This window comes from Microbacterium sp. SLBN-111 (assembly GCF_049739645.1).
Lineage (GTDB): Bacteria > Actinomycetota > Actinomycetes > Actinomycetales > Microbacteriaceae > Microbacterium.
This window is the reverse complement of sequence record NZ_JBMGQH010000001.1, coordinates 3,693,093-3,739,763: the sequence shown is the minus strand read 5'-3', so window position 1 is coordinate 3,739,763 and position 46,671 is coordinate 3,693,093. Positions and strand designations below refer to the sequence as shown.

Below are 46,671 nucleotides of genomic sequence, written 5' to 3'. Positions count from 1 at the left end.
TACGGACACATTTCCGGGGAAAGGATCGTCATGTCGAGCGACGACTCCAACGAGCGCAATGTCAATGGAGGTCGCTCCGACGACCGTTCACGATCCGGATCGCAGCGTGGAGCTTCGGGCGCAGGGCGCCCGGCTCGAGACGCGTCATCGCGTCCGTTCCGTCGCGACGGAGAGCGCACCGCGCGCCCCCGCCGCGATGGTGACGATCGCGCGCCCCGGCGAGAGGGCGACAGCCCGTATCGTCCTCGCCGTGACGGCGATTCGCGCCCGACGGGTGGCGACGGTCGACCGCGCGGCGGAGACGCCCGTCCTGTTCGTCGTGCCGGCGACAGCTCCGAGCGCCCGCGTCGCGATGGGGACTTCCGTCCCCGTCGGGATGGCGACTCCGCTGGTCGCCCGCGTCGTGACGGCGACTTCCGCCCGCGTCGCGACGGTGACGCGGCTGGTCGCCCGCGTCGTGACGGCGACTTCCGCCCGCGTCGCGACGGTGACGCGGCTGGTCGCCCGCGTCGTGACGGCGACTTCCGCCCGCGTCGCGACGGTGACGCGGCTGGTCGCCCGCGTCGCGATGGAGACTTCCGCCCGCGCCGCGACGGCGACTCGCGTCCGGGACGGCCGACGTCCGGCGACTCGCGTCCCTACCGCCCTCGTACCGAGGGCGGAGACCGGCGTCCCTCGGGTGACCGACGTCCGGGCGCCGGGGCACCCCGTCGCTTCGACCGCTCGGAGGGTCGTGCGACTCGGCCCCCGCAGGATCAGCGTGAGCGTGGACCGGTCGTCCCCGAGGACGTCACTGCCCGGGATCTTCCGGGCGCAGCGCGCAATGAGCTGAAGACGCTCAGCAAGGACAACGCCGAGAACGTCGCACGACACCTCGTCATGGCATCCCGTCTGATCGAGGAGGACCCGCAGCTGGCGCACCAGCACGCGCTGGCGGCCTCCCGCAGCGCGGGTCGCGTCGCGATCGTTCGCGAGACCGTCGCGATCACGGCCTATGCCATCGGAGATTTCGCGCTCGCTCTTCGCGAATTGCGCACGCACCGTCGCATCTCCGGTTCGGACGAGCAGCTTCCCCTGATCGTCGACAGCGAGCGCGGGGTCGGGCGTCCCGACCGCGCTCTCGAGGAGGGGCGGTCGGTCGATCGCTCGACGCTGCCCACCGCGGTCCGTGCCCAGCTGGCGATCGCGATGTCCGGAGCGCGCCTCGATCTCGGCGACCCGGAGCGTGCGCTCCAAGAGCTGGAGATCCCGGAGGCCGACCCGGATCGCGCGTTCGAGTGGAGCCCGGCTCTGTTCGCGGCCCGTGCCGCGGTGCTCGAGGAGCTCGGGCGCGAGGACGAGGCGGCCGAGTGGTTCCGTCGCGCGGAGATCGCGGCCGATGCCCTCGACGCGGCGGCCGGCGTCGCCGACCGCGAGGTCATCGTCGTGGAGGAGATCGACCTCATCGATGACGACGGCAGTGTGGACGTGGCATCCGGAGTCGTCCCTGTCGAAGAAGCCGACGAGGACGAGGACGGAGACGAGACGCGATGATCTTCGGGCGGAGCAAGCCGGAACCGACGCCTCTGGACGGCGTCGATGTCGTGCTCGCCGACCTGGACGGCGTGGTCTACGCCGGACCGGGGGCTCTGCCGCACGCGGTCGAGAGCCTGAACCGGGCAGCCCAGGAGGGACACCGCCTCGGGTACATCACCAACAACGCGTCGCGGACGGATGCTTCCGTCGCGGAACACCTGACGTCACTCGGGCTGCGCGTCGCACCCGAGGACGTGGTGACGAGCCCCCAGGCAGCGATGCGTCTGCTGGCCGACCTCGTGCCGGCCGGCTCCACGCTGCTGGTCGTCGGGGGAGAAGGTCTCGTCGTCGAGGTCGAGAAGGCCGGCTTCGTCGTGACCCGGAGCGCCGAGGATTCTCCGGCGGCGGTGGTCCAGGGCTTCGCTCCCGAGGTGGGCTGGAAGCAGCTCGCCGAGGCGGCGTACGCGCTCGCGACTCCGGTGGAAGAGGGTGGCATCCCGTGGATCGCCACGAACACCGACTGGACGATCCCGCAGGCGCGCGGGATCGCGCCGGGAAACGGCACGCTCGTGTCGGCTGTGCACACCGCCGTCGGCCGTCTGGCGACGGTCGCGGGGAAGCCCGAGCGTCCGATCTTCGACGTCGCCGTGGCGCGCACGGGCGCTCAGTCGCCGCTGTTCATCGGCGACCGACTCGACACCGACGTGCAGGGTGCCCGCGGGGCGGAGATGAGGTCGGTGCACGTCCTCACGGGGATCGACCGGCCCAAGCAGCTCCTCGCCGCCTCGCCGAACCAGCGTCCGGACTACATCGTCGCCGACCTGCGTCAGCTGTTCGAGCCGTACCCGGCGACGGTCGTCAAGGGCGCTCGCACGCGCGTCGGTGACGCGGTGGTCGAGATCGACGGCGTGGATCTGCGCATCGTCTCGGCGGGGGACCGTCAGATCGACCTCCTCCGGGCCGGGGCCGCGGCGATCTGGAACTCGGGCCGCGCGATCTTCGGGTTCCGGGTTCCGGAGCAGTTGTACGCGGACCCGTTCCGCGTGCGCTGACGCCGATACGATGGCATCCATGTCGGATGACCGCGAGACCGATGCCGACGCCGGACTGATCGACCGCCTGCGCATCATCGAGGAGCAGCCGCTCGACGCGCGCGCGGACGCCTACGCGGCCCTGCACGACGAGCTCGCGCGGCGCCTGGAATCTGGCGCCGCGACGCCGGCGGACGGATGAGCGGCCGACTGGATGCCGAGCTCGCCGCACGTGGTCTCGCGCGATCGCGCACGCACGCGGCGCAGCTGATCGCAGACGGTCTCGTGACCGTCGACGGTCGCGGCGTGGTCAAGCCCTCCGTGCGGGTGGAGGACGACGCGCGCATCGAGGTCGCGGTCGCCGACCACTACGTGAGCCGGGGCGCGCACAAGCTCGTGGCGGCACTCGACGCGTTCGACGTCGACCCGGCGGGGCGGGTCGCCGTGGATCTCGGGGCCTCCACCGGTGGTTTCACCCAGGTCCTGCGGGAGCGTGGCGCCCGTCCGGTGCTGGCTGTCGACGTGGGGCACGGGCAGTTGTCCCCAACCGTGGCGGCCGACCCCGGGGTCGTGTCGGTCGAGGGGTATAACGTGCGGTTCATGACCGCTGAGAACCTCGCCGCCGCGACCGGTGTCGCCGAGCGTCCGAGCGTCGTCACCGGCGATCTGTCCTTCATCTCCCTGCACCACGTGCTGCCCGCGGTCGTCGCCACGGCCGCCCCCGGAGCCGATGTCTTCCTGCTGATCAAGCCGCAGTTCGAGGTCGGTCGCACCGCAGTGAAGGGCGGTCTCGTGACCGACCCGGCGCTGCGTTCGGATGCCGTCCACGGTGTTCTCTGGGCCGCATGGGACGTGGGCCTGCGGACCGCCGGCCTCATCGCCTCGCCGATCGTGGGAACGCACGGCAACCAGGAGTACGTGGCGTGGTTCTCGGACACCCGCGGCACCGACCCCTCAGAATGGGAGAGCACCGTGACCCGACTGACCGGAAGCCGATGACCCCCAGCGAACGCCGAATCCTGCTCGTCGTCCACGCCCGCCGCGACGACACCGTCGAAGCGGCGCAGCGCGTGCTGTCCGCCGTGCGCGCGGCGGGGGCGATTCCCGTCGTCTCCGCGGAGGACCGGCCCGAACTCGCCGAGCGCTTGTCGCTCGACGGCGTCGAGACGCTCGGCGTCGACGTCGGTGTGGACGATCTGGAGCTGGCGATCGTCCTGGGCGGCGACGGAACGATCCTGCGCGCGGCCGAGACGGTCCGCGGTGGACGCGCGCCGATCCTCGGGATCAACATGGGCCACGTCGGCTTCCTCGCCGAGATCGAGCGGGACGACATGGATGACGCGGTGCGCCGCGTCATCGACCGCGACTACCGCGTCGAGGAGCGTCTTGCCCTCGCGGTGAAGGTGCTGGATGCCGACGATCGCGTCATCTTCGAGACGTGGGCGCTCAACGAGGCCACCGTCGAGAAGGCGAGCCGCGAGCGCATGCTCGAGGTCGTCATGGAGGTCGACGGGCGGCCGCTGTCGTCGTTCGGGTGCGACGGGATCGTCATCTCGACCCCCACCGGCTCCACCGCCTACAACTTCTCCGCCGGCGGCCCCGTCATCTGGCCGACGGTCGAGGCGATCGCCGTCGTCCCGCTGTCCGCGCACGCCCTGTTCGCGCGTCCGCTCGTCGTGAGCCCCGACGCCACCGTCGCGGTCGAGGTGCTCGAGCGCACGAGCGGGAGTGGCATCCTGTGGTGCGACGGTCGACGCTCGCACGAACTGCCGCCCGGCGCGCGTGTCGTGGTGCGACGATCGTCGCGTCCGGTGCGTCTCGCGCGCCTCCACCCCGCCGCGTTCACCGAGCGCCTGGTGCGCAAGTTCCGGCTCCCGGTGACCGGGTGGCGCGGCGCGCTGGGAGGCATGCCGTGATCGAGGAGATGCGGCTGCGCGATCTCGGGGTGATCGCCGACGCGACGCTGCCGATCGGGCGTGGCTTCACCGCGATCACCGGCGAGACCGGCGCGGGGAAGACCATGGTCGTCACGGGTCTCGGCCTGCTGCTCGGGCAGCGCGCCGATTCGGGCGCCGTTCGCTCGGGTGCGGCCCAGGCCGCGGTCGAGGGCGTGTGGCTCGTCCCCGAGGACGGACCCGTCGCGGCGCGCGTGCGCGAGGCCGGGGGAGACGTCGAACCGCTCGGCGACGGCGAGGCGGAGCTGTATCTCGGGCGCACGGTCTCGAGCGAGGGCCGGGGCCGCGCCACCGTGGGTGGCCGCACGGCGCCGGCGGGCGTGCTCGCCGACCTCGCGGACGACCTCGTCGTCGTGCACGGGCAATCCGATCAGTTGCGGTTGCGGTCGGCATCCGCTCAGCGCGACGCGCTCGACCGCTTCGGCGGCGATCCGGTGACGACCGCCCGTGCCGCGTACCGTGCGGCGTGGGACGCCTTCCGCGCCCTGGATGCCGAGCTCTCGACGCTCACCGCCGACCGCGACGACCGGGCGCGCGAGGCGGAGGAGCTGCGCGCCGCGATCGCGGAGATCGAGGCGGCCGCGCCGATCGCCGGCGAGGAAGAGGAACTCGAGCGCCGCGCGGAGCGCCTCGCGAACGCCGAGGAGCTCCGTATCGCCGCCGTCGGCGCGCACGCGGTGCTCTCCAGCGACGACGACACCCCCGACATCGTGACGCTGCTCGCCGAGGCCCGCAGGGCGCTCGAACGCGTCTCGGGCAGCGATGCGGAACTCGCGGCGATCGGCGAGCAGGTGGCCGACCTCGGGTACCGCGCGACCGATGTGGCCGTCGCCCTGTCGGGGTACCTCGCGGACCTCGACGAGTCCGGGCCGCACGAGCTCGCCGCGGTCGACGAACGGCGCGGGGTCCTGGCCGCGCTCGCGCGTGCCCACGGATCGGTGGATGCCGCGATCGCGCTGCTCGAGACCGGTTCGGCCCGGCTGCTCGAACTCGACGACGACGGCGACCGCATCGAGCGGCTCGGCGCGCGGCGCGATACCGCGGCGGCCGAGCTGGACACCGCGGCGGAGGCGCTCACGGCGGCGCGGATCGAGGCCGCGGCCCGGCTCGGCGCGGCCGTCACCGAGGAGCTGCACGCCCTGGCCCTGCCCGACGCGAAGCTCACGGTCGCGGTGACACCGTCGCCCACGCCCGGATCGCACGGGCGCGACGACGTCGCGATCCTGTTGGCGCCGCACCCGGGCGCCGATCCGCGGCCCGTGTCGCGCGGGGCGTCCGGCGGCGAGCTGAGCCGCGTGATGCTCGCGATCGAGGTCGTCATCGCCGGCGTCGACCCCGTGCCGACGTTCGTCTTCGACGAGGTGGATGCCGGGATCGGCGGTGCCGCGGCGATCGAGGTCGGGCGGCGACTCGCCCGGCTGGCGGAGTCATCGCAGGTGATCGCGGTCACGCACCTCGCGCAGGTCGCGGCTTTCGCCGGCAACCATCTCACCGTCGTGAAGGGCAACGACGGTGCGGTGACGGCATCCAGTGTCCGACGGCTCGAAGGGGCCGAGCGGGAAGCCGAGATGGCGCGTCTGCTCTCGGGACTCAGCGATTCCGAGGCGGCTCTCACCCACGCGCGGGAGCTGCTGGAAACCGGCCGGTCCGCGCGCTGATCCCGCGCGCACGACACGGAATCGTCACGCCGGAGTGACACGCGTGTCGGTGGTCGATGCCAGACTTCCTCCAACGCGCGGCGTGCGCCGCGCGGCCACTCTCCGAGACGACTGATAGGATCGAAGCCCGTGATGCAGACTTCGGACGCGGGACATTCAGACGACAACACCACGGCATCGACCTTCACGACGAAGCACATCTTCGTGACCGGAGGAGTGGTTTCGTCACTCGGTAAGGGCCTGACGGCGGCAAGCCTCGGCAACCTTCTCACGGCGCGTGGACTCCACGTCGTGATGCAGAAGCTCGACCCCTATCTCAACGTGGACCCGGGGACGATGAACCCGTTCCAACACGGCGAGGTGTTCGTCACCGACGACGGCGCCGAGACCGACCTCGACATCGGTCACTACGAGCGCTTCCTCGACATCGAGCTGAGCCAGGCCGCGAACGTCACGACCGGCCAGATCTACTCGCAGGTGATCGCGCGCGAGCGGCGTGGCGAGTACCTGGGCGACACCGTGCAGGTCATCCCGCACATCACCGACGAGATCAAGCGCCGCATGCGCCTGCAGGCGACCGAGACTCCGCAGCCCGACGTGATCATCACCGAGATCGGCGGCACGGTCGGCGACATCGAGTCCCAGCCCTTCATCGAGTCCGCGCGTCAGATCCGCCACGAGCTCGGCCGCAAGAACGTGTTCTTCGTGCACGTGTCGCTCGTGCCGTTCATGGGCGCCTCCGGTGAGCAGAAGACCAAGCCCACGCAGCACTCCGTCGCGGCGCTGCGGTCGATCGGCATCCAGCCCGACGCTCTCGTGCTCCGCAGCGACCGTCCGGTCACCGAGTCGAACAAGCGCAAGATCGCGCTCATGTGCGACGTCGACGAGGACGCCGTCGTCAACGCGGTCGACGTGCCGAGCATCTACGACATCCCCACGATGCTGCACGACCAGGGTCTCGACTCCTACATCGTCGATGCGCTGGGCATCGACAAGGCCGCCGACGTCGACTGGTCGCGCTGGCAGCGGGTCCTGCAGGCGGTGCACAATCCCAAGCACGAGGTCACGATCGGCCTCGTCGGCAAGTACATCGACCTCCCGGATGCCTACCTGTCGGTGACCGAGGCCATCAAGGCCGGCGGTTTCGCGCAGGAGACGCACGTCAAGATCACGTGGATCCCGTCCGACCTGTGCGAGACGCCCGAGGGCGCGGCGAAGGCCCTGTCGACGGTGGACGGCATCATCGTTCCCGGCGGCTTCGGCATCCGAGGGATCGAGGGCAAGCTCGGCGCGCTCCGTTTCGCGCGCGAGCAGGGCATCCCGACGCTCGGCATCTGCCTGGGGCTGCAGTGCATGGTCATCGAGTACGCGCGTACCGTCGCCGGGCTCGAGGGCGCATCGTCGAGCGAATTCGACCCCGACACCGTGCACCCCGTCGTCGCGACCATGGCCGAGCAGGTCGACATCCTGCAGAGCGGAGACCTCGGCGGCACCATGCGCCTGGGCCTGTACCCGGCCGACCTCGCGGAGGGCTCGCTCGCGGCTGAGGTGTACGGCGCGAACCGCGTGTTCGAGCGCCACCGCCACCGCTACGAGGTCAGCAACGCGTACCGCCAGCAGCTCAGCGACGCGGGCCTCGTCTTCTCGGGCCTCAACCCCGACCTCGACCTCGTGGAGTACGTCGAACTGCCGCGCGACGTGCACCCGTACTACATCGCCACCCAGGCGCACCCCGAGCTGCGGTCGCGTCCGACCCAGCCGCACCCGCTGTTCCGCGGACTCGTCGGGGCGGCGCTCGAGCGACACCGTTCGAGCGAGCTGTTCGCCGTCGAGGAGGACTGACATGGAGTCGCTGCGCGACGAGCCCGTCGACCTGGAGGTCGTCGCCAGCGACCTCGTGTACCAGGGGGCGGTGTGGGACGTCCGGTCCGACACCGTGCGGTACGGCGACGGCGAGATGACGCGTCAGTACGTCGAGCACCCGGGCGCCGCCGCGGTCGTCGCCCTCGACGACGACGGCCGGGTCGTGCTGATCCAGCAATACCGGCAGCCCATCAAGGAGCGCGACTGGGAGATCCCGGCGGGCCTGCTCGACGTCGCGGGGGAACCGCCGGTCGAGACGGCGAAGCGCGAGCTGAGCGAAGAGGTCGACCTCGCCGCCGAGCGCTGGCAGCACCTCGTGTCGATCCACACCACTCCGGGTGGAAACGACGAGGTCGTCCACCTCTTCCTCGCGCGCAGCCTCTCCGAGGTCGAGACGGACTACGAGCGCGAGCACGAGGAGTCGGACATGCGCGTCGAGCGTGTGCCCCTCGGCGACGTGATCGACGGCGTGCTCGCCGGACGTCTGCGCAACGGCATCCTCGCGACCGGCGTGCTGGCGGCCGCCGAGGTGCTGCGCCGCGAGGCCGCGTCGGCGTGACGTGAAGCTCGAGCGCGCCGTCGAGACGTACCTGCGGCACGTCGCGCTTGAGCGGGGTCTGTCCGACCACACCGTCGCCGCGTACCGACGCGACCTCGGGATCTACGCGGCTTGGCTCGCCGAGCGGGGCATCGACGACACGGATGCCGTGACCTCAGCCCTCGTCGCCGGGTTCGCCGCCGAGCGCGCCGGCGCCGAGCCGCCGCCGGCGGCATCGTCTCTCGCGCGGCTGCAGTCGTCTGTGCGCGGCCTGCACCGGTTCCTCGTGCGCGAGGGGCGGTCCGACGACGATCCGAGCGGGCGGCTGCGTCCGCCCAAGGCGCCGCGGCGGCTCCCCAAGGCCCTGTCGATCGGGCAGGTCGAGCAGTTGCTGGATGCCGCCGGCCCGGCGCCGGGCTCGGCGGATGCGACCGCGGCGGATCCGTCCGCCGTCCGCGACCGTGCCCTGCTGGAGCTGCTGTACGCGACGGGCGCGCGTGTGTCGGAGATCGTGCAGCTCGACGTGGACGACACCGCGCACGGCGACGTCCTGCGGGTACGGGGCAAGGGGGCGAAGGAGCGGATCGTCCCGGTCGGCTCCTATGCCCGTGCCGCGGTGGATGCGTATCTCACGCGCGTCCGGCCCGCCTGGGCGGCGAAGGGGCGCGCCACGCCGCGGCTGTTCCTCGGCGTGCGTGGGGCGCCGCTGTCGCGCCAGAGCGCGTGGCTGATCATCCAGGCCGCCGCCGAGCGGGCGGGGCTCACCGCGCACGTCTCGCCGCACACGCTCCGACACTCCTTCGCGACGCATCTCCTGCAGGGCGGCGCCGACGTCCGCGTGGTACAGGAACTCCTCGGGCACGCCTCCGTCGCCACGACCCAGATCTACACGCACGTCTCGGTCGACGCACTCCGCGACGTGTACGCCACGGCGCACCCGCGGGCGCGGTGAGCGTGGGCGGCCCGGAAGGCCGTGCGCACCGCGTGGTCTCCCGGCGGGCGGCGGGCCGGCGAGTAGACTCGACCCCGTTATGACGAAGGCGGGAGACTCGGTGTCGGCGAGCACGAAGGGGACGGCGAACAGCGCGGACGAGGTCATTCTCGGACCCACCGGACGGCCGTATCGCGGATTCCCGACGCCCGCGAAGCTCGACAGCCACGGGCCCGCGCGCATCATCGCCCTCTGCAACCAGAAGGGCGGCGTCGGCAAGACGACGACCACGATCAACCTCGCCGCTTCGCTCGCGGGCTACGGCCGCCGCGTGCTCGCGGTGGACTTCGACCCGCAGGGCGCGCTGTCGGCGGGTCTCGGCATCCAGACGCACGACGTCCCGACGATCTACGACCTGCTGCTCGACACCAAGCGCGACCCGCGCGAGGCGATCGTGCACACGCGCGTCGAGGGCCTCGACCTGATCCCGGCCAACATCGATCTGTCGGCCGCCGAAGTGCACCTCGTCAACGAGGTCGCGCGCGAGACGATCCTCGCCCGGGTGCTCCGCAAGGTCGCCGCTGACTACGACGTGGTCCTGGTCGACTGCCAGCCGTCGCTGGGCCTCCTCACCGTCAACGCGCTCACCGCCGCGCACGGCGTGCTGATCCCGCTCGAGTGCGAGTTCTTCGCGCTGCGCGGCGTCGCACTCCTCATCGAGACCATCGACAAGGTGCGCGACCGGCTCAACCCCGCCATCGAACTCGACGGCGTCCTGGCCACGATGTACGACCCGCGCACGCTGCACTCGCGCGAGGTGCTCGAGCGCGTGGTCGAGGCGTTCGGCGACGACGTCCTCGAAACGGTTATCGGGCGCACGGTGAAGTTCCCGGATGCCTCGGTCTCGGGCATGCCGATCACGGAGTTCGCGCCCGAGCACGCCGCCGCGCAGGCCTACATGCGGTTGGCGCGGGAGCTGGTCGCCCGTGGCGCCGTCGCCTGACGACAGCTCGCCCGCCACGACGCCGGACGGCGCCGACTCCACCGTCGATGCGCCCGCCGCGCCCGACACCGGGTTCCGCGTCTCGCTGCCCGTCTTCGACGGACCCTTCGACCTGCTGCTGAACCTCATCTCGGCGCACGAACTCGACATCACCGAGGTCGCGCTCAGCCGCGTCACGGACGAGTTCATCGCGTACCTGCGCGCCCTCGGTCCGGCGGGCGATCTGGACGAGGCATCCGAGTTCCTCGTCGTGGCGGCGACGCTGCTCGACATGAAGATCGCCGGGCTGCTGCCCCAGGGCGAACTCGTGGATGCCGAGTCGGTGGCGCTCCTCGAAGCGCGCGACCTGCTCTTCGCGCGACTGCTGCAGTACCGGGCTTTCAAGGAGGTGTCGGCATGGTTCGCGCGCTGCCTGCAGCGGGAGGACCGCCGCCACACGCGGAACGTGCGGCTGGACGAGAAGTACCGCAGCGCCGTGCCGGAGCTCGTGTGGACGCTCAGCGCCGAGGACTTCGCGGCGCTCGCCGTCGTCGCGCTCGCGCCGAAGCAGCCGCCGACCGTCGGCCTCGACCACCTGCACGCGCCGCTGGTGAGCATCCGCGAGCAGGCCGCGATCGTCGTGACGCTGTTGCGCGGGTCGGGGACGCTGAACTTTCGCGACCTGGTCGCCGGGGTGACGCAGACGGGGGTCGTCGTCGCGCGGTTCCTCGCGATCCTCGAGCTGTACCGCCACGCCGCGCTGTCGTTCGAGCAGCTCGAACCGCTGGGGGAACTCACCCTGCGCTGGACCGCCGAGAGGTGGTCGGAAGAGAACCTCGCCGCCCTGGGAGCCGACTATGACCGATGACCCGACCGCGCTCACCGAGTCCGCCGCGCGTCCGAACGACACGGCATCCGTCGCCCGTCGGCTCGAGGCGATCCTGCTGATCCTCGACGAGCCGCAGAGTCTCGTGTCGCTGGCGGCGGCCGTCGCCGCACCGGTCCCGGCCGTGCGCCAGGCCATCGAGGGTCTCGTCGCCGACTACGACGGCGAGGCCGGCGGCCCCCGCCGCGGATTCGAGCTGCGCGAGGTCGGGGGCGGGTGGCGACTCTACGTCCGCGAGGAGTACGACGACGTCGTGGGCGAGTTCGTCAACACGCAGGCGCCTTCGCGCCTGTCGCAGGCCGCGCTGGAGACCCTGGCCGTCATCGCGTACAAGCAGCCCGTGACGCGGGGGCAGGTGGCATCCATCCGCGCGGTGAACGTGGACTCGGTCGTCCGGACGCTCCTCGCCCGCGGGCTCATCACCGAGGTGTTCACCGACCCGGACACCGGGGCCGATCCACTACGGGACCACCGACCAGCTGCTGGTCAACCTGGGCATCAACTCGCTCGACGAGCTGCCCCACATCTCGCCGTTGCTCGACGACGGCGCGGACGGATTCGACGGAGAGGTGCTCAGATGAGCGAAGAGGGCGTACGCCTGCAGAAGGTGCTCGCGAACGCCGGGGTGGCGTCGCGCCGGGTGTCGGAGGAGATGATCGCCGCCGGGCGCGTGCGCGTGAACGGCCAAGTCGTCACCGAGCTCGGGTCGCGCATCGACCCGGAGAGCGACCTCGTCGACGTCGACGGCGTCGCGGTGCAGCTGGACACGTCGAAGCGATACGTGATCCTCAACAAGCCCACCGGCGTGGTCAGTTCGATGAGCGACGACCGCGGGCGTCCTGACCTCCGCCGCTTCACGAAGGACTGGGACGAGCGTCTGTTCAACGTCGGACGCCTGGATGCCGATACCTCGGGCCTCCTCGTCCTGACCAACGACGGCGACCTCGCCCACGTGCTCGCCCATCCGTCGTTCGGTGTCACGAAGGTGTACATCGCGAAGGTCGAGGGACAGGTGCTGCCCCAGACGATTCAGCGCCTGATCAAGGGCGTCGAACTCGAGGACGGGCGGATCGCGGCCGACAAGGCGCGGCTCCTCGACTCCTCGCGCGGGGAGAGCCTGGTCGAGTTGACGCTGCACTCGGGAAAGAACCGGATCGTGCGGCGCATGATGGCCGAGGTCGGTCACCCGGTCGTCGAACTCGTCCGGCGGCAGTTCGGACCCCTTCACCTGGGAACTCTCCCGGTGGGGAAGGCCCGCGAGTTGACTACAGTAGAACGTGGCGCACTGCTCACGCTGTCTCGTCGAGACGGCGACACTCCGGCCGCTCCGGCCGAGTGACCCCGGCGCGCCGCGCGGTGCGAACGCCACCGCCAGGGCAGCAGGAGACCCGATGATCGAACCGAACGGAACGTCCGCGCGCGCGGAGGCGCCGTTGGCGACCCGAACGAGCGGCACCGTCCGCGTCGTCGGGTCGGGCCTCCTCGGGGCGAGCGTCGGCCACGCGCTCACCGCTCTCGGCGTCGACGTCGTGCTGTCCGACACGTCGCCGTCGCAGCTGCGTCTCGCGATCGACTACGGCGCCGGGCGCGCCGAGCGCGAGGACGACCGTCCCTCGCTCATCGTCGTCGCCGTGCCGCCGGACGTCGTCGCGGACGTCGTGCAGCGCGAGCTCGCGGCCTACCCCGATGCCGTCGTCACCGACGTCGCGAGCATCAAGCTCGAGCCGCTGCGCACGCTCCGCGCGCGCGGCGTCGACCTCACCCACTACATCGGGTCGCACCCCATGGCCGGACGCGAGCGCGGGGGAGCGATCTCCGCCCGCGCCGACATCTTCGTCGGGCGGCCCTGGGTGGTCTGCCGCGACAGCGAGACGTCGGCTCACGACCTGTCCCTCGTCGAGGGCCTGGCCCTCGACCTCGGTGCGACGCTCATCGAGATGACGCCCGAGGAGCACGACGAGTCCGTCGCACTCATGTCGCACGTTCCGCAGCTCGTCGCGAGCCTCCTCGCGGGCCGCTTCGTCTCGGCGCCCGACGGGTCCCTCCGTCTCGCGGGACAGGGTGTGCGCGACACCACCCGCATCGCGGCATCCGCTCCGGAACTGTGGGTGCAGATCCTCGGCGCCAACGCGGCCCCCGTGGTCGAGGTGCTCGACGCGCTCGCCGCCGACCTCGCGGACGTGGCCGCGGCGCTGCGCGACCCCGACGCGCCCGGTGCCCGTCGGGCCGTGGCCGACACGATCCGCCGCGGCAACGAGGGCGTGGAGCGCCTGCCGGGCAAGCACGGCCAGAACCGCCGGTTCGACACCTTCGTCGTCATGGTCGACGACACCGCCGGGCAGCTCGGCCGCCTCTTCGGCGAGCTGGGCGAACTCGACGTCAACGTCGAAGACCTGCGTCTCGAGCACTCGCCGGGGGCACCCTTCGGCCTGGCCGAGATCAGTGTCGTCCCCGACGCCGTCCACCGAGCCGTCGACGGGCTCCAGCAGCGCGGATGGCGGATTGCGAGCACCACCCATGACTGAACCCCTCACCAAGCCCCCGGCCGTGGCGCCCGTCGCGGTCGTCGCGATCGACGGCCCCGCCGGCAGTGGCAAGTCCAGCGTCTCGAAGGCCGTGGCCACACGTCTCGGTTTCGGATTCCTCGACACCGGAGCGGCCTACCGCGCCCTCGCGTGGCACGCGCTCGAGCACGGCAGCGACACCTCGGATGCCACCGCGGTGCTCGAGGTCTTCGGCGACTTCGACTACGCCATCTCGCTCGACCCGGAAGACCGCTGGGTCCGTGTGGGCGGGACCGACGTGACCGCCGCGATCCGCGAGCCCCGCGTGACGGATGCCGTGAGCGGTGTGGCCCGCGTCCCCGCCGTGCGGCAGGCCGTGAACGACCTGTTCCGTCGGCTCGTGGCATCCTCGGGTCTTCGCGGTGTCGTGGTCGAGGGCCGCGACATCACCACGGTCGTGTACCCCGATGCGCCCGTGCGCATCCTCCTGACCGCGGCGCCCGAGGTGCGCGCCGCCCGCCGCAGCGCCGAGCTGACCTCGCAGGACGCCGCGGCCGTCGCCGCCGCGCTGCACAAGCGCGACGCCGCCGATTCCACGGTCGTCGACTTCCTCACCGCCGCCCCCGGCGTGCAGGTCGTCGACTCGACCCACCTCGATTTCGAACAGACCGTCGACGCCGTGTTGGACGTCGTCGACTCCACGATGGGAGCCCGCGATGGGCGTTGACGACGAGTACGAAGGCGGGCCCGACCAGCTCGCCGAGAAGATGGCCGAGCTCGACGAGGTCTTGGCCGAACAGCGCGCGCAGGCGCTGCGCGCCGGCCTCGAGGACTTCGACCTCGACGAGGAGGATGCCGCGCTCCTCGCGGGGCTGGCCTCGGGCGAGGACGGCATCGAGTTCCTGCCGGCGCTGCCGGTCGTGGCGATCGTGGGGCGTCCGAACGTCGGGAAGTCGGCGCTCGTGAACCGCATCCTCGGCCGCCGCGAGGCCGTCGTCGAGGACACCCCGGGCGTCACCCGCGACCGCGTCACGTACAAGGCCGAGTGGCTCGACCGGCGATTCTCGCTCGTCGACACCGGCGGCTGGGAGCCCGACGCGAAGGGCATCGACCGGTCGGTGGCTGCGCAGGCCGAGGTCGCGATCGACCTCGCCGACGTCGTTCTTTTCGTCGTGGATGCCACGGTGGGCGCCACCGCGACCGACGAGCACGTCGTGCGGCTGCTGCGCAAGACCAAGAAGCCGGTGTTCCTCGTGGCCAACAAGGTCGACGACGCGCGCCAGGAGCCGGAGGCCGCGGCGCTGTGGAACCTTGGTCTCGGTGAGCCGCACCCCGTTTCGGCCATCCACGGCCGCGGGGTCGCCGACCTCCTCGACGAGCTCATGAAGGTGCTGCCGGAGATCTCGGCCGTCGCGAAGTACGAGATCGGCGGTCCGCGTCGCGTCGCGATCCTGGGACGACCGAACGTGGGGAAGTCGTCGCTGCTGAACAAGGCGGCGGGCGAAGAACGCGTCGTCGTGAACGAGCTTGCCGGCACGACCCGCGACCCGGTGGACGAGGTCGTCGAGCTCGGCGGCAAGCTCTGGACGCTCGTCGACACCGCCGGCATCCGTCGTCGGGTGCACCTGCAGCAGGGCGCCGACTTCTACGCGTCGCTGCGCACCTCGACCGCCCTGGAGAAGTCCGAGGTCGCGGTGGTCGTGCTCGACGTCTCGCAGTCGATCAGCGTGCAGGACCTCAACATCATCGACCTCGTGCTCGAGTCGGGGCGCGCGCTCGTGCTGGCGTTCAACAAGTGGGACCGTCTCAACGACGACGACATGGAGAACGCCGACCGCCGCCGCTACCTGGAGCGCGAGATCGAGCAGGACCTCGCGCACGTGACGTGGGCGCCGCGCGTGAACATCTCCGCCCGTACCGGCCGTCACCTCGACAAGCTCGTGCCGGCGCTCGAGACGGCGCTGGAGTCGTGGGATCAGCGCATCCCGACCGGCAAGTTCAACGCGTTCCTCGCCGAACTCGTCGCGGAGCACCCGCACCCGCTGCGCGGCGGAAAGCAGCCCCGCATCCTGTTCGGGACGCAGGCGTCGACGCGTCCGCCGACCTTCGTGCTGTTCACGACCGGGTTCCTCGACCCGGGCTACCGCCGGTTCATCCAGCGGCGCCTGCGCGAGATCTACGGCTTCGAGGGCACGCCGATCGTGCTGAACATGCGCATCCGCGAGAAGCGCCAGCGCTGAGTCGAGACGCGAACGCTCCGGTTTCGGCCGGGGCGTTCGTGCTGTCCGGACGGCACTGGCCACGAGACTGCAGTGGGCTGGCAGTCCGTTGCAGGCTGCGTGGGATTTGTCAGGCAGATGCCGTTTCGGCGATCGGGTGCGCCGCCGGGGGCCCTCGGGTGTCGGGTCGACGATTCTGGCCTCATGTGACGCCGACGGGCAGTGAGGGGTCCGGGCTGTGCCAGGCTGGGGAGGATGACGATCCAACCCCCGGCCCCCGGTGAGCCGCGGCGCCCGCACGGGCCCCGCGACCCCGGCGACGCGTGGGTCGAAGCGCCCACGGGCGAGCGGTACTGGGGGCGATTCGGTGCCGCGGGATTGCTCGCGGTCGACGACCAGCGCGGCGTGCTGTTGCAGCACCGCGTGTCGTGGAGTCACTTCGGTGACACGTGGGCGCTCCCTGGCGGGGCGCGGCACCAGGGTGAGTCCGCCCGTGATGGCGCGCTGCGCGAGTCGGCGGAGGAGGCGGGTGTCCCCGTGGATGCCGTGCAACCCCGGTTCGAGAGCGTCCTGGACCTGGGCATCTGGTCGTACTCGACGCTCGTCGCCGACGTGACGACGCCGTTCGAACCCGTGATCAGCGACCCGGAGAGCGTGGCGCTGGAGTGGGTGCCGGTCGAGGACGTGGCATCCCGTCCGCTGCATCCGGGATTCGCGGCCGCGTGGCCGATGCTCCGGGACGCCCTTTCGGTGCGTCCCGCGGTGATCGTCGACGTTGCCAACGTCGTGGGGTCGGTGCCCGACGGATGGTGGAAGGACCGCGCCGGAGCCGCATCCCGGTTACTCGCCCAGCTGTCACAGCTCGCGACGCAAGGTGTGGATGCCGAGCAACTCGGTCTTTCGGCGACGCGCTGGTTCCCGTTCGTCGCGGCGGTGCTCGAGGGGGACGCGCGCACGGCGGAGCAGGTCGATCACGTCGATGTGGTCCGGGCGCCCGGTTCGGGGGACGACGAGATCGTCGCGGTCGCGCATCGGTTGATCGAGTCGCGGAATCCTGTCGTGGTCGTGACCAGCGACCGGGGGCTCGCGGCGCGCGTGGAGGAGCTCGGGGCGTCGGTGCGCGGGGCGCGGTGGCTGCGGGAGCAGTTGGGCTGAGTCCGGCGGTGGCTGCGGCCGTGGGTCGGCGATCCGCGGCCGCTCAGCGGGAGTGGGCGGTTGGGCTGAGATTGTGCGGATCACTGAGATGGCGCGGATCGCTGAGGTTGTGACTCGCGGGGCGAGTGCGGCCGTCGGTCAGTGATCTGCACTCGCTCAGTCGCGAGGGACCAAGTTGGGTTGATCTTGTGCGGATCACTGAGGTTGTGCCTCGCGGGGCGAGCGCGGCGGTCGGTCAGTGATCTGCGCTCGCTCAGTCGCGCAGGACGGAGTTGGGCTGAGGTTGTGCGGATCGCTGAGGTTGTGCAGGACCGGGTGAGCGCGGCAGTCGCGGAGGGTCTCCGGGCTCAGCCGAGGTCGCGGCCGCGCAGCTTCTCGATCTCGCGGCGGTCGCGCTTCGTGGGACGGCCTGCGCCGCGGTCGCGCACCGGCACGAAGGGCATGCTCTCGCGGGGCGGCGGCGGGGGAGTGCGGTCGTCGGCCGCCTCGGCGACGAGAGCCGCGCCGACGCGCTTCGCGATGGTCTTCTTCACGACGAGGATGCGGTCGAAGCCCTGGATCCGCACGCGCAGCTCGTCACCCGGGCGCACGGGCTGGGCGGCCTTCGCGCGCTCGCCGTTGACGCGCACGTGCCCTGCGCGGCACGCCGTGGTCGCGGCGGACCGGGTCTTGTAGACGCGAATGGCCCACAGCCACGCGTCGACGCGCGCGGTGGGTGTGGCATCCGTCATCGAGGCTCCTTCGGGAACCTCCATCGTAGGTCGGGGGATCAGTCGCGGAGCGTGAGGGACACGAGCGCGCGGTCGGGCTTCGGCCGGTCGATGACGGTGAAGCCCGCCTCCTCGAAGACGGCGACCGTACCGCGGAAGAGTTGGTTCGACGACCTCTTCGCGGCGGCGGGGTCGAGCGGGTACCCCTCGACGACGCGGGCACCGCCGTCACGGGCGGCTTCGACCGCGGCATCCAGGAGGCTCTTCATCAGCCCGCCGCCCCGGTGCGCCGTGCGGACCACGAAGCACGTCACCGCCCAGACGGAGGGGTCGTCGAGCGGTTCCGGAGTGGACGCCGTGACGTCGCGCGTCCGCGCGAGCCGGGGCTGCGCGGTGCGCGGGCCGACGCGGACCCAACCGGCCGGCTCGCCGTCGACGTAGGCGATGAGCCCGGGTGGGAGGTCGCCGTCGAGTTCGGTGCGGAACATCTCGGTGCGGTCGGCGACCGACGTGTCCTTCCATGGACCGTTCGGCAGCAGCCACCACTGGCACTGGCACTCGGACCCGTCGCCGCTGTCGAGCGCGCGCTCGGCGTCGTCGAAGCGTTCGCCGGTGGCAGGGAGGATCTCGATGGCCATGCCGCGACCGTAGCGAGGGGGTCGGACACGGGCAAGGGATGCCGTGGGGGTTGCGGCGGTCGATCGCGCCATGTTGCATGACCGGAGCGTCCGACCGGCACGTCGGCGCACCGGAACGGATGCCGAGCGCCCGGCACACGCCCGGGACGGCGCCGGTTCGCGGGACGTGCGTGGAGCGGGTAAGATAATCGAGTTGCCCGCTCGCGGGCGACGGGATGTGGCGCAGCTTGGTAGCGCACTTGACTGGGGGTCAAGGGGTCGCAGGTTCAAATCCTGTCATCCCGACAGAAAAGCCCCGACGAGAATACGTTTCTCGTCGGGGCTTCGTCGTTCGTGTCGGTGGTCGGGGGAGTCCGTGCCGGTCGGGACCTGTGGTCCAGGTTGTGCGCGAGGAGCACCGCGTGGACGCGGTCGCGGACGCCGAGCTTGAGGAGGAAAGCGCTGGTCCCGGCGCGGAGGCTTCCGAAGGCATGCGCGTCCGCCATGACACCCGTGAATCAGCTCCTTTCGCCTCGTACGCGATGGGCGACACCGGGAATGTCTCGCACGGCACAGGCGAAGCCTCGCAGTCTCAGGCGTCCCGGCGGCGGAGCACGATCGCCGCGACGAGGGCGAGCACGAGCGTCCACGCAAAAAGGATCAAGTATCCGGTCCACGGGCCCAGGGCGTTGGGATCCGTCTGGGCGAGCAGCTGTGAGCCGGCCTGGATCGGGAAGAACCTCGTGACCTCGGCTCCGTCGGCGCTCACCATCTGCGGGATGATCGGGATGACGAGCAGCAGTGCGAGGACGCTGAGAACACTCGCGACGACGTTGCGGATGAGCGCGCCCAGGGCGATTCCGATGACGCTCAGCGTCGCCAGATACAGACCCGAACCCACGATGAGCCGCAGTGCGACGTCTATGGGCAACTCATAGCCGTATCCGCCGGTCGCGAGGATCGCCGGAGCGACGGCGAAACCGATTCCCGCCGACAATACGCCGACGACGAGTGCCACGACGGCCACGATGAGAGCTTTCGCTGCCAGGACGGGTGTGCGACGCGGGACGGCGAGGAACGTCGCCTTGATCTGTCCGGAGCGGTACTCGTTGGTGACGAGGAGAGCGGCGAGCAGCACGAGGATGATGCCGAGGTAGCCGGTCTTGTCGACGATCATTTCGGGGTACGCGTCGTAATCCGCCTGTGCGGAGGAGCGGTCACGGAACACATACGCCCAGGGCATCAACACCGCGTTCGCGATCAGGAGCGCGAACGTGAACCCGGAGATCAGGAGGTTGGAGGTCAGGCCGCGGAACTTGATCCACTCGGATCGGACGGTCCCCGCAAAGGTGACGCCGCGTGCGGTGGTGCGGATGGGGGCGTTGGTGGTCATGGCGGATCTCCTCGGATGAAGGGGGCGGTGCGGCGGCGTCAGGCGGAGGTGTACTCGACCGCTTCTCGGGTGAGCGCGTTGTATGCGTCCTCCAGCGTCTGCTTCAGTGGCGTGAGTTCGGTGAGCAGGATGCCGGCGTCGCGTGCGGTGACCGCGATCTGCTCCGCCGTGAGGCCTTCGATCTCCAGGGTGTCGTTCGCGGTTGAGACGGTCGTCACTCCCTCCGCCGCGACGCGGCTCGCCAGCGTCGCGGACTGTGCCGAACGGACTCTGACCCGCTCGGTGCCGCCGTCGGTGAGCGCGCCGATCGGGGCATCGGCGATGATCCTGCCGCGACCGATGATGATGACGTGATCGGCGATCAACGCCAGCTCGCCCAACAAGTGGGAGGAGAGGAACACCGTGCGCCCTTCGTCGGCCAGGCGGCGCAGCAGCGAGCGCACCCAGGTGACCCCCTCGGGGTCCAGGCCGTTGACCGGCTCGTCCAGAATCAGCGTGCCCGGGTCCCCCAGCAGCGAGGCGGCGATGCCAAGACGCTGCCCCATTCCGAGCGAGAAGCTGCCCACCTTGCGTGCGGCGACGCTGGTGAGTCCTGTCGCTTCCAGTACTTCCTCCACCCGCGTGCGCGGAATCCGATGCGTCGCGGCGAGCGAGTCGAGAAAGTTCCTGGCCGTGCGAGAGCGATGCGCAGCTTTCGCCTCCAGGAGAGCGCCGACGCTCGACAACGGAGCTCGATGTTCGACGTACCGGCGGCCGTCGATGAGTGCGAATCCGCTGGTCGGATGGTCCAGGCCGACGATCGACCGCATGGTGGTGGACTTTCCCGCCCCGTTGGGGCCGAGAAACCCTGTCACCTTTCCTGCTTCCACGGTGAATGTCGCATCCTTCACCGCGTAGCGGTCGCCGTAGCGCTTGGTCAGTCCGTCGACCTGAATGGTCATGTCCGCTCCTGCTCTGTGGTCGCGTCTCTGGAATCGACGTTAGGAATCCCGTCGCCCCGGGCACACCAACCACGGTGGGCAATCGGCCATCCCTTCAGCCCCACCCGTGGTTGGTGTCGGCGCGCCGGGAGGGTGCGGCGATGGACCACGCCAGACGTCAGCAGGCCACCGCTCCCGTTCTGATAGCGGTCATCGGATCGGCCCTGGTGGCGGCGGCGCTCACCTTCTTCCCCCGGCCGTCATCGAACGGTCGAGTGCCGCGTATACGAGTGGCGAGACGACTGCGGCGCTCCGGGATGGATGGTGTGCTCGCGCGGCGGAGTCTCGAGCGGCGAAGGTTCCGCCGATGGGCTCAGATGGGGAGGATCACGCGTCGATACCGTGACGGTGGGCGTAGATGATGGCTTGCGCCCGATCACGGAGGTTGAGCTTGCTGAACACGCGGTTGATGTGGCTCTTCACCGTCGCGGGAGACAGATGAAGCGCCGCGCAGATCTCGGAGTTGGAAAGCCCCTGCGCGATCGCGCTGAGAACCTCGAACTCTCTGCGCGTCAGGATGTTCGCTGCGTCCCCCGCGGCCGATCGAACGGCCGTGCCCGTCGGTGCATTCCGATTGGTGAACACATCGATCAGGTGCCTCGTGATTCGGGGTTCGACGATTGCTTCTCCCGCCGCAACCGTGCGAACTGCCTGTGCGAGGAGTTCGGGGGTCGTGCTCTTCAGGAGGAAGGCGCTGGCTCCCGCGTCGAGACCGCCGAAAGCGTATTCGTCGATGTCGAAGGTCGTGAACACGATCACACGCGTGTCTGCGTTGGCGTGGGTGATGAGGCGGGTGGCTTCGATGCCGCCGATACCAGGCATGCGGACATCCATGAGGACGACGTCGGGGTTCAGCGTGGCGGAGAGGTCGACCGCCTGTTCACCGGACTCGGCCTCAGCGACCACGACGATATCTTCGGTGGCGTCGAGGACCAGCGCATTGCCCTTTCTGACGAGCGGTTGATCATCCACGACGAGGACGCGGATGGGAGTGGGCGCGGCGGTCACTCGGATCGCCCCCGTCGGCTGTTCGGCGTCTCCAGGACGACGGCGACGCGCCAGCCTCCCGTGTCGAGCTCGCCCGTCGTGCTGGTGCCGTTGTAGGTCTTCGCCCGTGCTGCAATGCCGAGAAGCCCCCGCCCCGAGCCGTGACTGGGCCGTGCCGCGTCGCGGGGGGAGCCGTTGTCGACCACGGCGATCTCGACTCGGCGGTGGCGTCGGGTGAGAGCGACGTCGACCTTGGTCGCGTGGGGAGCGTAACGAAGCACGTTGGTGAGGCTTTCTTGGACGATGCGGTAGACGGTCATGGAGAACGCGGTGTCGGGAGGGAGGGGTGAACCGCTTCTGGTGAATGTGACCGGAAGGCCCGTCGCCCGGAAAGTTTCGATCAGGTCCTCGAGGCGGGGGAGGTTGTGACCGGATGCCAGAAGGTCGTCGGCCGAATCGGCCGTGTCGTCTTGCAGCATCTGCAGAATTCGGCGCATGTCGACGAGAGCTGTTCGTCCCACGTCGGTGAGGTCTCGGAGCGCCTCAGTTGCTCGCTCCGGATGCTTGTGCCAAGCGCTCGAAGCGCCGTTGGCGAGTGCGATCATCACCGAGAGGGAGTGGGCGACGACGTCGTGCATCTCAGCCGTGATCCGTGTGCGTTCGGTGAGCCTCGCGTTGTCGAGCCTCTGATTGATCAACTCGGCGAGTGCTTCGCGCTGTTCACGCTGACTGCGGACGGCCACCCCGACAGCGAGCGCGAGGAGGGCGAACAGGTCGAGGAAGACGGGGGAGAAAGCGGTACGGGTGCTCATGCCGAGGAGGGCGGCCGAGATCGCTGGTACCGCGACGCCGATCGCGTAGCCCACGATCGCTCGTTTGAGAGGCTGAGTGCTGGCCACGGAATAGAGCGCGAAGACGAACGGGATGTTCTGATAGCCCGCACCGGGATGGAGGATGGAGCCGGCGCTGCTCAGAGCCACTACGACAGTCAGGACCGTCAGCGGGTGGCTGCGCCGCCAGAGCAGCGCGATCGAGGCCAGCAGGATCGCGACATACGCCGTCCAGTCGCCGCCGGCACCGATCAGCGTCAACACAACGCCTTGGACGCTGACACACGCGAGAACGGCAACCCCATCGAGCACGCGTGGGTGGGCAGCCAACCACCGTCGGGGCATCCACCTGCTTCGTGTCAGCTCGTGGGCCTCCAACGTGAGGGCGTTGTCACTGTCGGTCACCTTGGTCCCGTCGCCGGCGTCAAATCCCATTCTGCTCGATGCGGTCTCCCACCAGGGGTTGAGTTTTGGTCACCAACCACGGGCTGAGGATACGGTGAGGGTTGATGGGGATGCGGGCCCGCGCTCACCAGGTCAGACCGACTCCACCTGCGGCGTCGAGGAAGCGGCATCCGCCTCGATCTCTTCGTCCGTGAGCGGCTCGACGAGGACCTGCGCGAGGGCGGCGCGGAAACGCTCGGCCATGTCGACCTGGTCGGGCCAATAGAGGTACTGCACCTGGAGGCCGTCGAGGAGCGAGACGAGATCGATGTCGATCGTGCCGACGTCGACGCCGGGGAGCAGCTGGCCCTTGGCGCGGAGGTCGAGGAAGGCCTCGCGGATCCAGCCCTTGGTGCGTTCGTAGCGGTGGGCGAAGTACGAATGCGCCGGGTGGTTCGGGGCGATCGCCTCGGCCGACAGGACGGCGAAGAGGTTGATGATGCCGGGCTGTGCCGCGTTGGCGAGGACGAGCCGCACCATGCGGATCAGGAAGTGCCGTCCGTCGCGTCCGGGCGGCCAGCTGTCCTGGAAGAACCGCGCGCGGTTGAGCTCGTCGCGGCGCCCGAGGACGGCCTCGAGGAGCGCCTCCTTGGTCGGGAAGTGGTGAAGGAGCCCGGCGCGCGTGACGTCGCAGTCGTCGGCGATCTGCTTCATGGTCGTGTTCCAGTACCCCACGGTGCCGAAGGCGACGAAAGCGGCATCCATGATCGCCTCTTTGCGCGCGATGCCGGGTGCGTATTGGGCGGGGCGTCTGCTGGCGGCCATGACACTCATTCTCCGGGGTGTGGGGTGGGCGATCAGAACAGCGCGAGCGGGTTCACCGGCGAACCGGACGCGCCCGGGAGGGGGAGCGGGGCGAGGACCGAGACGAACTCCCACCGGCGGCGCTCGCGGCATTCGGCGCTGACGCGATCGAGATCCGCGAAGTCGACGAGCGGCACGCGCAGGGCGGTCAGGAGCAGGATGTGCCACGGGACGGGGATTTCCGCGACCTCGCTCGGGAACGGGTCCATCCCGGCGTCGGTGACGATGGCCGCCGGCGCCCAGGAGGCGATCTGCTCCGCGCAGGCGAAGCTCACGCCGGGGGCGGCTTCGTCCGCGACCTCGGCGGACGGCGTGCGGGGCTCGGCATCCGTCGTCCGTCGCAGGCGGATCCAGATCGTATCGCCGGGATGGATGCCGACCTGCTGGGCGTCGAGGGCGTCGGCGAGCATCGACGGGGTCGCCGCCTCGCCGGCTCGGATACTGCGTCCGAGCAGCGCGGGGAGGTCGATGAGGACGCCGCGGCCGACGATGCCGTCACGCAGAGCGCGCACGTCGTCCGAGGGCGCGAGGTCCGGACGACCGAAGTGCGACAGCGCGTCGATGTGCGTCATCGCGGCGGACCCGTGCACGTCGAGCGAGATCCGGTCGTTCACGGCATGCCAGGTCTCGGCGCGGTCCACCCACTGCTCGAGCCGGAACGCGCGCTCGCCGTCGCCCATCGGGGGCGGGGCGGCCGCGCTGATGCTCACCCCGGTGAGGGGGAGGCCGTCGAGCGCGGGCACGGGGTCGCGCCGGGTTCCGCGCGATTCCGCGACCCGCTGGAGGATCCGCTCGAACTCGTCACGCATGAACGAGGCACGGGGCGTGCGGGACATGGGTCCTCCGAACGGGTCGTGGGGCGCTGAACGGGTCAGCGCCCCACTCGGAATTGTGGCAGCGACTCAGCAGCTCGCCTTGTAGAGGAAACCGGCGTTCTCGGGCGAGCCGACGGTGTCCTTCGTCAGCACCTTGTTCGGCACGGCGACGGTGCCGTCCGGGGAGACGGCCCCGCCGTCGGGGTGCGCCTGCAGGTAGTCGACCAGCGCGTCGATCGACTTCGCGCCGATGTCGGTCGGGTTCTGCGCGATGAGGGCCGTGATCGTCCCGGCCTTCAGCGCGTCGACCTCACCGGGCACGGCGTCGAACGCGACCAGCGCGATCTGACCCGCCTTGCCGGCCTGCGAGATGGCCGCGGCCGCGCCGAGGCCGTCGGGGCCGTCGGCCGCGATGATGAGCTTCAGGTCGGGGTGCGCCAGGATCAGCGACGACACCGTCGTCGTGGCCTTGTTGACGTCGAAGCCGCTGTACTCGGTCGGGAGGGCGGCGAGCTCCGGGTGCGCCTTGGTCACAGCGTCGACGAACGGCTGCGTGCGCTGCTCGAGCGGCGGGATGCCGGGAGCACCGCCGAGGAACACCATCGACCCTCCGCCGGCCGGGATCAGGTCGGCGATGTCGGCGGCGAGGGGAGCGGTGTCCGTGTCGCTGTAGATGGACTTGTACTCCGCCTGCGGTTCGCTCGGCGAACCCGTGACGACGGGAACACCCTTGCTCATCAGGTCGGTGTACTGCGCGAGGAACTGGTTGTTGTTGAACGGCGTGACGAGGATGCCGTTGGGCTGCGTCAGCGTCGCGGTCTGGAAGTTGGTGGCCAGCGCGTTCGCGTCGGTGTTGGTGGTGTTGTACGTCTTCAGTTCCACCCCGCGCGTCTTCGCCTGTGCTTCGGCCGCGCACGAGATCGTCGCGAAGAACGGGTCGGAGGTGTTCGGGAGGACGGCGGCGAGGCGGATGTCGGTCGCGCCGGATCCGCTGGCGGACGGCGTCGAGGACGCACTGCAGCCGGTGAGCGCGGCGGCGGCGGTGACCGTCACGGCAGCGGCGGCCAGGATTCGGGTGGAGAAGGAAGGGGACATCGTTGGCTCCTGTGGGCTCTTTCGGGTGAGGGGTGGGAAGGGGTCAGGAAGTGGTCCGGCGGCTGCGTCGGAGCGAGGCGAACCGGTCGAGCAGGACGGCGATCAGGAGGACGGCGCCGACGACGATGAGCTGCCAGAACGACGAGACGCCGAGAAGGACGAGACCGGATTGCAGGATGATCGCAAGCGCCGCTCCCCACAGCGTCCCGGTGATAGAGATGTAGCCGCCCTCGAGGAGCGTGCCGCCGATCACGGCGGCGGTCACGGCGCCGAGGGCATCGTTCGCGTGCCCGGCGATGGCGGTGGATCCGAAGCGTGAGAGGTCGATGAAGCCCGCGAGTCCGGCGAGCGCGCCGCCGAGCAGCGCCAGCGTGATGAGGTAGCTGCGGACCCGGATCCCGGCACGTTCGGCGGACGGGCGCGACGAGCCGATCGCCTGCACGCGCATGCCGAATCGTGTGTACCGCACGGTGAACCACAGCGCCGCGAAGATCAGCCCGGCGAGGATCGCCGGCACGGGGAGCGGGCCGATGGTCTTGAGGCCGATGTTCGTCTGCAGCGCGGGCGGCAGCGAGCCGACGTCGGTTCCGCCGGAGAGCAGGTAGGCGATTCCGGTACCGATCCCGAGCGTCCCGAGCGTCGCGATCAGCGAATTGATCCCGCCCACGGCGATGAGGAGGCCGTTGACCAGGCCGAAGACGAGACCGGTGGCGACGCAGGCCAGCAGACCGAGGGTGATGGCGAGGACCGGATCGGGGTACGAAGTGGCATCCCCGGGGGTGGTCTGGAAGGAGCGCATCACGAGCGCCCCCACGACGGAGGACAGCACGAGGTTGGCCCCCAGCGAGAGGTCGAAGATCCCCGCGCCGAGCATCATGGCGAGCCCGAGCGCCAGCATGAGCGCCTGGGACATGCCGAGCATCAGCGCCTGCCCGTTCGCCACCGACCAGAACACGTGCTGGGGCGACAGGGCGGTGAACAGCGCGACGAGCGCGATGTTGAGGAGCAGGATCCACGCCGCACGTGTCTTCACCCAGCGCACGATCACGGGGGCGGTTCGCCGCGCGCGATCGTCGACGGTCGCGGAGGCGGTGGAGGTTCCGGTGGTGGTCATCAGGCGGATTCCTTCCGGTAGCCGACCATCGTGGCGACGAGGTCCGGCACGGTGAGATCGGCCGAGGGGGACACGAGCACCGTCTCGCCGCGCCACAGCACGGTGATGGTGTCGGCGGCCTTCAGGATGCGGGGGAGGTCGTGCGAGATCACCAGGACGCCCAGACCCCGGGATGCCACGGTGCGCATGAGTTCGCAGATGATCTCCGACTGCCGGGCACCGAGGGCGGCGGTCGGCTCGTCCATGAGCACCGCGGTGCGGGCCCACATCACGGCGCGCGCCACGGCGACCGCCTGACGCTGGCCGCCGGAGAGGTCGCGGACGGGGACGGTGAGCGACGGCAGGGCGATCGAGAGGTCGCGCAGCGCGGCATCCGCCCTCTCCATCATCGAGCGGCGCGAGAGGACGCCGAACGGACCGGTCGTCACCTCGTGGCCGAGGTACATGTTGTCGACGACCGAGAGGTGCGGGGCGAGCGCGAGGTCCTGGTGGACCGCCTCGATCCCGAGCGCTTGCGCGTCCCGGACGGAGGACAGCTTCACCGGGCGGTCGTCGATGATGACGTCGCCGCGGTCGGGGCGGTTGATGCCGAGGAGCGTCTTCATCAGCGTCGACTTGCCGGCGCCGTTGTCGCCGACCAGCGCGACGACCTCGCCGGGTCGAACCGCGACGTTCGCGTCGCGGAGGGCTTCGACGTGGCCGAAGCTCTTCGCCACGTGACGGCAACCCACGACGCATTCGGGTGCAGGGGCGGGACTCATTTTCTCTCCATCGAGGTCCAGAGGATCGACATCGCGGTGTCGACGCACGAAAACTATCACACGAGTAACGTTTCGTGTCTAGGCATTGATCCGGAATCGCTGTATAACGAAACGAACACCATCGCGCGTAGAGGTATTGGTATACCCTCGTGCTGACCTCTCGACGCTGAGACCGAAAGTCTGCCCATGAACGCGACGCCCGCACCGCCCCGACCCGTCGATCTGTCGGCACCGTTGTTCGGCCTCGACCGAGGCGGGCTCGCCTGGGTGGAGGAGACCCTGGCGGGACTCACGCGCGAACAGAAGGTCGGCCAGCTGCTGTGCCTGTACCTTCGCGGCGACGACATGGCCCGCTTCACGTCGGATCTCGATCGCCTGGGCGTCGCACCGGGCGCGGTGATGATGCTGCCGCGCAGCCCGGCCGCCGCGGCGCGGGACGTCGCCGCGCTCCAGGAGTGGAGCGGCATCCCGCTCCTCGTCGCCGGAAACCTCGAGTCGGGCGCGGTGAACTTCCTCACCGGCGTCGAGGCGTTCGCGAACCCGATGCAGGTCGCGGCCGCCGGTGACGAGGCCGCGGTGGACGCGCTCGCCGATCACTGCATCCGCGTCGCCCGCTCGCTCGGCATGAACTGGGCGTTCGCGCCGGTCGTCGATGTCGCCGTCAACCCCGCCAATCCGATCACGAACACGCGGTCGTTCGGCGCCGACCACGAACTCGTCGCGCGTCTCGGCGCGCACTACGTGGCGCGGCTCGAGCGAGCCGGGCTCATGACGAGCCCCAAGCACTTCCCCGGCGACGGCGTGGACGACCGGGACCAGCACCTCGTGACCTCGTCCAACGACCTCGATCTCGACGAGTGGACCCGCACCTTCGGCGCCGTCTACTCGGCGGTGATCGCCGCCGGCGCGCGGTCGATCATGGTCGGGCACATCCGCCAGCGCGCCCTGTCGAAGTCGGTGCGGCCCGACTTCTCCGACGCGGACGTGCGTCCCGGGTCGCTCGCCGCCGAGCTGATCGGCGACGTGCTGCGGGGGCGGCTGGGCTTCGAGGGGCTGGTCGTGTCGGACAACACCGCGATGGCCGGATTCACCACCGCGGGCCGTCGCGATCGGACGCTGCCGGAGATGGTCGCCGCGGGCGTGGATGTGGTGCTCGGGAACGTCGACGTCGCGGCCGACTTCGCCGCGCTGGTGGAGGCCGTCGACATCCTCACGGACGACCGGCTCGACGAGGCGGTGCGCCGGGTGCTCGCGACGAAGGCATCGCTCGGCCTGCACCTCGGTCCGTTCGTCGAGGGCTTCGGCGAGCCCGCCTTCGACCACCCCGACGACCTGGAGGCGCGGCGGATGCTCGCGCGCCGGTCGATCACGGTGACGAAGGATGCCGCGCATCTGCTGCCTCTGCGGGCCGCGGACCGCCGGCGCGTGCTCGTCGTGGTGGTGGGCGATGAGCCGACCTTCTACGACCCCTCCGGCCCGTTCGCGCCGCACTTCGTCGCCGGTCTCCGCGCGCGCGGCTGCGAGGTGGAGGTGCGCCGGTCGCCGCTCGCGCAGTCGCCTTCGGCCGAGGTGGACGCGTTCGACCTCTGCATCTACTTCGCGAACGTCCGATTCGTGGGGAACTCCAACAGCCTGCGGGTCGCGTGGGCGCCGTGGCAGGGGCCGGACGCGCCGCGGCATCCGTCCTCCTTCCCGACCGTGCTGGTATCGATCGCCGATCCGTACCTGCTGCAGGACATGGCGATGGTCCGCACCGCGCTCAACGGCTATACGCCGACGTCCGCGACGGTGGATGCCGCCCTCGAAGTGCTGTTCGGCGAGATCGAACCGCGGGGCGTGAGCCCCGTGGACCCGTTCGTCGGACACTGGGACGCCGCGCTCTGACGCGCGCGGGAGCGGTCACGTGGTCAGCGGGCGGGGTCGCGCCTGGTGACGAGCGGAGGGGATTCGGCGGGGGGAGGGGGGATGCGGGGGTTTCTGTCCTCCCTCCGTCCCATGTCCTCCGCTGGTCACCGCGCGCGGCAGCGGTCCCGGTGTCGAGGAGCGATACGGCGAAGGGGCTACACCGTCATCGTCGGCCTCTCGCGGCGAAGGGGTGCAGCCGGCTCCCGTACAGCTCGGTCAGCCGTTCCCGGTTCCGGGCGCTGTCGACCTCCGCGCTCGGCCGCACAACGCGGTCGTTCTCGAGGTACGACCCCGACCGCATCGCCGCGGTCGCCGCGAACAGCACGTGCTCGGCGCCGCGGATCGGCGGGCCGCCGATGCGGCCCATCATCGCCGCGCTCAGGGGAGTGTCGTTCAGACCGGGACACAGCGACACGACCGTCGTTGACGTCGCCGCCTCCTCTTCCGCGAGGAGCGACGACCACGTGACCATCGCCAGCTTCGCCCGCGCGTAGGCGGCGACCGGGGAGTAGCCACTGCCCAGGTCGATGTCGTCGAAGTGGAACCGTTCCACCCGGTGGGCCGTGGAACCGACGTTGACGATGCGGGCGTTCGGCGAGAGCGACGGGACGAGGAGGCGCGTCAGCAGGGCCGGCGCGAGCGCATTCACCTGCAGGGTCCGCTCGAACCCGTCCGGCGTGAGGAGCCGCTCCGGTGCTCCCGGGACGGCCGCGTCGTTGATGAGCAGGTCGATGCCGCCGGGAGCGAGCTCGCGGATCCGGATGGATGCCACGACGACCGCGTCCAAGCTCGTGAAGTCGCAGCTCACGTAGTGGACGGTCGCGCCCCCGCGCCGCAGAGTCTCGAGCTGTTCCGCGACGTCCTCCGGCCGCTCGGCTCCCTGGAGGATGAGCGTGTCCGCGCGCGTCGCGAGCAGGCCGGCGGTCGCCGCCCCGATGCCACTCGTCGCCCCAGTGAGGGCGACGGTCCCGAAGCGGGATTCCGGCGCGTTCACAGGGCGTACCCTCCGGCGACCTGGATGTCCTCGCCCGTGATCCACCCGGCGTCCGGGGAGACCAGGAAGGCGATGACCTGGCCGATGTCCTCGGGCTCGCCGAGGCGACCGAGCGCGGTCTTCGCCGCGATCCCTGGGATGATCTCCGGGTACTTCTCGAAGGTGTCGCCGGCGATGCGGGTCCGCGTCGGTCCCGGGGCAATCGTGTTCACCCGGATGCCGCGCCCACCGAGTTCCTGGGCGAGGTACCGCGACGCGGTGACGAGTGCGGCCTTCATGCCGGCGAGGTGTGCGGCGATCGTGCCCCAGCGACGCTTCTGTCATGCTTCCGGGATGGGTTGGAAAGAATTCGCGGCGCACGTCTTCGGGGACCTTGTTGCCTGGCCCATGCTCGCGTTCGTCACAGTCCTGCTGCTGCTGAAGCAGATCCGAGCACTCATCGATCGGATCAAGCGCATCAAGGGGCCAGGGTTCGACCTCGATCTCCAGGCGATACTCGCGCAAGCTGAAGAAGCCGCGCGCGAGGCGCTCGTCGAAGCGGTTGAGGATCGCGCCGAAGCCGACGAGGATCGCGCCGAGCCCGAACCCGAGCCCGACAGCGAGCCCGAGACGGACGATGCATCGCAGCGTCATCCAATTGGGCCGACGACGGACGCGGATGGGTCAGACAGCACCACGGACCCTGCACCCACGACTTACTACATGCGGGACTACGTGACACTGCAGCGTTTGGAAGCACTTCCAATCGGCAGCGGGTACGGACCCTCGGTGTACGACCCACCCCGAGCGCTCCTGGATTTTCCCGATCAGCTAATGCGAATCGCTTACATCGAGCTTGAAGAGGCCATCGTGGACTTGTACGCGACCGTATTCTCCTGGGCACTCGACAGCCGGATGACACCCAGGATGCTGGACCGTCTGAGAGATAAACGCGTCATCACAGACGCCTTCCATGAGTCGGCCCTCGCAATCCGCGAGATCGCCGACCGGACGAGACATCAAGACTCCCCGGTGCCCCTCGAGGTCGCTCGACGCTACTACCGGATCGCGAACCAACTTTCGTCCATTGCGCAACGAGCACGCAAGGATTGGAAACGCGACCAACGAGCAAAGCAAGGAGAGCCGGAATCTCCTCAGCCGTAGACGAGCGGCGCGCATCTGGCCTGTGCGGTGTGGCCGCGCGAGAAGTGGCGGTGCGCGCGCGGGAAGTTGTGAGCGGACTCCGTAATCAGGCGTCCTTTCCGTAAGCGGCCTCACGCGCGCGGCGGAGGGACTGGACTGCCTGGTTCACCTCGGCGCGGTCGAGGAAGTCGGTCCAGACCTTGAACTGGTGCGCCTCGACGGCGTACTCGCCCATCGACGCGAGCCGACGCGCCTCAGCTGCAGCCTCGGCCTCGGCAGCGCTAGCAAGTCGCGCAGCTCGCCGACGGTGACCTCGACAGCGACCTGCACCCAGGATGCGCCACGGTTCTACCCGATGTGGAGGTTCCGGCGCGGCAGCTCGATGGAGATTGTCGCGAATGGCACGCCATCGAAGTCCGGGGGTGTGGTCCGCTCGACGATGCGGTTGTGGGTGATCTGTTCTCGGGGCACGTTGCCCACCTCCATCACGGAGAAACCCCTCACGGGGTCCAACCCGGCCCTATGTCGGGAAGTGTGTGGCCCGTACGATCGCGGCATGAGTCAGAAAGTCGAAGCGGGCACGGCGGACGTTCCCGGTGTCGGACGCGTTGCTTACCGGGTGCAGGTGAACAGGAACGCCGGCGGCGAGGTCTTCCTGCGAGTGCTGCAAGATGCGCGGTACGTGGACGGGAACCGGATCGTCGAGAACGAGGAGCACCGAACCCGCATTGCAAACCACCTGCGCGCGGTCTGAACGGAGAACGGGCGTGGGCGCGTTCGAACTCCCGCTGTCGATACCATCGGCGTCATGGAAGCCTCGGACGTCATCGCGATAGTGGCCGTTGCTGTGGCGGCCATTTCTGCGCTGTTCGCCCTCATCGCGAACATGCGCGCGAAGGACGCGTTGGACCTGCAGACGCGCATCGACGAGCGGCTTCGGGAGTTTCAACTCGTGCGGTGGTCCGCCAATTGGAATGCACTCGCCCCGGGTGGCGCACCTACTATCTGGCTGCGCAACACAGGAGTTACATCGGCAGTAGACGTGACGCTGTTGGTCAACACTTTCGCTGAGGAGAAGCTGTTCCACTTCAACCGTGTCGAGCCGGGAGACAAGGTCGAGGCCGTCTTCGAGGCTCCGGACGCAGTACAGGCCGGCTTCTACTTCTTGCGTGACGCGCCGTACCGAGTGCATTGGACTAGCCCGCGGGGGAACGTCCATCAGGTGGACGGGACAATCAGTTCAGGCGGCGAGCTGTAGCTCGGTCGGCCGGTCGAGGAGTCGATACGCTCGGGCCCATGGACCCGAACTGGATCAGCGGGGGCGCTGCCGTCGTCGGCACGCTCATTGCCGCGGGAGCGCTCGTCACGGCCGGACGGGCGAACCGTCGGGCGGACATCGCTAACGCTCAGTCCGCTGAGGCGAATGATCGGGCTCGGGAGGCGCTCGACCTGCAGCGCCGCATTGACGAGCGCGCCCGCGAGTTCACCGACGTGCGTTGGGAGATCAAAGTCGACAGCAGCTGGAGCGGTGGGCGGTACACTGGAGTCTCGTTTCGCAATGTCGGCCTGACGTCCGCGCGCGACGCGACGTTCGTGATCGAGGTCGAAGGCTGGGCGACGCCTGACGTGCTCACCGCGGAGGAGGTACTGCCCGGCTACGCGGCGGGCTTCACCTCGAAGGCGGCGGCGTTCTGGATGGATAAGAACGACGATCTGGTACCCCTGCACCCGCCGTTCCGGGTGCACTGGTCGAGTCCGCTCGGCAATGTCGTGGAACGTCACCACGATGGCGCGACCATCTTCACGAGACAATCCCGCGGCGAGTGACAGTTCGGCCGGCCAGTCAAGCCTCGGCCTCACGGAGTCAACCCGGCCGGGCGCCGGGAAGTCGGTAGTCTCGGGGTTTGACCGGATCGGCAATCGTGCGCGACGGCACGCGGTGGGGCAGGGACCACGAGCTCGGCGCGGTGAGCCGTGTGCGGCTGAACCGCGCTACCGTGTGCGGATGGATGACCTGAAGGACCACGTCCGCCGCGTCGCGCTCGCTCTGCTGGACATGCAAACCGCGACCGATGAGGTGACCGCGCGGCGCGTCCGAACTGACCCGAATGACGTCGATCTGACGGCCACGGCGACTGCAACTCTCGGCCTGCAGGATGCGCTCGGCTCGGGCTTCTCGCTCGACGAGCCGAACACGGACGAGGGCCGTGCGACGGCGTCGGTCCTGTTCGCGGCCGTCACGCTGATCTCGCAGCTGCTCAGCCGCACTGCGAAGGCCGAAGGGTCGTCGCGGGAGGTCGTCACTGCCGAGCTGCGCGAGTGGCTCTACCGCAATCTCTAGGCGGCGAGCTTTTCGATCGGTTAGTCAACGAGGGGCCGTGGACATCATCGGCGAGCGGTGGGCGCTCCTCATCATCCGGGACCTGCTCGTCGGGGCGCGCCGCTACACCGACTTGAAGCAGGGCCTGCCGCGCATCCCGACCAACATCCTGGCTGCTCGGCTGAAAGAACTGCAGAGTTCGGGGGTCATCCGGCGAGCACCGTTCAAAGGGCGCGGGCCCATCTACGAGTTGACGCCCTACGGCCGCGCGCTCGAGCCCATCGTCCTCGCCCTCGGCAGGTGGGGATTCGCCGCCATGGGGGAGCCGGACGAGGGCGACGTGGTCACGGCCGATTCGCTCACCATCGCCCTGAGGGCGGCCTTCCAGCCGGGAACCGCCGCAGCCCTCCCTCCCACCGACTACGAAGTGCGCGTTGCCGACGTACCGCTGCGGGTCCAGGTCGTGAAGGATCGACTCACGGTCATCACGCTCGCGCCGACATCGACACCCGTCGGCGGACGGCTGCCGGATGCGGAACCCGATCTCGTCTTCGTGGCGGGGCCTGGCATCCGCGAAGTGATCGCCGGCTCTATGACGCCCGTCGCCGCGCTCGACTCGGGTGTCGTTCAGGTTGTGAGCGGCGACGCCGCACTCCTCGAGCGCTTCGCGCTCACGTTCCACATCGATACGCCCGTATCGCCGACCATCAACCGCTCTGCCCAGCTCGCTGGCTGATTCGAAGGAGAATGCCATGACCGGACGCATCACGATCGACCTCTTCATCACGCTCGACGGAGTCGCTCAGGCGCCGGGCGGCCCGGACGAGGACCCGTCGGGCGGATTCCCGTTCGGCGGCTGGCAGGCGCCGTTCCTCGACGAGGTCGTCGGCGCGAGGGTTGTCGGCGGCATCGCCGAAACGGACGCGCTGCTGCTCGGCCGCCGCACGTATGACATCTTCGCCGGATATTGGCCGCACCACACGACGGGCGTCGACGGTGACATCGGCACACGTTTCAACGCCATCCCGAAATACGTCGCATCGCGCAGCGCTCCGGTGCTGGAGTGGGCGGGGAGTTCGCTGCTGGGGCCCGACCTCCCCTCGGAGATCGCACGCCTGCGCGAACGGCACCAGAACGTGCACGTGATCGGCAGCGTCGACTTCGTCCAGTCGCTCCTCGCCGAGCAGCTGTACGACGAGCTCGCTCTGTGGCAGTACCCGCTGGTTCTCGGTCAGGGGAAGAAGGTCTTCCCCGACGGAGCGGTGCCCACGACCCTGGCTCTGCTCGAGCCTCCGATCGTCGGGTCGAGCGGGGCGCTCCTGCTGCGGTATGCGCCGGGCGGACCCGTCCGCACGGGTGACATGGACGCGCCGAACCGCGGCGTGTGACCCGCGGACGCTTCGGCATGTACCTGCCGCCGCTGCTCGAGGGACTGGGACTCGCGGAGTTGACGCACGACGCGCGCAACAACCGCGTGCGCGCGGTGTGAGCGTCAGTCGTCTCCCGCGACCGGCTCCTCGGATCCACCCGCCAGTCGCCCGCGGATCACCGCGCTGATCTCGGCGAGCGCGTCGAGCTGGTCCGGGGTGAGCGCGTCCACAACGAGGCGCCGCGCCGTCTCGATGTGTCCCGGGGTCGCGCGGATGAGCTCGCGGCGGCCGACCCCCGTGAGTCGCACGTCGGTCGCGCGCCGATCATCCGCGGACGGCGAGCGTTCGACCAGCCCGCGCTTCTCCAGCCGAGCGCACACGTGCGAAAGGCGGGGGAGAGTGGATGCCGTCTCCCCGGCGAGCGCGGACATGCGGAGCGTCTGCGCGGGGGAGAACCGCAGCACCGTGAGCACGGAGAACTCGAAGTGCGTCATGCGCGAGTCGCGTTGCAGTTGCGCGTCGAGCGCCGCCGGCAGGAGCTGGCTCACCGTCACCAGTCCCACCCACGCCGCTGACTCCTGTGCGTTCATGCGAGGTGCCTGGAATACCACGCGACCATCCTAGGTTGGTTGTAGCGACAACCAATGGCCCGCGTCGTCGCGATGCGACCGGCAGAAGGAGCGCCCCGTGGATCAGACACCGCAACGGCATTCGGCAGCACCGTCGTGGAGCACGGCGGCCGTGCCGACGCGCGGCGCTGCGCCGGACGGCACCCGCATGGACACCGTCGAGCTGCTGGTCAGCGACCTCGACGCGATGACGGAGTTCTACCGGAGGGCGGTGACGCTCGACGTCCTCGACCAGGCGGGCGCCACGGCGACCCTCGGACGCGGCGGCGTCGCGTCGATCGTGCTGCGGCAGGAGAAGGACCTTCCCGGACGCGACAGCCGCGGCGCGGGGCTTTATCACACCGCGATCGTGTTCCAGGATCAGGCGCGGCTCGCCTCGGCGCTGGCATCCATGGCCCAGCACGCCGGGCAGTTGTACGAGGGATCCGCCGACCACCTCGTCAGCGAGGCGTTCTACTTCCACGACCCCGAGGGCAACGGACTCGAGCTCTACCGCGACCGTCCGCGCGACCAGTGGACGGTCCACGCCGACGGCACGGTGCAGATGGCGTCGGAGTTCCTCGACCCGAATCAGTTCCTGCAGCGCTGGTACGACCCCGAAGCGGAGGAGGACGGGACGGATGCCACGGCCGCCATCGGGCACGTCCACCTCCAGGTGGGCGACATCCCCACGGCGCGCCGCTTCTACGAGGGCATCCTCGGCTTCGACGTGACCGCCTCCCTCGGTTCCGCGCTGTTCCTCTCCGCAGGCGGGTACCACCACCACATCGGCATGAACACGTGGCACAGCGCCGGGGCGGGGCCCCGCGCCGCGACCCTCGGCCTCGGCGACGTGCGGATCGTCGTGCCCACCCGCGACGACGTGGAGGCGTTCGGCGAGCGCGTACGCGATCACGGCATCGCCGCGGCCGACGACGGTCGCACGCTGCGACTCGCCGACCCGTGGGGGACGCGGTTGGCGATCACGCCGGAGGGCGCGTAACGCAGGGACGCGGTGTTACGTCTCGCTACGCCCCGGATCGCCCGCGTCCACGGCATCCCGTAACTTCATCTCACCGCAACCCCCGAAGGCAGGTGAAGCCATGTCCCGCACGATCTCGTCGACAGTCCACCCGATCCAGCGCTGCATGGCCGCAGCCAACCCCGCCGCGTGGTGGGACGGACTCGTCACGCACGTCGACGGCGCCGAGGCGACGATCGCGCTGCTGAACGGCGCGGCCGTCCGCGTGCGGATCATCGGCCCGGCGGTCGACATCGCGGCGGGGGAGCCGGTGGCCTACCACCCGGTCGCAGAACTCCTGAGTGCGCGGACCGTCACGACGACCGCGCGCGTCGCGTAGAACCTCAGGCGGACATCGAGGCCATCATGGCCTCGCACTTCATGACCATGTCGTCGCACGCCATGGCGCAGTAGCGGCACATCTCGTCCATGTCGGCGTGCATGCGGCACTCCTCGGCGCACACCTTGCCCATGGTCATGCAGGCCATCATCATGGCCTTCATCACGTCCATGTCCATGCCGGCGGGACGCATCATCATGTGCATCGTGGCCTCGGCCATCTCGACCATGTTCGAGCACATGGCGCAGCACTTCGCCATCTCGGCGCCGTGCATCATGTCGCTGCCGGCGCACATCGCCGCCGCCATCGCGCACGCGTTGAGGGACTGCACGCATTCCTGCATGGCATCCATGTCCATGGTCATCTCGCCCATGGGCATGGACTTCATCATCATCATGGTGTCCATCGGTGTCTCCCGTGTTCTCGAGTGGATCGCGGTCCGCCGACGCGGCGAGCGCTCGTATGACGGAATGTTACGCCCGCCGCGTCGGCGCGCCACAGCATTCCCAGGAGAGTGATCAGCCTCCGAGGCGCTCGCGCAGGAACTCGACGACGAGCTCGTTCGCCCGATGCGTGGGGTGCCCCGGGGCGGTGGCCGAGGCATCCGTGAGCACGGAGTGCGCGTTCGCCGGAATGCCGTCGGAATTGCCGGGAGACGAGTCGATCTCGAACGCCCGCCAGCCCTCGCCGAGCAGTCGCTCCATCGCCGCGAAGCGCTCCGCAGGAACGCTGCGGTCGTTCGTGAACCGCAGGCCCAGCGCGCAGAGCCCGTCGCCCGCGCGGCGACGGATCGCCGCCTCCTCGGTGGTGCTGAGCCCCGTCGCCGAGCGTCCGGCGCCGATCGCCGGGGGCACCGCGGGCTGGGAGACGACGGGCGCGAGCACGCTGTCGTCGGCGGCCGTCGCCAACGCGAATCCGCCGGAGAAGCACATCCCGATCACGCCGACGCCGGGTCCGCCGCGCTCGGCGTGCACGTCGCGGGCGAGGGCGCGGAGGAATCCCGCGATCGGGCGGTCGGCGCGACGCGCGAAGGCCGCGAACTCGCGCGACACGCACATGCGCAGCGCCGAACCGGCGATGTAGCCACCGCTCACGGGGCGCCCTGGGGTTCCGATGATGGAGGGGAGGGCGACGTGGAAGCCCGCGGCGACGAGTCGCTCGGCGAGCGCGATCACCGCGGGCGTCGCGCCGGGGATCTCGGGGATCAGGATGATGCCGGGGCCGTCGCCCGAGCGGTAGACGTCGTGCGTGATGCCGTCGTAGGTGAAGGGTGCGACGTCCCAGTCGGCCAAGAGATCCGTGGTCATGCGCCCAGTAGATCACCACCGCGCCCGGTGACGGCCGTGCGACCGACTAATCGAGCCGGATGCTCCCCGTGGCAGGGTGCTCGTGCGGCATCCGGTCGCGGTCGTAGGTGATCTCGGTGTAGCCGTGGGGCTTGGGCTTGCCCTCCTCGTCGACGCTCACGAACACGAGCCGCTCGATCGTGAGGATGCGCTTGCGCGTGATCATGTTCCGCACGACCGCGCGCATCGTCAGCGACGTGCGTCCGAAGTGCGTCGCAGTGAGCCCCATCTCGATCAGGTCGCCCTGGAGAGCGGATGCCTCGAAGTTGATCTCCGAGATGAGCTTCGTCACCACGCGGTAGTTGCCGAGCTGGATGATCGCGTAGATCGCCGCTTCCTCGTCGATCCAGCGCAGCAGGCTGCCCCCGAAGAGCGTCCCGTTGGCGTTCAGATCCTCCGGCTTGACCCACTTGCGGGTGTGGAAGTTGATGCCGTCGTCTGAGGGATGCCACTGCGGATGCGTCACCCCGACAACGCTACCCGCCCGTGGTCCCGGCCTTCCGTGCACAGCGATCGAACCGCAGCGACGCGACGAACTCCAGCTTGTCGAGGGCCGGCTCGGGGATGACGAAGGGGTACAGGTCGGCCTTGCCCATGGACCGGTTGATCATGTTGAGCGAGGTGGTCAGCGGCATCCACACCCCCGTCACGAGGTCGCGGAAGCGCGAGAACGCGTCGATCCCGCCCACGGTGAGGAGGCCGTACGCGGTCGCGGTCTCGATCGTGTCGGTGATGTGGAGGAAGTGCGCCCACGTCTCGGCGAAGTCCTCGTACGGGTGCATCGTCGCGTACGTCGAGATGTAGTGCTCAGGCCAGTCGGCGGGCGGCCCCTCGGAGTAGTGGCGGTCGATCTCGGCCTGGTAGTCGGCGGTCTCGTCGCCGAAGAGCTCGCGGGCCTCTGCGATGCGCTCCGTCCCCTCGACCATCACCCACTCGATGTAGTGCCCGACCTCGTGCCGGAAGTGCCCGAGCATCGTGCGGTACGGCTCGCCGAGCTGGTTCTGCACCTTCACGCGGTACGCGTCGTCGCTCTCGGCCAGGTCGATCGTGATGACCCCTTCGTCGTGCCCGATGACGACGTTCTCGGCGACGCTGGAGAGCAGGTCGAAGCACAGGCCGCGTTCGGGGTCCTGCGCCTTGCTCTCCACGCGGAACCCCAAACGATCGAGCTCGAACAACAGCCACCGCTTGGCGCGCTCGGCGACGGGGAACTGCGCGAGGCCCGCGAGGTCGGCGTCGTTGGGACGGACGCGCGTGAGATCGCACGCTGAGCACTGCCCGCCCTCGAGGGGCGCGAGCCACGTGCAGCCGGACAGGTTCAGGTTGCGGCAGACGTGCCACACGAGTCCGGACGAGTCGATGTAGCGACCCTGTGCGTCGACGGGCACGATCTCCGCCTCACCGCGCGAGAAGCCGAGGCTGGTCCCGCACGCGACGCACACCGAGTTCTCGAAGTACAGGGCATTGCCGCACACGCGGCACCGGAAGGCCTTCACACCTTCAGCCTGTCAGGCGGACGAGTCCTCGGGGCCGGAGATTGCGCCTGGCGTCCACGGGTCTTTCGTCCTGTGCTGCCGGTGACGCAGCGGGTATCACGGTGGTGACACGGTCGCTCGGCCGGGAAGGGGGCGAGACGACCATGACCGACATCGCACGCGCACGACCCGGCGGCATCGCCGTCTTCGTGGCCGTGGCGTTCTCCGTCACGTGGGCGATCTGGACGCCCCTCCTCGTGCAGGCGCAAGCGACGGGTCTCGATCGGATGCCGTGGACCTTCTTCCTCGCGTCGGTCGGGCCGCTGTGCGGTGCCGTCGTCGCGTCGGCGTGGGAGGACGGACCGCGGGGCGTCGCGGCCTGGGCGCAGCGGATCTTCTCGCTGCGTTTCCGCCGGGTGTGGTGGCTCGCCGGGATCGGGATGCCGCTGGCCTACCTCGTGATCGCGTGGCTCGTCACGTTCGTCGTGACGGGCGCATGGCCCGACCCCGCGGGTTTCGGTCTGACCGGGAAGCTGCCCGGGCTGGCGTGGCCGGCCGTGGCGCTGGTGTGGGTCCTGACGTTCGGACTCGGCGAGGAGTCCGGCTGGCGCGGCTGGCTGCTGCCTGCCCTGACGCGGCGCGTGTCGCCGTTCCGGGCGGCACTGATCGTCGCCGGCGTGTGGATCGCGTGGCACGCGCCGGCGTTCTTCTTCAACCCGACGTATACCTCGATGGGGGCGGGCATCATCGGGTGGATGCTCGCCCTCGTGTGCGGGTCGTTCCTGCTCGCGTGGATGACACTCGGCGCGCGCGGCAGCATCGTTCCGGTGCTCCTCTGGCACGCCGGCTTCGATCTCCTCACCGCGGCCGATCAGTCCGCCGGGATCATCGCGTCCACGATCAGCGCGATCGTCATGGTGCAGGGCGTGCTGTGCGGCTGGCTGCTCTGGCGGCGGGCTCGCGCCGTGCGCGGCGCGGCGGCCGTGCATGCCTGACCGGGGTCAGGCGTGGAACACCGCGCCTTTCGCGATGCGGTCGACGACGTTCCTCGGGCCGCGCAGCGCGATGCCGACGAGGTCGAGCGCCGCGGCGGGGATGGCCGCGACGGCGGCGCGGTTGGCGTCGTCGTGCATGGTGGCGAAGAGCTCGCGCGTGTAGATCGCGAGGGCGACGTCGTCGCGCGCCGCGGCCTTCGCGCGGGCGCGCGCCAGCAGCGCCGCATCCCCCGTGAGCACGATGACCGGCTGCCGCAGCATCGGGAGGTACTCGGTGCCGTCGGCGTCGCGGTACGGCTCGCCGACGAGGCCCGGGGCGCTCGTGGCGATGCCGGCAGTGAGGAACGCCGTGACGTTGAGTTCCTGCCAGGCGGCCAGGTCGTCGCCGAGGATCACGACGATCTTCGTGTCGAACGTCGGCGCGGGGGACGGTGTCGGCTCGGTCATGCCTTCAGCCTCGGCCCGTGGCATCCGTTCCGTCTTGTACGTTTCTTGCATGATCGAACGGGTGCGGGCGTGGCACCCGGACGTGCCGTTCCTCCGCGAGGTCTACCACGCGAGCTTCGCCCACGCGTACCCGCTGCACACGCACGACGACTGGGCCGTGATGCTCGTCGACCGGGGTGCGGTCACCTACGATCTCGACCGCGTCGCCCACCGGGCGGCGCCCGGGGCGCTGACCGTGCTGCCGCCCGGCATCCCGCACGACGGGCGTTCGGCGGTCGCGGGCACCGGGTACCGCAAGCAGGTGCTGTATCTGCGCCGCGACTGGCTCCCGGGCGACACGGCCGACCGCGTCGCCCGGCGGCCGACCCTCGGGCGCGGACCCGCGGAGGCCGCGGCCCGACGCGTCCACGTCGCGCTCCGGTTCCCGGGGGAGGAGATGGCCGCCGAGCACGCCCTGCTCGCGGTGCGCGACGCGATCCTCGCGCACACCGGCACCGCCGTCGCGGGCGTCCGCGACGCGCCGCTCGCCCGGCGCCTGCGCGCGCTGCTCGACGACCGCTTCACCGAGTCGTTCACGATCGCCGAGGCGGCGGCGCTGTTGGGCGCACACCCGAGCCACCTCGTGCGGGAGTTCTCCCGCGCGTACGGCCTGGCCCCGCACCGGTATCTCGTCGCGCGCCGGGTCGACGCGGCGCGCCGCCTCCTGGTGGACGGATGCCGCCCCGCCGACGTCGCGGCACGGACGGGATTCCACGATCAGGCGCACCTGAACCGCCACTTCCGCCGCGTCTGGGGCGTGACGCCGGGAGCGTTCGCGCGCGGATAGGACCCGTCCGCCCGACGTCGTCGAGGGACGGGCCCCGCGCGGTCAGTACACGATCACCGGCTTGACGGTCGCGCCGCTGTGCATGTCGTCGACCGCGCTCTGGATGTCGTCGAGCGCGTAGCGGCGTTCGAGCCTCTCCAGCGGCAGCCGTCCCTGGGCGTGCAGCGCGACGAGCCGAGGGATGAGTTCCCGGGGCTCGGTGTCGCCCATCGTCACGCCGCGGAGCACCTTGCCGGTGAGGATCCCCTGGATGTCGACGGCGATCTCGGTGCCGGGCGGCGGCGCACCGCACACGAGCACGGTGCCGCGGACGGCCGCGGCATCCAGCGCGGTTCGGGCCACGCCGGGGTGGCCGGTCGTGTCGAAGCCGAGCGAGACACCGGCTCCGCCCGTGAGCTCGGCGAGTCGTGCCGCCACGTCTTCGCGCGACGCGTCGATCGTGTCGGTCGCACCGAGCTCGCTGGCGAGGTCGAGCCGCGCCGCGACCCGGTCGATCGCGATGAGCTGCGCGGGCCCGCGGAGGGAGGCCGCGATGATCGCCGACAGCCCCACCGCGCCCGCCCCGTACACCGCGACGACGTCGTCGGGTCCCGGGTCGAGGACGTTCCACATCGACCCGAAGCCGGTGAGCACGCCGCACCCGAGCGGGGCGAGGACGGTCAGGTCGGCGTCGTCGGCGACGCGGACGAGCGCCCGTTCGTCGGCGATCGCGTACGTCCCGAAGGACGACTGTCCGAAGAAGTGCGCTGAGATCGCCTCGCCGCCGCGGGTGATCCCCGCCGATCCCTCGGGGCGGATGCCGCCCAGCAGGTTCCTCGGGAGCCAGGAGTCGCAGTACGCCGGATGCGACGTCGCGCAGGCCCGGCATCCCCCGCACGAGGTGAAGCTCAGGAGCACGGCATCCCCGGGGGACACCGCCGTGACCCCGCGGCCGACCTTCTCGACGTGTCCGGCACCCTCGTGCCCGATGATGCCCGGGACGGGGAACGGGATGCCACCGGCCAGCACCCCGAGATCGGTGTGGCAGAGCCCGGTCGCCGTGAGCCGCACGAGCACCTCGCCCGGACCCGGGTCGCCGTACTCGACGTCGGCCACCGAGATCGTCGACGGCGCTTCGACGATCGCCGCACGCCCCGCGGTCATGCCCGGCCGCCGAGGTCGAACACGATCGAGTGGGCCTTCTGGTACGACTGCAGCGCCTCGGGTCCGCCCTCGCGTCCCCATCCCGACGCCTTGACGCCGCCGAACGGCACGGCCGGGTCGAGCACGGCCCAGCCGTTGATCCACGTGATCCCCGCCTTCAGCCGCGCCGCGACGCGGTGCGCGCGGGCGAGATCGGAGGTCTGGATGCCACTGGCCAGGCCGTACCGCGTACCGTTCGCGAGCGCGACGGCTTCGTCCTCGGTGTCGAACGGCTGCACGGTCAGCACGGGACCGAACACCTCGTCGACGACGACCTCCGCGTCCGGCTCGAGGTCGGCCAGAACCGTGGGGGCGTAGAAGAACCCGCCGTCGCGTTCGACGACGTGGCCACCGGTGACGACGCGGGCCCCGGCGCTGCGCGCCCGCTCCACGAGGGCGGCGACCTTGTCGAGCTGCGTGCGGCTCGCGAGCGGACCGATCACGGTCGCCGGGTCGGCGATGTCGCCGAACGGCACCTGCGGCACCGCGTCCTTGAGGATGCCGAGCACGACGCCGTACAGCGGACGTTCCACCAGCAGCCGGGGCCCGGCCATGCAGAACTGGCCGGCGTTGAACACGAAGGCCGAGATCACCGTGTGGATCGCGCGCTCGAGATCGGCGTCCGCGAACAGGACGTTCGCCGCGTTGCCGCCGAGCTCCGCCGTGAACGGCTTCAGCGTGCGCCCCGCGAGCGCCGCCGCGTGCGCGCCGATCTCGGTCGAGCCCGTGAACGCGACCTTGTCGACGTCGGGGTGCCCGACGAGGTGGTCGCCGAGGACGGAGCCGGGTCCGGTCACGACGTTGAACACGCCATCGGGGACACCGGCCTCGCGCAGGATGTCGGCCATCAGCAGCGCGCTCAGCGGAGTGTCGCTCGCGGGCTTGTGCACGACGGTGTTGCCGGCGACGAGCGCCGGGGCGATCTTCGTGCTGGAGAGGATCAGCGGGAAGTTGAACGGTGTGATGGCGGCGACCACGCCCAGCGGCTCGGAACGCACGTACGCGTGGGCGTCGGCGGTGATCTCGCGCACGTCGCCGTCGAGGCGGTGGCCCAGCGCCGCGTAGTACTCGTACAGCTCCGCCGCGTTGTTGACGTCGACCACGCGGGCGAACGTGATGGGCTTGCCGACGTCGAGGCTCTCGGCCTGCGCCAGCTCCTCGGTGCGTTCGCGCATGAGCGTGTAGGCGCGCTGCAGGATGCGGGCGCGCTCGCGGCTGGACATTCGCGGCCAGGGGCCGTGGTCGAAGGCCGCTCGGGCGGCGGCGACCGCCGCGTCGACGTCGGCGACCGTCGCACGGGCGACGTCGGTGATGACCGCGCCCGTGGACGGGGCGATGACGTCCATGCGGCCGCCGTCGACGGCATCCCGCCACTGTCCGTCGATGAAGAGACGCCCGGGCGCGATCACGGTGGTGTCGACGATGCTCACCGGGTCACCTCCGCGGGGGCGATGACGTCGGCGAGGACGCCGGCGAACCACACCGGGTCGTCCTCGAACGGCGTGTGTCCGGTGGCGACCCGGACGACCGTCGCGCCCGAGCGGGCGACGAGGTGCTCCTGGAACGCGGTCGGCACCAGGGCGTCCTGCTCGGTGAGGACGTACGCGGTCGGCTTCGCGCGCCAGGCGACGCGGGTCACGGGAGAGGTGAAGGCCCCGAGGGACTGCGGGCGGAACGTGTCCGCGATCATCTCGGCGAGACCGGCCGGAGCGTCGGCCGGGAGATCGGCGGAGACCATCGCGATGCGCTCCTCGCGCGAGCGGCCCATCGAGACCATCCCGTCGGCGATGCCCCAGAACTCGGGCACACCGCCGCCGACGGCCTGCTGCAGCGTCTCGCCCGCGTCCAGCGCGAACGCCGCGACGTAGACGACCTGCGCGACGGCCGGGTGGTCGCCCGCCTGGGTCGTGGGGATGCCGCCGTACGAGTGCGCCACGAGGGTCACCGGTCCTTCGGCGGCATCCAGGTACTCGGTGATCGCGGCCGCGTCGGCGTACATGTCGGCGGTGCTGCCGATGCTCGGCAGGGCCACGGCGTCGACCGTGAACCCTCGACCGCGCAGGGCGTCGGCGAGACGGTCGAACACCCACGGGCCCGCCCAGGCCCCGTGGACGAGAAGGATGCGAGGTGGGGAAAGGGTCATGCGTGCGCTCCTCGGATGGGGGACGACCTCGGCGTCGTCGGCCCCAGTGTCGGACGCGTCCGACCGGGACGGTATCCGTAGGACTACCGAACAGCGGCGAGTGTCGACTGGTACCAGGCGGCGATCTGCGCGCGGGAGGAGAACCCGAGCTTGGCGAGGATGCGCTGCACGTGCGTGTCGACGGTGCGCACCGACAGGACCAGCCGGTCCGCGATCTCACGATTGCTGAGTCCCTCGTGGATGCCGGCGGCCACCTCGCTCTCCCGGGCGCTGAGTCCCGTCGCGGGGCGCCCGGGCGCCCCCGCGAACGCGGCGGCCTCGGCGGGGGAGAGTCCTTCCCCGATCGCGGAGAGTCGCTCGAACGCCTCGTCGCCGAGCCGCTGTCGCACGATCGCGACGCACCGGTCGTGCTGGGCGACCATGTGCGGGCCGTGCACCGCGATGCCCGAATCGATGCGCCGCCACCAGCTCCGCGCGGCGCCGAGGAGGACGGCGGTGCGTTCGGTGGGGGAGCGGGCCGCGTCGATCCAGCTCAGCAGTTCCAGCACGAGGCAGTCGCCGACGGGATCGTCGATGCCCTCCTCGAGCACGAGGGCGTCGCGCGCGTTGCGCTCCGCCTCGTCGAGGTCGCCGTCGGCGTACAGGGCGAGGGCGATGGCCCACTGGGACAGCGACCGCTGCCACCGTTCGTCGATCGATTCGGCGAAGCGCAGCGCCTCGCGCGCGGGGGTGGCGGCATCCGGCAGCCCCAACTGGGTGCGCGTCACCGTGAGCTGGAACTGAGCGAGCA

The 46,671-nt window shown here is 70.3% G+C and carries 54 protein-coding genes, 1 tRNA gene and 1 pseudogene (1 of these 56 cut by a window edge); 32 read left to right on the top strand and 24 right to left on the bottom strand.

The genetic code is table 11. From position 1 onward, the window contains the following. Positions 1 to 106: 106 nt before the first annotated feature. From RKD05_RS17615 to RKD05_RS17530, 18 genes and pseudogenes are all read left to right on the top strand, one after another. The gene (locus RKD05_RS17615) at positions 107 to 832 is read left to right on the top strand and encodes a hypothetical protein (RefSeq protein WP_424711743.1); all 726 of its coding nucleotides are present in this window, start codon (positions 107 to 109) and stop codon (positions 830 to 832) included. A 47-nt stretch (positions 833 to 879) separates the two neighbouring features. Continuing rightward, positions 880 to 1,533, top strand: a complete 654-nt coding sequence (locus tag RKD05_RS17610) for a hypothetical protein (RefSeq protein WP_424711742.1) — start codon at positions 880 to 882, stop codon at positions 1,531 to 1,533. Next, complete coding sequence (locus RKD05_RS17605; protein WP_424711740.1) at positions 1,530 to 2,567, top strand: HAD-IIA family hydrolase; 1,038 nt, start codon at positions 1,530 to 1,532, stop codon at positions 2,565 to 2,567. Before RKD05_RS17610 ends, RKD05_RS17605 begins: the two co-directional genes overlap by 4 nt. 19 nt (positions 2,568 to 2,586) lie before the next feature. After that, a complete protein-coding gene (locus RKD05_RS17600; RefSeq protein ID WP_197462559.1) occupies positions 2,587 to 2,748 on the top strand; it encodes a hypothetical protein in 162 nt (53 codons plus the stop codon). Then, the gene (locus RKD05_RS17595) at positions 2,745 to 3,545 is read left to right on the top strand and encodes a TlyA family RNA methyltransferase (protein ID WP_424711739.1); all 801 of its coding nucleotides are present in this window, start codon (positions 2,745 to 2,747) and stop codon (positions 3,543 to 3,545) included. Before RKD05_RS17600 ends, RKD05_RS17595 begins: the two co-directional genes overlap by 4 nt. Beyond that, complete coding sequence (locus RKD05_RS17590; RefSeq protein ID WP_424711737.1) at positions 3,542 to 4,462, top strand: NAD kinase; 921 nt, start codon at positions 3,542 to 3,544, stop codon at positions 4,460 to 4,462. The genes RKD05_RS17595 and RKD05_RS17590 overlap by 4 nt, the downstream gene beginning before the upstream one ends. Continuing rightward, complete coding sequence (recN, locus tag RKD05_RS17585) at positions 4,459 to 6,159, top strand: DNA repair protein RecN (protein WP_424711735.1); 1,701 nt, start codon at positions 4,459 to 4,461, stop codon at positions 6,157 to 6,159. Before RKD05_RS17590 ends, recN begins: the two co-directional genes overlap by 4 nt. Before the next feature lie 132 nt (positions 6,160 to 6,291). Further along, a complete protein-coding gene (locus RKD05_RS17580; protein ID WP_063256857.1) occupies positions 6,292 to 8,001 on the top strand; it encodes a CTP synthase in 1,710 nt (569 codons plus the stop codon). Position 8,002: 1 nt separating this feature from the next. Beyond that, positions 8,003 to 8,581: an NUDIX domain-containing protein gene (locus RKD05_RS17575; protein WP_424711733.1), complete on the top strand. Its 579-nt coding sequence runs from the start codon at positions 8,003 to 8,005 to the stop codon at positions 8,579 to 8,581. Position 8,582: 1 nt separating this feature from the next. After that, complete coding sequence (locus RKD05_RS17570; protein ID WP_424711731.1) at positions 8,583 to 9,512, top strand: site-specific tyrosine recombinase XerD; 930 nt, start codon at positions 8,583 to 8,585, stop codon at positions 9,510 to 9,512. A 79-nt stretch (positions 9,513 to 9,591) separates the two neighbouring features. Continuing rightward, on the top strand, positions 9,592 to 10,494 hold the full coding sequence (locus tag RKD05_RS17565) for a ParA family protein (protein WP_231901769.1): 903 nt from the start codon (positions 9,592 to 9,594) through the stop codon (positions 10,492 to 10,494). Then, entirely contained in the window at positions 10,478 to 11,341 is an 864-nt protein-coding gene (locus RKD05_RS17560; RefSeq protein ID WP_063256860.1) for a segregation and condensation protein A, read from the top strand. Before RKD05_RS17565 ends, RKD05_RS17560 begins: the two co-directional genes overlap by 17 nt. Further along, positions 11,331 to 11,940: pseudogene (scpB, locus tag RKD05_RS17555) on the top strand (SMC-Scp complex subunit ScpB). Before RKD05_RS17560 ends, scpB begins: the two are co-directional and overlap by 11 nt. Beyond that, entirely contained in the window at positions 11,937 to 12,698 is a 762-nt protein-coding gene (locus tag RKD05_RS17550; protein WP_063256862.1) for a pseudouridine synthase, read from the top strand. The pseudogene scpB and the gene RKD05_RS17550 overlap by 4 nt, the downstream one beginning before the upstream one ends. Before the next feature lie 52 nt (positions 12,699 to 12,750). Further along, positions 12,751 to 13,884: a prephenate dehydrogenase gene (locus tag RKD05_RS17545; protein WP_063256863.1), complete on the top strand. Its 1,134-nt coding sequence runs from the start codon at positions 12,751 to 12,753 to the stop codon at positions 13,882 to 13,884. Further along, the gene (gene cmk / locus RKD05_RS17540; RefSeq protein ID WP_424711730.1) at positions 13,877 to 14,590 is read left to right on the top strand and encodes a (d)CMP kinase; all 714 of its coding nucleotides are present in this window, start codon (positions 13,877 to 13,879) and stop codon (positions 14,588 to 14,590) included. The genes RKD05_RS17545 and cmk overlap by 8 nt, the downstream gene beginning before the upstream one ends. Beyond that, positions 14,580 to 16,103, top strand: a complete 1,524-nt coding sequence (der, locus tag RKD05_RS17535; protein ID WP_022880111.1) for a ribosome biogenesis GTPase Der — start codon at positions 14,580 to 14,582, stop codon at positions 16,101 to 16,103. Before cmk ends, der begins: the two co-directional genes overlap by 11 nt. Before the next feature lie 234 nt (positions 16,104 to 16,337). Beyond that, complete coding sequence (locus RKD05_RS17530) at positions 16,338 to 17,237, top strand: NUDIX domain-containing protein (protein WP_424711728.1); 900 nt, start codon at positions 16,338 to 16,340, stop codon at positions 17,235 to 17,237. 347 nt (positions 17,238 to 17,584) lie between these two features. On the opposite strand, the gene RKD05_RS17525 is transcribed toward RKD05_RS17530, so the two are convergent. After that, positions 17,585 to 17,968 (bottom strand): RNA-binding S4 domain-containing protein, encoded by a 384-nt coding sequence (locus tag RKD05_RS17525; protein WP_424711727.1) that lies wholly within the window; start codon positions 17,966 to 17,968, stop codon positions 17,585 to 17,587. A gap of 38 nt (positions 17,969 to 18,006) precedes the next feature. Then, on the bottom strand, positions 18,007 to 18,585 hold the full coding sequence (locus RKD05_RS17520; RefSeq protein WP_424711725.1) for a GNAT family N-acetyltransferase: 579 nt from the start codon (positions 18,583 to 18,585) through the stop codon (positions 18,007 to 18,009). Positions 18,586 to 18,796: 211 nt separating this feature from the next. Here RKD05_RS17520 and RKD05_RS17515 point away from each other — a divergent pair. Then, positions 18,797 to 18,870: transfer RNA gene (locus RKD05_RS17515), tRNA-Pro, on the top strand. 286 nt (positions 18,871 to 19,156) lie between these two features. Here RKD05_RS17515 and RKD05_RS17510 read toward each other — a convergent pair. The 9 genes from RKD05_RS17510 to RKD05_RS17470 form a co-directional block, all read right to left on the bottom strand. Next, complete coding sequence (locus RKD05_RS17510; RefSeq protein ID WP_424711724.1) at positions 19,157 to 19,957, bottom strand: ABC transporter permease subunit; 801 nt, start codon at positions 19,955 to 19,957, stop codon at positions 19,157 to 19,159. 38 nt (positions 19,958 to 19,995) lie between these two features. Continuing rightward, the gene (locus RKD05_RS17505) at positions 19,996 to 20,898 is read right to left on the bottom strand and encodes an ATP-binding cassette domain-containing protein (RefSeq protein WP_424711722.1); all 903 of its coding nucleotides are present in this window, start codon (positions 20,896 to 20,898) and stop codon (positions 19,996 to 19,998) included. A 366-nt stretch (positions 20,899 to 21,264) separates the two neighbouring features. Then, complete coding sequence (locus RKD05_RS17500) at positions 21,265 to 21,945, bottom strand: response regulator (protein WP_424711720.1); 681 nt, start codon at positions 21,943 to 21,945, stop codon at positions 21,265 to 21,267. Beyond that, complete coding sequence (locus RKD05_RS17495) at positions 21,942 to 23,099, bottom strand: sensor histidine kinase (RefSeq protein WP_424711887.1); 1,158 nt, start codon at positions 23,097 to 23,099, stop codon at positions 21,942 to 21,944. The genes RKD05_RS17500 and RKD05_RS17495 overlap by 4 nt, the downstream gene beginning before the upstream one ends. Positions 23,100 to 23,291: 192 nt before the next feature. Beyond that, positions 23,292 to 23,963, bottom strand: coding sequence for a TetR/AcrR family transcriptional regulator (locus tag RKD05_RS17490; protein ID WP_424711719.1), 672 nt, complete (start codon positions 23,961 to 23,963; stop codon positions 23,292 to 23,294). 32 nt (positions 23,964 to 23,995) lie between these two features. Beyond that, the gene (locus RKD05_RS17485) at positions 23,996 to 24,838 is read right to left on the bottom strand and encodes a cyclase family protein (protein WP_424711717.1); all 843 of its coding nucleotides are present in this window, start codon (positions 24,836 to 24,838) and stop codon (positions 23,996 to 23,998) included. Positions 24,839 to 24,904: 66 nt separating this feature from the next. After that, complete coding sequence (locus tag RKD05_RS17480) at positions 24,905 to 25,912, bottom strand: sugar ABC transporter substrate-binding protein (RefSeq protein ID WP_022880121.1); 1,008 nt, start codon at positions 25,910 to 25,912, stop codon at positions 24,905 to 24,907. Between the two features lie 43 nt (positions 25,913 to 25,955). Further along, positions 25,956 to 27,026: an ABC transporter permease gene (locus RKD05_RS17475; protein ID WP_424711716.1), complete on the bottom strand. Its 1,071-nt coding sequence runs from the start codon at positions 27,024 to 27,026 to the stop codon at positions 25,956 to 25,958. After that, positions 27,026 to 27,742 carry an ATP-binding cassette domain-containing protein gene (locus RKD05_RS17470; RefSeq protein WP_051038818.1) on the bottom strand — a complete coding sequence of 239 codons (717 nt, stop codon included), beginning with the start codon at positions 27,740 to 27,742 and terminating at the stop codon, positions 27,026 to 27,028. Before RKD05_RS17470 ends, RKD05_RS17475 begins: the two co-directional genes overlap by 1 nt. A 231-nt stretch (positions 27,743 to 27,973) precedes the next feature. Here RKD05_RS17470 and RKD05_RS17465 point away from each other — a divergent pair, with 231 nt between their 5' ends. Then, complete coding sequence (locus RKD05_RS17465; RefSeq protein WP_424711714.1) at positions 27,974 to 29,671, top strand: glycoside hydrolase family 3 protein; 1,698 nt, start codon at positions 27,974 to 27,976, stop codon at positions 29,669 to 29,671. Between the two features lie 184 nt (positions 29,672 to 29,855). On the opposite strand, the gene RKD05_RS17460 is transcribed toward RKD05_RS17465, so the two are convergent. Together RKD05_RS17460 and RKD05_RS17455 are read right to left on the bottom strand one after the other, a co-directional pair. Further along, complete coding sequence (locus RKD05_RS17460) at positions 29,856 to 30,686, bottom strand: SDR family NAD(P)-dependent oxidoreductase (RefSeq protein ID WP_424711713.1); 831 nt, start codon at positions 30,684 to 30,686, stop codon at positions 29,856 to 29,858. Beyond that, positions 30,683 to 30,964, bottom strand: a complete 282-nt coding sequence (locus tag RKD05_RS17455; RefSeq protein ID WP_424711712.1) for an SDR family oxidoreductase — start codon at positions 30,962 to 30,964, stop codon at positions 30,683 to 30,685. Before RKD05_RS17455 ends, RKD05_RS17460 begins: the two co-directional genes overlap by 4 nt. 55 nt (positions 30,965 to 31,019) lie before the next feature. Here RKD05_RS17455 and RKD05_RS17450 point away from each other — a divergent pair, with 55 nt between their 5' ends. Beyond that, positions 31,020 to 31,829, top strand: coding sequence for a hypothetical protein (locus RKD05_RS17450; protein WP_424711710.1), 810 nt, complete (start codon positions 31,020 to 31,022; stop codon positions 31,827 to 31,829). A gap of 85 nt (positions 31,830 to 31,914) precedes the next feature. On the opposite strand, the gene RKD05_RS17445 is transcribed toward RKD05_RS17450, so the two are convergent. Next, positions 31,915 to 32,043: a hypothetical protein gene (locus RKD05_RS17445; protein WP_424711709.1), complete on the bottom strand. Its 129-nt coding sequence runs from the start codon at positions 32,041 to 32,043 to the stop codon at positions 31,915 to 31,917. A 321-nt stretch (positions 32,044 to 32,364) separates the two neighbouring features. On the opposite strand from RKD05_RS17445, the gene RKD05_RS17440 reads away from it, so the two are divergent. The 7 genes from RKD05_RS17440 to RKD05_RS17410 all read left to right on the top strand — a co-directional run bounded on the left by RKD05_RS17440 (position 32,365) and on the right by RKD05_RS17410 (position 35,617). Then, positions 32,365 to 32,562: a hypothetical protein gene (locus RKD05_RS17440; protein WP_424711708.1), complete on the top strand. Its 198-nt coding sequence runs from the start codon at positions 32,365 to 32,367 to the stop codon at positions 32,560 to 32,562. Positions 32,563 to 32,616: 54 nt separating this feature from the next. After that, complete coding sequence (locus RKD05_RS17435; RefSeq protein ID WP_424711706.1) at positions 32,617 to 33,066, top strand: hypothetical protein; 450 nt, start codon at positions 32,617 to 32,619, stop codon at positions 33,064 to 33,066. A 38-nt stretch (positions 33,067 to 33,104) separates the two neighbouring features. After that, the gene (locus RKD05_RS17430; RefSeq protein ID WP_424711705.1) at positions 33,105 to 33,635 is read left to right on the top strand and encodes a hypothetical protein; all 531 of its coding nucleotides are present in this window, start codon (positions 33,105 to 33,107) and stop codon (positions 33,633 to 33,635) included. A gap of 178 nt (positions 33,636 to 33,813) precedes the next feature. Continuing rightward, positions 33,814 to 34,149, top strand: a complete 336-nt coding sequence (locus RKD05_RS17425) for a hypothetical protein (protein WP_424711703.1) — start codon at positions 33,814 to 33,816, stop codon at positions 34,147 to 34,149. A 37-nt stretch (positions 34,150 to 34,186) separates the two neighbouring features. Beyond that, entirely contained in the window at positions 34,187 to 34,864 is a 678-nt protein-coding gene (locus tag RKD05_RS17420; RefSeq protein ID WP_424711701.1) for a winged helix-turn-helix transcriptional regulator, read from the top strand. A 16-nt stretch (positions 34,865 to 34,880) separates the two neighbouring features. Then, a complete protein-coding gene (locus tag RKD05_RS17415; protein WP_424711700.1) occupies positions 34,881 to 35,516 on the top strand; it encodes a dihydrofolate reductase family protein in 636 nt (211 codons plus the stop codon). After that, positions 35,513 to 35,617: a DUF6855 family protein gene (locus RKD05_RS17410; RefSeq protein WP_424711698.1), complete on the top strand. Its 105-nt coding sequence runs from the start codon at positions 35,513 to 35,515 to the stop codon at positions 35,615 to 35,617. The genes RKD05_RS17415 and RKD05_RS17410 overlap by 4 nt, the downstream gene beginning before the upstream one ends. Positions 35,618 to 35,620: 3 nt before the next feature. Here RKD05_RS17410 and RKD05_RS17405 read toward each other — a convergent pair whose 3' ends face one another. Beyond that, a complete protein-coding gene (locus RKD05_RS17405) occupies positions 35,621 to 36,109 on the bottom strand; it encodes a MarR family winged helix-turn-helix transcriptional regulator (RefSeq protein WP_424711697.1) in 489 nt (162 codons plus the stop codon). A gap of 76 nt (positions 36,110 to 36,185) precedes the next feature. Here RKD05_RS17405 and RKD05_RS17400 point away from each other — a divergent pair, with 76 nt between their 5' ends. Both RKD05_RS17400 and RKD05_RS17395 read left to right on the top strand, forming a co-directional pair. Beyond that, positions 36,186 to 37,109: a VOC family protein gene (locus RKD05_RS17400; RefSeq protein ID WP_424711695.1), complete on the top strand. Its 924-nt coding sequence runs from the start codon at positions 36,186 to 36,188 to the stop codon at positions 37,107 to 37,109. Between the two features lie 100 nt (positions 37,110 to 37,209). After that, on the top strand, positions 37,210 to 37,467 hold the full coding sequence (locus RKD05_RS17395; RefSeq protein ID WP_424711694.1) for a nuclease: 258 nt from the start codon (positions 37,210 to 37,212) through the stop codon (positions 37,465 to 37,467). A 4-nt stretch (positions 37,468 to 37,471) separates the two neighbouring features. On the opposite strand, the gene RKD05_RS17390 is transcribed toward RKD05_RS17395, so the two are convergent. The 4 genes from RKD05_RS17390 to RKD05_RS17375 form a co-directional block, all read right to left on the bottom strand. Further along, positions 37,472 to 37,873: an aldehyde dehydrogenase gene (locus RKD05_RS17390; protein WP_424711693.1), complete on the bottom strand. Its 402-nt coding sequence runs from the start codon at positions 37,871 to 37,873 to the stop codon at positions 37,472 to 37,474. 112 nt (positions 37,874 to 37,985) lie between these two features. Continuing rightward, positions 37,986 to 38,774, bottom strand: a complete 789-nt coding sequence (locus RKD05_RS17385; RefSeq protein ID WP_424711691.1) for a dienelactone hydrolase family protein — start codon at positions 38,772 to 38,774, stop codon at positions 37,986 to 37,988. Between the two features lie 46 nt (positions 38,775 to 38,820). Next, on the bottom strand, positions 38,821 to 39,279 hold the full coding sequence (locus RKD05_RS17380) for an acyl-CoA thioesterase (protein WP_022879631.1): 459 nt from the start codon (positions 39,277 to 39,279) through the stop codon (positions 38,821 to 38,823). A 10-nt stretch (positions 39,280 to 39,289) separates the two neighbouring features. After that, on the bottom strand, positions 39,290 to 40,309 hold the full coding sequence (locus tag RKD05_RS17375) for a putative zinc-binding metallopeptidase (RefSeq protein WP_022879630.1): 1,020 nt from the start codon (positions 40,307 to 40,309) through the stop codon (positions 39,290 to 39,292). Positions 40,310 to 40,452: 143 nt separating this feature from the next. On the opposite strand from RKD05_RS17375, the gene RKD05_RS17370 reads away from it, so the two are divergent. Then, positions 40,453 to 41,283: a CPBP family intramembrane glutamic endopeptidase gene (locus RKD05_RS17370; protein WP_424711689.1), complete on the top strand. Its 831-nt coding sequence runs from the start codon at positions 40,453 to 40,455 to the stop codon at positions 41,281 to 41,283. Positions 41,284 to 41,289: 6 nt separating this feature from the next. Here the strand turns inward: RKD05_RS17370 and RKD05_RS17365 are convergent, their stop codons facing one another. Further along, on the bottom strand, positions 41,290 to 41,730 hold the full coding sequence (locus RKD05_RS17365) for a DUF2000 family protein (protein WP_424711687.1): 441 nt from the start codon (positions 41,728 to 41,730) through the stop codon (positions 41,290 to 41,292). A 49-nt stretch (positions 41,731 to 41,779) separates the two neighbouring features. Here RKD05_RS17365 and RKD05_RS17360 point away from each other — a divergent pair, with 49 nt between their 5' ends. Continuing rightward, positions 41,780 to 42,556 carry an AraC family transcriptional regulator gene (locus RKD05_RS17360; protein WP_424711685.1) on the top strand — a complete coding sequence of 259 codons (777 nt, stop codon included), beginning with the start codon at positions 41,780 to 41,782 and terminating at the stop codon, positions 42,554 to 42,556. 42 nt (positions 42,557 to 42,598) lie between these two features. Here the strand turns inward: RKD05_RS17360 and RKD05_RS17355 are convergent, their stop codons facing one another. The 4 genes from RKD05_RS17355 to RKD05_RS17340 form a co-directional block, all read right to left on the bottom strand. Continuing rightward, positions 42,599 to 43,699 (bottom strand): NAD(P)-dependent alcohol dehydrogenase, encoded by a 1,101-nt coding sequence (locus tag RKD05_RS17355; protein ID WP_424711684.1) that lies wholly within the window; start codon positions 43,697 to 43,699, stop codon positions 42,599 to 42,601. After that, complete coding sequence (locus tag RKD05_RS17350; RefSeq protein WP_424711682.1) at positions 43,696 to 45,168, bottom strand: aldehyde dehydrogenase family protein; 1,473 nt, start codon at positions 45,166 to 45,168, stop codon at positions 43,696 to 43,698. The genes RKD05_RS17355 and RKD05_RS17350 overlap by 4 nt, the downstream gene beginning before the upstream one ends. Beyond that, on the bottom strand, positions 45,165 to 45,881 hold the full coding sequence (locus tag RKD05_RS17345) for an alpha/beta fold hydrolase (protein WP_424711681.1): 717 nt from the start codon (positions 45,879 to 45,881) through the stop codon (positions 45,165 to 45,167). The genes RKD05_RS17350 and RKD05_RS17345 overlap by 4 nt, the downstream gene beginning before the upstream one ends. A gap of 83 nt (positions 45,882 to 45,964) precedes the next feature. Next, positions 45,965 to 46,671: the final stretch of an ATP-binding protein gene (locus RKD05_RS17340; RefSeq protein ID WP_424711679.1), read on the bottom strand. It continues 1,528 nt past the right edge of the window; only the last 707 of its 2,235 coding nucleotides appear in the window; the start codon falls outside the window, past its right edge — the gene reads right to left on this strand; its stop codon occupies positions 45,965 to 45,967.

Coding starts and splice junctions, on each gene's coding strand:
- RKD05_RS17530 (WP_424711728.1), top strand. CDS start 16,338: ATGACGATCCAACCCCCGGCCCCCGGTGAGCCGCGGCGCCCGCACGGG.
- RKD05_RS17565 (WP_231901769.1), top strand. CDS start 9,592: ATGACGAAGGCGGGAGACTCGGTGTCGGCGAGCACGAAGGGGACGGCG.
- RKD05_RS17575 (WP_424711733.1), top strand. CDS start 8,003: ATGGAGTCGCTGCGCGACGAGCCCGTCGACCTGGAGGTCGTCGCCAGC.
- RKD05_RS17370 (WP_424711689.1), top strand. CDS start 40,453: ATGACCGACATCGCACGCGCACGACCCGGCGGCATCGCCGTCTTCGTG.
- RKD05_RS17385 (WP_424711691.1), bottom strand. CDS start 38,774: ATGACCACGGATCTCTTGGCCGACTGGGACGTCGCACCCTTCACCTAC.
- RKD05_RS17580 (WP_063256857.1), top strand. CDS start 6,292: ATGCAGACTTCGGACGCGGGACATTCAGACGACAACACCACGGCATCG.
- RKD05_RS17605 (WP_424711740.1), top strand. CDS start 1,530: ATGATCTTCGGGCGGAGCAAGCCGGAACCGACGCCTCTGGACGGCGTC.
- RKD05_RS17495 (WP_424711887.1), bottom strand. CDS start 23,099: ATGCCCCGACGGTGGTTGGCTGCCCACCCACGCGTGCTCGATGGGGTT.
- RKD05_RS17485 (WP_424711717.1), bottom strand. CDS start 24,838: ATGTCCCGCACGCCCCGTGCCTCGTTCATGCGTGACGAGTTCGAGCGG.
- RKD05_RS17360 (WP_424711685.1), top strand. CDS start 41,780: ATGATCGAACGGGTGCGGGCGTGGCACCCGGACGTGCCGTTCCTCCGC.
- RKD05_RS17365 (WP_424711687.1), bottom strand. CDS start 41,730: ATGACCGAGCCGACACCGTCCCCCGCGCCGACGTTCGACACGAAGATC.
- RKD05_RS17465 (WP_424711714.1), top strand. CDS start 27,974: ATGAACGCGACGCCCGCACCGCCCCGACCCGTCGATCTGTCGGCACCG.
- RKD05_RS17610 (WP_424711742.1), top strand. CDS start 880: ATGGCATCCCGTCTGATCGAGGAGGACCCGCAGCTGGCGCACCAGCAC.
- RKD05_RS17525 (WP_424711727.1), bottom strand. CDS start 17,968: ATGACGGATGCCACACCCACCGCGCGCGTCGACGCGTGGCTGTGGGCC.
- RKD05_RS17545 (WP_063256863.1), top strand. CDS start 12,751: ATGATCGAACCGAACGGAACGTCCGCGCGCGCGGAGGCGCCGTTGGCG.
- RKD05_RS17345 (WP_424711681.1), bottom strand. CDS start 45,881: ATGACCCTTTCCCCACCTCGCATCCTTCTCGTCCACGGGGCCTGGGCG.
- RKD05_RS17520 (WP_424711725.1), bottom strand. CDS start 18,585: ATGGCCATCGAGATCCTCCCTGCCACCGGCGAACGCTTCGACGACGCC.
- RKD05_RS17475 (WP_424711716.1), bottom strand. CDS start 27,026: ATGACCACCACCGGAACCTCCACCGCCTCCGCGACCGTCGACGATCGC.
- RKD05_RS17595 (WP_424711739.1), top strand. CDS start 2,745: ATGAGCGGCCGACTGGATGCCGAGCTCGCCGCACGTGGTCTCGCGCGA.
- RKD05_RS17480 (WP_022880121.1), bottom strand. CDS start 25,912: ATGTCCCCTTCCTTCTCCACCCGAATCCTGGCCGCCGCTGCCGTGACG.
- RKD05_RS17510 (WP_424711724.1), bottom strand. CDS start 19,957: ATGACCACCAACGCCCCCATCCGCACCACCGCACGCGGCGTCACCTTT.
- RKD05_RS17395 (WP_424711694.1), top strand. CDS start 37,210: ATGTCCCGCACGATCTCGTCGACAGTCCACCCGATCCAGCGCTGCATG.
- RKD05_RS17390 (WP_424711693.1), bottom strand. CDS start 37,873: ATGGACACCATGATGATGATGAAGTCCATGCCCATGGGCGAGATGACC.
- RKD05_RS17435 (WP_424711706.1), top strand. CDS start 32,617: ATGGAAGCCTCGGACGTCATCGCGATAGTGGCCGTTGCTGTGGCGGCC.
- RKD05_RS17355 (WP_424711684.1), bottom strand. CDS start 43,699: ATGACCGCGGGGCGTGCGGCGATCGTCGAAGCGCCGTCGACGATCTCG.
- RKD05_RS17425 (WP_424711703.1), top strand. CDS start 33,814: ATGGATGACCTGAAGGACCACGTCCGCCGCGTCGCGCTCGCTCTGCTG.
- RKD05_RS17590 (WP_424711737.1), top strand. CDS start 3,542: ATGACCCCCAGCGAACGCCGAATCCTGCTCGTCGTCCACGCCCGCCGC.
- RKD05_RS17455 (WP_424711712.1), bottom strand. CDS start 30,964: ATGAAGGCCGCACTCGTCACCGCGTCGCGGTACCTCGCCCAGGAACTC.
- RKD05_RS17450 (WP_424711710.1), top strand. CDS start 31,020: ATGGGTTGGAAAGAATTCGCGGCGCACGTCTTCGGGGACCTTGTTGCC.
- RKD05_RS17600 (WP_197462559.1), top strand. CDS start 2,587: ATGTCGGATGACCGCGAGACCGATGCCGACGCCGGACTGATCGACCGC.
- der (WP_022880111.1), top strand. CDS start 14,580: ATGGGCGTTGACGACGAGTACGAAGGCGGGCCCGACCAGCTCGCCGAG.
- RKD05_RS17440 (WP_424711708.1), top strand. CDS start 32,365: ATGAGTCAGAAAGTCGAAGCGGGCACGGCGGACGTTCCCGGTGTCGGA.
- RKD05_RS17415 (WP_424711700.1), top strand. CDS start 34,881: ATGACCGGACGCATCACGATCGACCTCTTCATCACGCTCGACGGAGTC.
- RKD05_RS17550 (WP_063256862.1), top strand. CDS start 11,937: ATGAGCGAAGAGGGCGTACGCCTGCAGAAGGTGCTCGCGAACGCCGGG.
- cmk (WP_424711730.1), top strand. CDS start 13,877: ATGACTGAACCCCTCACCAAGCCCCCGGCCGTGGCGCCCGTCGCGGTC.
- RKD05_RS17445 (WP_424711709.1), bottom strand. CDS start 32,043: ATGGGCGAGTACGCCGTCGAGGCGCACCAGTTCAAGGTCTGGACCGAC.
- RKD05_RS17505 (WP_424711722.1), bottom strand. CDS start 20,898: ATGACCATTCAGGTCGACGGACTGACCAAGCGCTACGGCGACCGCTAC.
- RKD05_RS17430 (WP_424711705.1), top strand. CDS start 33,105: ATGGACCCGAACTGGATCAGCGGGGGCGCTGCCGTCGTCGGCACGCTC.
- RKD05_RS17490 (WP_424711719.1), bottom strand. CDS start 23,963: ATGGCCGCCAGCAGACGCCCCGCCCAATACGCACCCGGCATCGCGCGC.